The sequence below is a fragment of the Acinetobacter sp. YH12052 genome, from assembly GCF_013419835.1.
GTDB classification, from domain to species: domain Bacteria; phylum Pseudomonadota; class Gammaproteobacteria; order Pseudomonadales; family Moraxellaceae; genus Acinetobacter; species Acinetobacter amyesii.
In genome coordinates this window covers 1-57,671 of sequence record NZ_VOZI01000002.1, presented here as the reverse complement: position 1 = coordinate 57,671, position 57,671 = coordinate 1, and the positions used below count along the sequence as shown (strand labels likewise).

52 protein-coding genes, 1 other RNA gene and 3 pseudogenes are annotated in these 57,671 nt (G+C 39.7%); 28 read left to right on the top strand and 28 right to left on the bottom strand.

Going from position 1 to position 57,671, the window contains the following annotated elements; translation table 11 throughout:
- Positions 1 to 39: 39 nt before the first annotated feature.
- Positions 40 to 1,281: an acyl-CoA dehydrogenase family protein gene (locus tag FTU06_RS01550; RefSeq protein WP_180007790.1), complete on the bottom strand. Its 1,242-nt coding sequence runs from the start codon at positions 1,279 to 1,281 to the stop codon at positions 40 to 42.
- Between the two features lie 93 nt (positions 1,282 to 1,374).
- Here FTU06_RS01550 and FTU06_RS01545 point away from each other — a divergent pair, with 93 nt between their 5' ends.
- The 5 genes from FTU06_RS01545 (at position 1,375) to FTU06_RS01525 (ending at position 5,799) form a co-directional block, all read left to right on the top strand.
- Entirely contained in the window at positions 1,375 to 2,292 is a 918-nt protein-coding gene (locus FTU06_RS01545; RefSeq protein WP_180007789.1) for a LysR family transcriptional regulator, read from the top strand.
- Positions 2,293 to 2,508: 216 nt separating this feature from the next.
- The gene (locus FTU06_RS01540; RefSeq protein ID WP_078190973.1) at positions 2,509 to 3,063 is read left to right on the top strand and encodes a thermonuclease family protein; all 555 of its coding nucleotides are present in this window, start codon (positions 2,509 to 2,511) and stop codon (positions 3,061 to 3,063) included.
- 139 nt (positions 3,064 to 3,202) lie between these two features.
- Positions 3,203 to 3,979 (top strand): DUF805 domain-containing protein, encoded by a 777-nt coding sequence (locus tag FTU06_RS01535; protein WP_180144481.1) that lies wholly within the window; start codon positions 3,203 to 3,205, stop codon positions 3,977 to 3,979.
- 190 nt (positions 3,980 to 4,169) lie between these two features.
- The gene (locus tag FTU06_RS01530) at positions 4,170 to 4,616 is read left to right on the top strand and encodes a MarR family winged helix-turn-helix transcriptional regulator (RefSeq protein ID WP_180088405.1); all 447 of its coding nucleotides are present in this window, start codon (positions 4,170 to 4,172) and stop codon (positions 4,614 to 4,616) included.
- Positions 4,600 to 5,799, top strand: coding sequence for an MFS transporter (locus tag FTU06_RS01525; protein ID WP_373684679.1), 1,200 nt, complete (start codon positions 4,600 to 4,602; stop codon positions 5,797 to 5,799). The genes FTU06_RS01530 and FTU06_RS01525 overlap by 17 nt, the downstream gene beginning before the upstream one ends.
- A gap of 7 nt (positions 5,800 to 5,806) precedes the next feature.
- Here FTU06_RS01525 and FTU06_RS01520 read toward each other — a convergent pair whose 3' ends face one another.
- Positions 5,807 to 6,793 carry a GlxA family transcriptional regulator gene (locus tag FTU06_RS01520; protein WP_180088409.1) on the bottom strand — a complete coding sequence of 329 codons (987 nt, stop codon included), beginning with the start codon at positions 6,791 to 6,793 and terminating at the stop codon, positions 5,807 to 5,809.
- 122 nt (positions 6,794 to 6,915) lie between these two features.
- Here FTU06_RS01520 and FTU06_RS01515 point away from each other — a divergent pair, with 122 nt between their 5' ends.
- Positions 6,916 to 8,703: an acyl-CoA dehydrogenase gene (locus FTU06_RS01515; protein ID WP_180114004.1), complete on the top strand. Its 1,788-nt coding sequence runs from the start codon at positions 6,916 to 6,918 to the stop codon at positions 8,701 to 8,703.
- Between the two features lie 156 nt (positions 8,704 to 8,859).
- Here the strand turns inward: FTU06_RS01515 and FTU06_RS01510 are convergent.
- From FTU06_RS01510 to FTU06_RS01485, 6 genes and pseudogenes are all read right to left on the bottom strand, one after another.
- A pseudogene (locus FTU06_RS01510) lies at positions 8,860 to 9,294 on the bottom strand (nitroreductase family protein); the annotation flags it as partial.
- Between the two features lie 42 nt (positions 9,295 to 9,336).
- Positions 9,337 to 11,175: an ATP-binding protein gene (locus FTU06_RS01505; protein ID WP_306670129.1), complete on the bottom strand. Its 1,839-nt coding sequence runs from the start codon at positions 11,173 to 11,175 to the stop codon at positions 9,337 to 9,339.
- 53 nt (positions 11,176 to 11,228) lie between these two features.
- Positions 11,229 to 11,912: a response regulator transcription factor gene (locus tag FTU06_RS01500; RefSeq protein WP_078188703.1), complete on the bottom strand. Its 684-nt coding sequence runs from the start codon at positions 11,910 to 11,912 to the stop codon at positions 11,229 to 11,231.
- A gap of 227 nt (positions 11,913 to 12,139) precedes the next feature.
- Positions 12,140 to 12,919, bottom strand: a complete 780-nt coding sequence (locus tag FTU06_RS01495; protein ID WP_180073893.1) for a glutathione S-transferase N-terminal domain-containing protein — start codon at positions 12,917 to 12,919, stop codon at positions 12,140 to 12,142.
- Positions 12,920 to 13,062: 143 nt separating this feature from the next.
- Complete coding sequence (gene rraA / locus FTU06_RS01490) at positions 13,063 to 13,575, bottom strand: ribonuclease E activity regulator RraA (protein ID WP_180059082.1); 513 nt, start codon at positions 13,573 to 13,575, stop codon at positions 13,063 to 13,065.
- 10 nt (positions 13,576 to 13,585) lie between these two features.
- Positions 13,586 to 14,251, bottom strand: a complete 666-nt coding sequence (locus FTU06_RS01485) for an NAD(P)H-binding protein (RefSeq protein WP_168377555.1) — start codon at positions 14,249 to 14,251, stop codon at positions 13,586 to 13,588.
- A gap of 215 nt (positions 14,252 to 14,466) precedes the next feature.
- Here FTU06_RS01485 and rpsT point away from each other — a divergent pair, with 215 nt between their 5' ends.
- Positions 14,467 to 14,733, top strand: a complete 267-nt coding sequence (gene rpsT, locus FTU06_RS01480; RefSeq protein WP_078188707.1) for a 30S ribosomal protein S20 — start codon at positions 14,467 to 14,469, stop codon at positions 14,731 to 14,733.
- A gap of 104 nt (positions 14,734 to 14,837) precedes the next feature.
- On the opposite strand, the gene FTU06_RS01475 is transcribed toward rpsT, so the two are convergent.
- Entirely contained in the window at positions 14,838 to 17,432 is a 2,595-nt protein-coding gene (locus tag FTU06_RS01475; RefSeq protein WP_180144475.1) for a M66 family metalloprotease, read from the bottom strand.
- A gap of 444 nt (positions 17,433 to 17,876) precedes the next feature.
- Here FTU06_RS01475 and FTU06_RS01470 point away from each other — a divergent pair, with 444 nt between their 5' ends.
- The gene (locus tag FTU06_RS01470) at positions 17,877 to 18,320 is read left to right on the top strand and encodes a hypothetical protein (protein ID WP_078189203.1); all 444 of its coding nucleotides are present in this window, start codon (positions 17,877 to 17,879) and stop codon (positions 18,318 to 18,320) included.
- A gap of 88 nt (positions 18,321 to 18,408) precedes the next feature.
- Here FTU06_RS01470 and FTU06_RS01465 read toward each other — a convergent pair whose 3' ends face one another.
- Both FTU06_RS01465 and FTU06_RS01460 read right to left on the bottom strand, forming a co-directional pair.
- Positions 18,409 to 19,152 carry a histidine phosphatase family protein gene (locus tag FTU06_RS01465; protein WP_180088419.1) on the bottom strand — a complete coding sequence of 248 codons (744 nt, stop codon included), beginning with the start codon at positions 19,150 to 19,152 and terminating at the stop codon, positions 18,409 to 18,411.
- Between the two features lie 69 nt (positions 19,153 to 19,221).
- Positions 19,222 to 20,073, bottom strand: a complete 852-nt coding sequence (locus tag FTU06_RS01460) for a 3'(2'),5'-bisphosphate nucleotidase CysQ (protein ID WP_180059080.1) — start codon at positions 20,071 to 20,073, stop codon at positions 19,222 to 19,224.
- 13 nt (positions 20,074 to 20,086) lie between these two features.
- Here FTU06_RS01460 and FTU06_RS01455 point away from each other — a divergent pair, with 13 nt between their 5' ends.
- From FTU06_RS01455 to FTU06_RS01440, 4 genes are all read left to right on the top strand, one after another.
- A complete protein-coding gene (locus FTU06_RS01455) occupies positions 20,087 to 20,788 on the top strand; it encodes an HAD-IA family hydrolase (protein WP_180048914.1) in 702 nt (233 codons plus the stop codon).
- Positions 20,781 to 21,221, top strand: a complete 441-nt coding sequence (locus tag FTU06_RS01450) for an RNA-binding S4 domain-containing protein (protein WP_180007773.1) — start codon at positions 20,781 to 20,783, stop codon at positions 21,219 to 21,221. The genes FTU06_RS01455 and FTU06_RS01450 overlap by 8 nt, the downstream gene beginning before the upstream one ends.
- Before the next feature lie 146 nt (positions 21,222 to 21,367).
- A complete protein-coding gene (gene recA / locus FTU06_RS01445) occupies positions 21,368 to 22,411 on the top strand; it encodes a recombinase RecA (protein ID WP_078193524.1) in 1,044 nt (347 codons plus the stop codon).
- An 80-nt stretch (positions 22,412 to 22,491) separates the two neighbouring features.
- The gene (locus FTU06_RS01440; protein WP_168377605.1) at positions 22,492 to 23,136 is read left to right on the top strand and encodes a regulatory protein RecX; all 645 of its coding nucleotides are present in this window, start codon (positions 22,492 to 22,494) and stop codon (positions 23,134 to 23,136) included.
- A 104-nt stretch (positions 23,137 to 23,240) separates the two neighbouring features.
- On the opposite strand, the gene ffs is transcribed toward FTU06_RS01440, so the two are convergent.
- Positions 23,241 to 23,337: signal recognition particle sRNA small type (gene ffs, locus FTU06_RS01435), an RNA gene on the bottom strand.
- A gap of 291 nt (positions 23,338 to 23,628) precedes the next feature.
- On the opposite strand from ffs, the pseudogene FTU06_RS01430 reads away from it, so the two are divergent.
- Positions 23,629 to 24,490 (top strand): annotated as a pseudogene (locus FTU06_RS01430) (YbgF trimerization domain-containing protein).
- A 59-nt stretch (positions 24,491 to 24,549) separates the two neighbouring features.
- Here FTU06_RS01430 and lpxA read toward each other — a convergent pair.
- The 12 genes from lpxA to rimO all read right to left on the bottom strand — a co-directional run bounded on the left by lpxA (position 24,550) and on the right by rimO (position 36,863).
- Positions 24,550 to 25,338: an acyl-ACP--UDP-N-acetylglucosamine O-acyltransferase gene (gene lpxA, locus FTU06_RS01425; RefSeq protein ID WP_168377606.1), complete on the bottom strand. Its 789-nt coding sequence runs from the start codon at positions 25,336 to 25,338 to the stop codon at positions 24,550 to 24,552.
- The gene (gene fabZ, locus FTU06_RS01420) at positions 25,335 to 25,820 is read right to left on the bottom strand and encodes a 3-hydroxyacyl-ACP dehydratase FabZ (protein ID WP_171263789.1); all 486 of its coding nucleotides are present in this window, start codon (positions 25,818 to 25,820) and stop codon (positions 25,335 to 25,337) included. Before fabZ ends, lpxA begins: the two co-directional genes overlap by 4 nt.
- Before the next feature lie 5 nt (positions 25,821 to 25,825).
- Positions 25,826 to 26,896, bottom strand: coding sequence for a UDP-3-O-(3-hydroxymyristoyl)glucosamine N-acyltransferase (gene lpxD / locus FTU06_RS01415; protein WP_180144472.1), 1,071 nt, complete (start codon positions 26,894 to 26,896; stop codon positions 25,826 to 25,828).
- 3 nt (positions 26,897 to 26,899) lie between these two features.
- Positions 26,900 to 27,400, bottom strand: a complete 501-nt coding sequence (locus tag FTU06_RS01410) for an OmpH family outer membrane protein (RefSeq protein WP_180054434.1) — start codon at positions 27,398 to 27,400, stop codon at positions 26,900 to 26,902.
- A gap of 41 nt (positions 27,401 to 27,441) precedes the next feature.
- A complete protein-coding gene (gene bamA / locus FTU06_RS01405) occupies positions 27,442 to 29,883 on the bottom strand; it encodes an outer membrane protein assembly factor BamA (RefSeq protein ID WP_373684682.1) in 2,442 nt (813 codons plus the stop codon).
- A gap of 85 nt (positions 29,884 to 29,968) precedes the next feature.
- Positions 29,969 to 31,324: an RIP metalloprotease RseP gene (rseP, locus tag FTU06_RS01400; protein WP_180144467.1), complete on the bottom strand. Its 1,356-nt coding sequence runs from the start codon at positions 31,322 to 31,324 to the stop codon at positions 29,969 to 29,971.
- A gap of 3 nt (positions 31,325 to 31,327) precedes the next feature.
- Complete coding sequence (gene ispC, locus FTU06_RS01395) at positions 31,328 to 32,524, bottom strand: 1-deoxy-D-xylulose-5-phosphate reductoisomerase (RefSeq protein WP_180027017.1); 1,197 nt, start codon at positions 32,522 to 32,524, stop codon at positions 31,328 to 31,330.
- Positions 32,525 to 33,349 (bottom strand): CDP-archaeol synthase, encoded by an 825-nt coding sequence (locus FTU06_RS01390; protein ID WP_078193533.1) that lies wholly within the window; start codon positions 33,347 to 33,349, stop codon positions 32,525 to 32,527.
- Entirely contained in the window at positions 33,350 to 34,105 is a 756-nt protein-coding gene (uppS, locus tag FTU06_RS01385) for a polyprenyl diphosphate synthase (RefSeq protein WP_180088440.1), read from the bottom strand.
- A 6-nt stretch (positions 34,106 to 34,111) separates the two neighbouring features.
- Positions 34,112 to 34,666 (bottom strand): ribosome recycling factor, encoded by a 555-nt coding sequence (frr, locus tag FTU06_RS01380; protein WP_078188724.1) that lies wholly within the window; start codon positions 34,664 to 34,666, stop codon positions 34,112 to 34,114.
- Positions 34,667 to 34,745: 79 nt separating this feature from the next.
- Positions 34,746 to 35,474 carry a UMP kinase gene (gene pyrH, locus FTU06_RS01375; RefSeq protein ID WP_078193535.1) on the bottom strand — a complete coding sequence of 243 codons (729 nt, stop codon included), beginning with the start codon at positions 35,472 to 35,474 and terminating at the stop codon, positions 34,746 to 34,748.
- A 45-nt stretch (positions 35,475 to 35,519) separates the two neighbouring features.
- Positions 35,520 to 36,863: a 30S ribosomal protein S12 methylthiotransferase RimO gene (gene rimO, locus FTU06_RS01370; RefSeq protein WP_180088442.1), complete on the bottom strand. Its 1,344-nt coding sequence runs from the start codon at positions 36,861 to 36,863 to the stop codon at positions 35,520 to 35,522.
- A gap of 352 nt (positions 36,864 to 37,215) precedes the next feature.
- Here rimO and glnL point away from each other — a divergent pair, with 352 nt between their 5' ends.
- Positions 37,216 to 38,322 carry a nitrogen regulation protein NR(II) gene (gene glnL, locus FTU06_RS01365; protein ID WP_180144464.1) on the top strand — a complete coding sequence of 369 codons (1,107 nt, stop codon included), beginning with the start codon at positions 37,216 to 37,218 and terminating at the stop codon, positions 38,320 to 38,322.
- Positions 38,312 to 39,787 carry a nitrogen regulation protein NR(I) gene (gene glnG / locus FTU06_RS01360; protein WP_168377613.1) on the top strand — a complete coding sequence of 492 codons (1,476 nt, stop codon included), beginning with the start codon at positions 38,312 to 38,314 and terminating at the stop codon, positions 39,785 to 39,787. The genes glnL and glnG overlap by 11 nt, the downstream gene beginning before the upstream one ends.
- A 70-nt stretch (positions 39,788 to 39,857) precedes the next feature.
- Here the strand turns inward: glnG and FTU06_RS01355 are convergent, their stop codons facing one another.
- The 3 genes from FTU06_RS01355 to mnmG all read right to left on the bottom strand — a co-directional run bounded on the left by FTU06_RS01355 (position 39,858) and on the right by mnmG (position 43,728).
- Complete coding sequence (locus FTU06_RS01355) at positions 39,858 to 40,184, bottom strand: hypothetical protein (protein ID WP_078193710.1); 327 nt, start codon at positions 40,182 to 40,184, stop codon at positions 39,858 to 39,860.
- A gap of 114 nt (positions 40,185 to 40,298) precedes the next feature.
- Positions 40,299 to 41,504, bottom strand: a complete 1,206-nt coding sequence (gene mhpT / locus FTU06_RS01350; protein ID WP_180144461.1) for a 3-(3-hydroxy-phenyl)propionate transporter MhpT — start codon at positions 41,502 to 41,504, stop codon at positions 40,299 to 40,301.
- A gap of 343 nt (positions 41,505 to 41,847) precedes the next feature.
- On the bottom strand, positions 41,848 to 43,728 hold the full coding sequence (mnmG, locus tag FTU06_RS01345) for a tRNA uridine-5-carboxymethylaminomethyl(34) synthesis enzyme MnmG (RefSeq protein ID WP_180003879.1): 1,881 nt from the start codon (positions 43,726 to 43,728) through the stop codon (positions 41,848 to 41,850).
- 253 nt (positions 43,729 to 43,981) lie between these two features.
- Here mnmG and FTU06_RS01340 point away from each other — a divergent pair, with 253 nt between their 5' ends.
- The 10 genes and pseudogenes from FTU06_RS01340 to FTU06_RS01295 all read left to right on the top strand — a co-directional run bounded on the left by FTU06_RS01340 (position 43,982) and on the right by FTU06_RS01295 (position 53,497).
- Positions 43,982 to 44,332, top strand: a complete 351-nt coding sequence (locus FTU06_RS01340; RefSeq protein WP_078188731.1) for a hypothetical protein — start codon at positions 43,982 to 43,984, stop codon at positions 44,330 to 44,332.
- A 147-nt stretch (positions 44,333 to 44,479) separates the two neighbouring features.
- Positions 44,480 to 45,358, top strand: coding sequence for a bile acid:sodium symporter family protein (locus FTU06_RS01335; RefSeq protein WP_078188732.1), 879 nt, complete (start codon positions 44,480 to 44,482; stop codon positions 45,356 to 45,358).
- Between the two features lie 75 nt (positions 45,359 to 45,433).
- A complete protein-coding gene (locus FTU06_RS01330) occupies positions 45,434 to 46,321 on the top strand; it encodes a bile acid:sodium symporter family protein (RefSeq protein WP_180084298.1) in 888 nt (295 codons plus the stop codon).
- A gap of 126 nt (positions 46,322 to 46,447) precedes the next feature.
- The gene (prmA, locus tag FTU06_RS01325; RefSeq protein WP_180063568.1) at positions 46,448 to 47,350 is read left to right on the top strand and encodes a 50S ribosomal protein L11 methyltransferase; all 903 of its coding nucleotides are present in this window, start codon (positions 46,448 to 46,450) and stop codon (positions 47,348 to 47,350) included.
- Between the two features lie 18 nt (positions 47,351 to 47,368).
- Complete coding sequence (locus FTU06_RS01320) at positions 47,369 to 48,253, top strand: DUF3426 domain-containing protein (RefSeq protein WP_180054446.1); 885 nt, start codon at positions 47,369 to 47,371, stop codon at positions 48,251 to 48,253.
- 392 nt (positions 48,254 to 48,645) lie between these two features.
- Positions 48,646 to 48,915, top strand: coding sequence for a DNA-binding transcriptional regulator Fis (gene fis / locus FTU06_RS01315; protein ID WP_001086304.1), 270 nt, complete (start codon positions 48,646 to 48,648; stop codon positions 48,913 to 48,915).
- A 95-nt stretch (positions 48,916 to 49,010) separates the two neighbouring features.
- Positions 49,011 to 50,585, top strand: coding sequence for a bifunctional phosphoribosylaminoimidazolecarboxamide formyltransferase/IMP cyclohydrolase (purH, locus tag FTU06_RS01310; protein WP_180007761.1), 1,575 nt, complete (start codon positions 49,011 to 49,013; stop codon positions 50,583 to 50,585).
- 132 nt (positions 50,586 to 50,717) lie between these two features.
- Complete coding sequence (purD, locus tag FTU06_RS01305; protein ID WP_078193712.1) at positions 50,718 to 52,001, top strand: phosphoribosylamine--glycine ligase; 1,284 nt, start codon at positions 50,718 to 50,720, stop codon at positions 51,999 to 52,001.
- 86 nt (positions 52,002 to 52,087) lie between these two features.
- Positions 52,088 to 52,927, top strand: coding sequence for a TIGR02391 family protein (locus FTU06_RS01300; RefSeq protein WP_180007760.1), 840 nt, complete (start codon positions 52,088 to 52,090; stop codon positions 52,925 to 52,927).
- Positions 52,928 to 52,939: 12 nt separating this feature from the next.
- Positions 52,940 to 53,497: pseudogene (locus FTU06_RS01295) on the top strand (GNAT family N-acetyltransferase).
- Positions 53,498 to 53,744: 247 nt separating this feature from the next.
- On the opposite strand, the gene FTU06_RS01290 reads toward FTU06_RS01295, so the two are convergent.
- Positions 53,745 to 54,068: a pyrimidine/purine nucleoside phosphorylase gene (locus FTU06_RS01290; protein ID WP_180007759.1), complete on the bottom strand. Its 324-nt coding sequence runs from the start codon at positions 54,066 to 54,068 to the stop codon at positions 53,745 to 53,747.
- A gap of 647 nt (positions 54,069 to 54,715) precedes the next feature.
- On the opposite strand from FTU06_RS01290, the gene FTU06_RS01285 reads away from it, so the two are divergent.
- The 3 genes from FTU06_RS01285 (at position 54,716) to FTU06_RS01275 (ending at position 57,381) form a co-directional block, all read left to right on the top strand.
- Positions 54,716 to 55,588 (top strand): MetQ/NlpA family ABC transporter substrate-binding protein, encoded by an 873-nt coding sequence (locus FTU06_RS01285; protein ID WP_180007758.1) that lies wholly within the window; start codon positions 54,716 to 54,718, stop codon positions 55,586 to 55,588.
- 75 nt (positions 55,589 to 55,663) lie between these two features.
- The gene (locus FTU06_RS01280) at positions 55,664 to 56,689 is read left to right on the top strand and encodes a methionine ABC transporter ATP-binding protein (RefSeq protein WP_078188741.1); all 1,026 of its coding nucleotides are present in this window, start codon (positions 55,664 to 55,666) and stop codon (positions 56,687 to 56,689) included.
- Positions 56,686 to 57,381 (top strand): methionine ABC transporter permease, encoded by a 696-nt coding sequence (locus FTU06_RS01275; protein ID WP_078188742.1) that lies wholly within the window; start codon positions 56,686 to 56,688, stop codon positions 57,379 to 57,381. The genes FTU06_RS01280 and FTU06_RS01275 overlap by 4 nt, the downstream gene beginning before the upstream one ends.
- Positions 57,382 to 57,671 lie beyond the last annotated feature (290 nt).

Sequence of the window (57,671 nt, the reverse complement as noted above, 5' to 3'; positions counted from 1 at the left end):
ACTCGGGGTTGCCATGCCAAATATGTGACTACAACTTGTTTATTTTTTACGACGGCTGCTATAACCGCGCTTCGCCAATTCTAATTTTGCAATCATGCCTTTATGCACTTCATCAGGGCCATCAGCTAGACGCAGTGAACGTGCTTGCGCAAAGAAACCTGTGAGCGGTGTATCTCTAGAAACCCCAGCACCGCCGTGGATTTGAATCGCCATATCGACAACTTTTTCTAAGACACTTGGCGCAACCACTTTAATTGCCGAAATCTCGGTTAATGCAGCCATATTCCCTAGAGTATCCATTTTATATGCTGCATATAGGGTCAGTAAACGTGCTTGATCGATCGCAACACGTGCTTCTGCTACGCGTTCTAAATTGCCACCGAGTTTTAAAATTTCTTTACCAAACGCAGTTCGGCTCATACCGCGGTCAATCATCAGTTCTAGTGATTTCTCAGCAGCACCAATACAACGCATACAGTGATGAATACGGCCTGGGCCTAAACGACCTTGTGCAATTTCAAAACCTTGACCTGCTCCGCCAATGAAATTTGCAACAGGAACACGAACATTTGTGAAGCTAATTTCACCATGTCCATGTGGTGCATCGTAGTCACCAAATACTGGAAGCATACGTTCGATTTTTACACCCGCCGTATCGACAGGAACTAAAACCATTGAATGCTGATGGTGACGGTCTTTGCTTTCATCAGGTGTATGCGCCATAAAGATAATGATTTTGGCATTTGGATCACCTAAACCTGAAGACCACCATTTACGGCCATTCAACACAATTTCGTCGCCTTCAACGACAGCCGTAGCTTCCATATTGGTGGCATCACTTGAAGCAACTGCAGGTTCCGTCATACAAAACACCGAACGGATTTTTCCGTCTAGTAATGGTGTTAACCACTGCTGCTTTTGTTGTTCCGTGCCATAGCGCCAAATCACTTCCATATTGCCGCTGTCAGGTGCATTGCAATTGAATACCGTAGGTGCAAGTAAGCTACGGCCTGAAAGTTCTGCGATGTGTGCATATTCTTGTACAGATAAGCCTTGCCCAAGTTCAGGACAAGGTAAAAACATATTCCATAAGCCCTCAGCTTTGGCTTTATCCTTTAAAACCTCTAACTGTGCCGGCCATTGCCATTTGGTCCAATCACCACCTTGGTTCAACTCATGAACTTCTGCCCAAAACTCAGTTTCTACAGGCTCAATTTCATCTTTAATAAATTTTTTTGTTCTTTCAATATAATCTTGTGCACGTGCTGAAAGTTCAAACATGACAACATCCTTTAAATATTATGTTCTTTACGCTTTACAACACCATAACCTGAAATCTAATATGAACAAAATGATTTAATTCAATAGATGAACATGAATAGTATTCATAAAAATACCGTCATCGATATGGGTGTGTTTCACCGTATGGATATCAATTTATATCCACTGTATATCGCAATTTATGAACAAAAAAGCATTTCAAAAGCTGCGCAAATTTTGTGTATCACTCAGTCTGCAGCGAGTCATGCACTTCAACGTTTAAGACAACATTTACAAGATGACTTATTTGTACGTGCTGGGGCAAAAATGCTCCCGACTCCATTTGCTGAACAGATTTATCCCGTAATTAAAAATGCGCTTATTGCGATTCAAAGTATTTCTATCCAAAAACAACAATTTACTCCTTCAATGGTACAGAGCTTAAAAATTGCGGTACATGATGAAATTGAACCGATTATTTTTCCCAAGTTAGTTGAACACTTTCAACAGCAACAGTTTCAAATCCAATTTTCCAGTATTAAATTAGACCGCAAAACCATTGTGGCTGACCTTGCTGCACAGCAAATTGATTTTGCGATTGACCTAGAGCAAAACTTTGGTGAAAAGATTAATTTTCAAACCTTGGTTGAAGACCAATTCGTGGTTTGTAGTCAACATCCTAAGATGGATGAGTCTATTTATCTTTCTGCACCACACATTGGGGTTTCTTCACGACGTGCAGGTGTATTAGTTGAAGATATTTATTTAAATCGTAAAAAACACTCTAGAGAGATTTTTTTACGCTGTCAGCATTACTCTACAGCGTTACAAATTTTGGCACAGCAACCTAAGGCAATATTGACGATTCCACAAAATATTTTGACGCACTTACAGGTTGCTCCCGAACTGAATATTTTTGATGTACCTGTAGACTTGCCGAAAATTAAATTAGGGATGTATTGGCATAATGATTTGGAATTAAATTCACGGCATGTTTTTTTGCGAAGCGAAATTTCTAAAATATTTGCTTAGGCTATTTTTAATGGGACACCACTTTACTTAGGCTATTTGCATGTATTTAGATAGAGTTTTGCGTGATGAAACTTGCTGTATATTTATAGATCAAATGCTGATTATTTAAGGTATTTTTAACTGACCGTCGGTTTATTCGACAGCCATATATCATGAGTTCTTATAAAATCTAAACTCCTGTTTTTATGCGATATGACCTCGTTCATATCATTGTGTATGCTTTCAAATCTCTCCGCGAATTGGCTCATGGCTTTAGGTGCAGTACTGTGCCTGATCACAGTCTATGTTCTTTATAAAGTCACCATTTTCTTAAAGGATTTTTTCCAACCTTTTAAGAAAGGAAAATCTTACCTCTGTCGTGTATCCGATATTAGTGATGGCGATACCCTCACCTGCTATCGGATGAATCTGAGACGTTCTAAAACCAAACTTCGCTTTGCTTATGTGGATGCGCCAGAATCGACACAAGCCTACGGTAAAGAGTCAGCCCGCCTGATCAAATCCATGGTTTACAAGAAATTTGTCCGTGTAAAAATCACTGATGTAGACCGTTATGGCCGCTGCGTTGGGGTCATTTATCGCTATCGTAAATGCATGAATGAAGAGATGGTAAAACGTGGGGCTGCATGGGTGTACGAAGAATACATCCGTGACCAAAAGCATTTGAACTATATGATGAATTTACAAAGCAAAGCACGTAAACAAAAGAAAGGTTTGTGGAAAGCCAGTCGTCCAATGCGCCCTAAAGAGTATCGTAAATTACATAAATAACAGACCACAGTGCAGCATGGCTAAGGAATATTTGATGACTTAGCCATGTCTAATATTTGACCTTTTTTTACTTCGCTATACAATAATGCTGCCCTTTTGGGCATAGAAAATAAATTAGATAATTAAAATTGGAATAATAATGACTGAACTTACTTCAAGCGAATTGAATCCGTTTCAACAAGATCAAAATATTCAGCCTCAAATTCAAAAAGCCGATCATCCCCTGTCTCCTGAAGGACGTTTTGGCCGCCTGTCTTATTTAGCGTGGTTATTTATCATTAGTATGATTTATACCTGCCTATTAGGCATCAGCGTCGCGCTGGGACTTTTTGCATTTTTCAATTCAGCAGAACGTAGTATTGAAGCACTTTTTAATTCATTCTTAGGACTCAGTGCGATCGCTCTGATTGTCGTTTCCATCGTTGCAATGTTTGTCGCAATGATCTGCATTACGATTCGTCGTTTACATGATCTAAATAAAAGTGGTTGGCTCTGTTTAATTTTTCTCATCCCACTCGTCGGTACCATCTTTAGCATTTATGTGATGGCTGCAAAAGGCACCGAAGGTGAAAATAAATTTGGTATTAAGCGTCCAACGGAACAAACAGAGAAAGTTATTGGGTCATTGTATCTAATCCTGATGATTGTTTATTTATTGGTCATGATCCCATTGATGTTCAATATGCAAAGTATGATGAGCAATTTAGAACAAGCGCAATTACAAGAACAAGCAATGATGTCTGAAGGTGAACCTGAAGAATTAACAGATGAACAACTTGCGGCTTATTTAGAGCAAGCTGAATCAGAAGGTGAAGAACTTGCTTATGCAGATGGTGAAAGTGTAGAAATTTCAGAAAATGCAGACAGTTCAGCGGAAGATGCTGCAATTGCAGCTGCAGAAGCTTCTGTAGAATAAACACGTATTGTTTAAGGTATCAATTCAATGATATACATTGAACGATAAGCTTTAAATGAAATGCTATGCAAGAAAACCTGTGTGCGCACAGGTTTTTTTATACCTGTTTTTTATGCTTTGAGTTGTTCACTTGAATTCAAAATAAATTAGGCGTACAGTTGCGATAATTTAGTTACCCTAGTTAACTATCATGAATACCTCATTAGGTTTCCGCTCTTCACTTCTGCGCTGTGCGCGTCTCATAAGTGATGAAATCAACACGATTTTATTGCCCTATCAATTGAACTATTCGCTTTGGCAAGTCATGTTTGTCATCCGTGAAAAAACCGCTTGTACATCTATTGAAATGGCTGAATATTTAAACGTATCCAAGCCATCCATCACTAAGCGTGTCAAAATTCTTGCGCAGATGGATATTTTGAGTCATGTACAAACTAACGATAAACGTCAAAAGAAAATGATGCTCAGCGAGACTGGACGTGAGTTATTTCAGCAATGTGCAAAAGACATAGATGCCTTTGAGCAGCGCCTGATCGCGCCATTAGCAAGCCAAGATATCCAACACTCCATTCAAATTTTACACCGTGTCATGCAAGAACTTGAACAAAACACTGTAGGTGATGATCATGCAAGATAACGCACCACTTTGGACTCGAAATTTTATTTTAGTCAGCGCCATTAACTTCCAATTGGTTTTAACCTTTTATCTCTTGGTTGTGGTGATCGTGGGCTATGCGGTGGCTGAATTGGGTGCGACTACAGCCCAAGCAGGTTTAGTTTCAGGCTTGTTCATTGTCGGCACATTGGTCGGGCGTTTATTGGTAGGCAATTTCCTAGAACGCTTTGGACGTAAAACGACACTGATCGTTGGTTTAATTGGCTTTTTAATTTTTTCTGGTTTTTACTTCATTCAGTCTGGCGTCGGCATGTTGCTCTTCATACGCTTTATGCATGGCTTTATGATGGGTATTGCATCAACAGTGCTGGGTACCTTAATTGCCCAAATCTTACCAGCGACACGTCGCGGTGAAGGCATTGGCTACTACAGCATGAGTAGTACTTTAGGTACAGCTATTGGGCCATTTCTTGCCATTTGGATGATGTTACACATTGGTTATCACGCGATTTTTATCGTTTCTACGATTATCGCATTGAGCTGCCTATTGGTTGCCTTGCTGATTCAAGTGCCCGATTTACCCAAAATCAATAAACCCCTCGATACTGTTGAAGCTGTCAAAAAACCGAGTTGGATTGCTCAATTTGTAGAACCTAAAGCATTACCGATATCATTCATCATGCTTTTCGCTTCAATCTGCTACTCAGGTGTTTTATCTTTCATTAACTTCTATGCCAAAGAAATCAATTTGGTTGAAACAGCCTCGTTTTTCTTTTTGATGTATGCCATTGCGATTTTAATTTCTCGCCCATTTACTGGCCCTTTGATGGATCGTAAAGGTGAAAATATTGTGATCTACCCTGCTTTTGTGATTATGGGCGTAGCATTGGTACTGCTCAGCATCACTCAGAGTTCATGGATGCTTTTACTTTGTGCCGGCTTACTTGGACTCGGTTATGGCAATATTCAGTCGGTCTGCCAAACAGTTGCCGTGAAAAGTGCACCGCTTGAACGTATGGGCTTTGCCACTTCGACTTTCTTTATCTTTTTGGATGCAGGCTTAGGCTTTGGACCATACTTTATCGGTAAATTGCTCGACCATATTGGTTACTCACAATTGTATTTGTATAGCGCATTTGCTGCCTTTGCATGTATGGGTGCCTACTACATTTTACATGGTCGTTATACCGTTCGAACCGCTTAAACTATAACTAAACATCAAATCGTCGGCTGAAACGTCGACGATATTCTAAGGGGCTCAGCCCCGTTTTTTTTTGAAATAACCGTCGAAATGAGCTTGGGTCACTATAGCCAACATCTCGTATAATCAGATCTAAAGCATGTCCCGTTTCTTCTAAACGCTTTCGTGCAGCTTCAATCCGTATCGATTGTAAGTATTGATTCGGTGGAATATCCAAAGCCGCTTTAAAATGTCGAATCAATGTCCTCGTTGTCACATTAAACTGCGCTGCAAGTTCATCTAAGACAATATTTTCATGATAATGCTGTTCTAACCAATCTTGAACTTTTTGCACCAAACCATCCTGATGCGGTTTAGATATTTTCAATAATGAATAGGACAACTGACTATCACGACGATAATCCAATACAAATGATTTTGCCGTATGGATTGCCGTTTCAAAACCATAAAAACGTTCTATTAGGTGTAGTCCCAAATCAAACCATGCTAAGCCGCCGCCTGCACAATAGATATTTTGATCATGGCTAATCAGCTGATCTGCATTCAGTTTCACCAAAGGATAGCGTTCACGAAACATTTGCTGAAAGCCCCAATGCGTCGTTGCCTGCTTACCATCTAAAAGCCCTGCTTCTGCCAGAAAAAAATTACCCGTACAATTTCCTGCGATCAGTCCGCTCTGCAATTGCCGAGTTTTTAATAACTCGATTAGTGCTGAATTTTGCGCTAAAACATCTAAAATCGCCGCGCCTATCGTTGGAACAATAATGATATCTGCATCTGTTATTTCAGAAAATGCTAAATCTGCATAAAGCTTGATGCCATTGATACATTGCACAGCTTGACCATGTTGTGAGGCAATTTTGACCTGAAATAGCCGCTGCACATTTTGTTTTTGGATCCGGTTCCAACTGACCCCCGCCATTGCAAATAAATCAATGACCCCAGTAATCGCGGAAGCTAAAGCGCCATCAAATGCTAAAATTATGATTTTCTTCATTTAAAGTTCAAATTATCAAAATGTCATTTTTGACTTATTAAGTGTCATTATTGACAATTCTATATCTAAAAATCAACTGCTAGGCTTAAGCCATAAAATTCGACCCGATTAGAGATTGATCAATGGCGCAGTTAATCAATGACAAAGATTTAAATTTTTTGCTATTTGACGTGTTTAAAGCGCAAGACTTAACGCATTACCCACGTTTTGCTGAGCATGATGCTGAAACCTTCAAAAGCATCCTAGAAACTGCACAAGGTATTGCTCAAGACTTTTTTGCACCCCATAACGCAACAGCCGATCAAAATGAACCAACCTTTGATGGTCAACAGGTTAATACCATTGCTGAAGTCAAAACGGCATGGAAGCAATTTGCAGATGCCGGCTTGCTTTGTGCGCAGCATGATTATGATGCAGGCGGTATGCAACTTCCGACTTTGATCAACATGGCTGCAAATGCTTATTTCATGTCAGCAAATCCTTCATCAGTGGCTTATTCATTTTTAACCGCTGCGGCTGCAAATGTAATTCAAGCTTTCGGTACGACTGAACAAAAAGATAGGTTTGTACCGCATATGTTCAGTGGTCGCTTTGCTGGAACGATGGCCATGACTGAACCTGATGTGGGTTCATCTTTGGGTGATTTGACCACAAAAGCCATACCACAAGCCGATGGTACTTACCTTATCAAAGGCCAAAAGATGTTTATTTCAGGGGGTGACCAAGACATCACTGAAAATATCGTGCATTTGGTCCTTGCTCGCATCCAAGATGCACCTCAGGGCGTGAAAGGTATATCGCTGTTTATTGTTCCGAAGTTTAAAACCCTAAGCGATGGTTCACTTGCAGATGCCAATGACGTACAACTGGCTGGCTTATTGCATAAAATGGGCTACCGAGGTACAACATCGACAGTACTGAGCTTTGGTGAAAAAGATCAATGTACTGGCTATCTGATTGGTGAAGCAGGTGCTGGTCTTAAATATATGTTTAAGATGATGAATGAAGCACGAGTCGGTGTCGGCTTAGGTGCAGCCATGATTGGATACCGTGGCTATTTAGAGTCACTCGAATATGCCAAAAACCGTCCACAAGGTCGCTTAGTATCAGATAAAAATCCTACCTCAAAACCTGTCAATATTATTCAACATACAGATGTTAAACGGATGCTTTTGGCACAAAAATCCTATGTGGAAGGCGCACTCGCATTATGCCTATTTGCTGCACGATTAATTGATGAACATCAAGCCGCTAACAATGAAGACAGCGCGTTGTTATTAGATTTGATTATCCCTGTCGTCAAATCATTCCCTTCCGCCTATGGACCAAAAGCCAATGATTTAGCCATCCAAGTTTTAGGTGGTGCGGGCTATACCCGTGAGTATCCGCTTGAACAATACTATCGCGACAACCGCTTAAATCCGATCCATGAAGGCACATTTGGCATTCAGTCTTTGGATTTGTTGGGTCGTAAGCTTTGGCAGCACAACAGTAAAGGTTTGATGCTGTTATTACAACGTATGCAAAATACAATTGATCAAGCTCAACATCCAAAAACTCAGGCGCTTGCAGCAATTTTTTCAGCGCATTTAAACACGGTGAAGAAAACCACACAAAGTTTGGGACAAGTCCTCGCCCAAGGTCGTGTCGATCAGGCACTGGGTAATTCTGCCTTGTATCTAGACATGATGGGCAAAGTCATCATTTCATGGCTATGGCTTGAAATGGCTAATCAAGCTCTTGTGAAATTTGAACATTCAGATTTAGCTGAAGATCAACAATTCTTAGCCGGTAAATTACAAGCCGCGCAATATTTTATCCGCTGGGAATTACCTGAAATAGAGCACCAAGCCAAGTTATTGCTAGAACTTGATGATACTTGCCTCAACATGCAAGAAAGTTGGTTCTAGCCACCCGTTTAGCTCAGTCCTCAATGGGCTAATCTGGACAAGGTTTTCACGGATGAAAATCTTGTCCAACCCTATCTATTTCAATAAAAACTGCTATAAAAATAGGAACTTATTTTTCGTTCCTTTTTTATCAAAATTGAGTGCTATACGCTGCAATTATTGGAAGATTTTAAAACGAGCTGCATCATCCATATAGCCTTTTTCTTTCGCTTCACCTTCCACTGAACCAAAAACCAATTGAGCACGAAGTTTCCAATGCGCAGGAATGTCCCATTCAGCATGTACTTGTTCATCCACAATTGGGTTGTAATGCTGTAGTGATGCGCCTAAACCTTCGGTGTGTAACGCAGTCCAAGTCGCAAATTGGGCAATGGCAGTTGAATGTTCTGCCCAAATTGGAAAGTTTTCTGCATAAGAAGGAAACTGTGCTTGTAGAGCACTGACCACATCTAAATCTTCAAAGAACAGAACCGTACCCAATCCTGCTGCAAAACTTGCCATTTTACCCGTCGTCTTCGCAGCACTTTCTTCATCTTTTGCATAAGATTTTAATTTGTCAGCGACTAAGCCCCCAAATTTTTCGCTTTCACCAGTAGAGTCTGTTGATATTTAATTATGCTCATTTAGAGATATTTATGCAGCTGATTTTAAATTAATTTCTGTATGAATAATCGTGCAGCCTTGCTGAGAATGAATTTTGAAATTTCCGCCTATCCGTTCTACACGCATTTTCATACTTCGCATCCCAATACTCATGCCATGATTTGAAACACTCTCAACATCGAAACCGACACCATCATCTTCAATGGTTAATAGCAATGCGCCATTTTCGAACTGTGACAGCGTGACATTGACATGATTTGCTTGGCTATGTTTCACAATATTGGTCAGGCTTTCTTCAATCACTCGTATTAAAGTCAGACACTGAATTGCCGTTGGTTTGATCGCCCACTGCGAAGGAATACACCATTTGGCATTCATTTCCACTTCATCCATCAACTGACTAAAGCGATGTCGAACAGGTGCGATCCAGAGCAAAGGTGAATTTGGCACTTTACTGTCTAAAGATGATCCACTATCAATAATTTGCCTTAAATCATCGCGCAATAATTTCAACATCGACAAGAACTGTCTATTTGGAATATTACTTTCACACTGATCAACCAAGATCATCGAGCGCACAATGGATGCGCCCAGACCGTCATGTAGATCATGTGATAATTTAATTCGTTCTTGTAGGCGTACATTACTCAGTTCAAGCTGATGTTTATCGTTTAGGCTACTGCATAATTCATCACTGACTTTCTGAACTTCAAATGCCAAATCATCATTATATTTTTCAATCTTCTGTATATTTCGATTAAGTCTCGCCCCCAAGATCACCACTATAAATAAGGTGATAATCGGTGAAGTAAAGGGTGATAAAGGTGTAAAATTTTCTTTTGGAAAGAGCACCAAGACTGTGATATCACCTATGACTATCACAATTATCGCAGTCAAACAGATTGCTAATAAAATATAGTCTCTTCTTCGTTCTTTGAAACTAATTTTACACAGATAGAGGTAAGTGATAAAAAAGAATGCACAATACAAAAAGAAAATAAGGCTCGAAATATCTGCATTTTGTTCGAATGGCCAAATACATACCACACCAATCAGTGCAGCAGTCAACATTGTAAATGACAGTTCTATTCGTGGAAACTTACGCCCAAGAAAGCGTAAGATATAAATGCTAAAGCACTGAAAGTACAGCATTACAAATATCAGATTAGCTTTGGCAGAAAAAATCGAATCTGGGTATGGAAAGGTTTCAGTAGTCAGAGCATTACTGAGAAATAAAATCCACAACACTGTTGAAAGCGCAAACCAGCCAAAACTGGTATCACGAGGACGCATCAACCAAATAATAAAGCAAATTAGACCCAAGACCCCAGAAAGAAAAATATTTAACTGTAATATGGTTCGACGTGTAAACGTTGTTTTTTCGGCTTGCTCTACCGTTGCCATGACATTGTTAAATATTACTGGACCCAAGCCAGCATTTAAACTCGAGTAACCATACACATAGATCAAAGTTTCATTATGATCATGTTTGATTCCACTTATCGGTAAAATCCAATAGCGTGCAACATTCCAACTTTTAGAAATCGGTTCTTGAAGATTTTTATTGGTCCACAGCAAGTCGCCATTCAGAAAGACTGAACCCGTATTAATGATATAATCAATATATAGTACGATGGGTTCTGCCAAACGGGCATTATTTTTACAGTACCAAGACCAGTCTAGTTTATACCAAGCACCACCTTGATAACCTTCCCAGTCTTTATCTTCTTTCCAACGGTCAGGTAATTGCGTGGTTTTCCATCCCGTTCTGGGTAATTCTTGATTGGATGGTGTCTTCACCCGTGAAATGCTATTCACAGTTACATTACATTGATCATTTACAGGGAAAACTTGCTCTGCATGACTCAAGCTCCCCCATACTAAACAGAGGATAAATAAGAAAAAATATCCTCCTTTACGCATTATAGAATACCCATAGATCTTGCTGTACTCACGGCTTTGGTTCGTTTCGTTACGGCTAATTTGCGATAAATATGTTTAATATGGCTTTCTACCGTATAGCGAGAAACAAAAAGCTGTTCAGCAATTTCACGGTTACTCAAACCTTGAGCAACCAAACATAAAATTTCTTTTTCACGACTGGTCAAGAGGTTCAGGTCTGCTTCATCGGCGACTGTTTGTTCTGGACTTGGCGCTTCGGCTTCGGATATTTGTTTAAGGATTTCTCGTGCAATAAATGGGTCAATCGGCGCCCCACCACGTAAAATACTCCGAATAGATAAAAGTACTTCAGCATCATCACGTTCTTTTAATACATAGCCCGTTGCACCTGCTTTAATTGCGGCAAATAAGCTTTCTTGTGTACTCCATGCAGAGACAACCAAGATCATGGTATTACTTTCGAGGGAACGTATTTTTTCAATAATTTCGATACCACTACCATCAGGCAAACCTAAGTCAACTAAGGCTAAGGATATCGGTTGGGTCTCTACGGCTTGAATAGATTCTTTAACATTTTTGGTGAAGATAAGCTCTTCACGCTTATAACCCAGCTCTGTCAAAATTTGACGTAAACGTAATTGAATAATTTCCTCATCTTCAACGACGAGCACCGGTACGGGTAGTATGACTTCTTGTGGTGACATGATTTTACTTCCCCCGAAAAAATGAAATGTCTTTTACATTAATGAGTTTAATCCTTTTAGGATATCCCTATAATTAAGTAAATTTCTTATTTTTTAACAATTTATTCTAATTCAATTGATGCAGCTATGATGCATTTTTCTTCTAATTTTAAATCCATTTAACATTACAATATGTGTATAGCCATCAGTCTGACTATACACTGCACTTAGCTTAAACTTGAGTGAGATTAGCTCAAATATTGCTTCTTCAGATATTTTACAATTTTTTCAGATTCAAAAAGTTCTACACCAGTATTAGGATCTTTCAAATATGGCACTTGTATATTGTTCCCCATGATTTTTAACACTTGTTCACGCTTGCCACCTTTCAGGGGTACATATTTACCAGGTCTTAAGCGCATTACCGCTAATCCCTGATCTTGCCAACGTTCCTTAGCCACATTATGAAAGATATATGCCAATTCCATTTCAGACAATGCGCTACGTACGATACGTGTATATGGACTCGCTTCAAAACCCCATAGTTCTAAGAGTTGAGTTGGTGCATCACGATGAATGACTTTACGCTGCACCCACACGCCTTGAGCCCCATTAATTAAGGTTCCAACATAGGCAACATACGGAATTTTAGGATAACTGGCATATTTCTTAGGCGTTTGGCCAGTTTTACCATAATGTTTAAATAGATGATGAATAATTTGCTGAGATTCGTACAAACGATCCCCTGTATTGTCATCCACCAAGAAAGGAAATTGTTGTTTTCCACCTAATTTCTGCACGTCTAAACGGTATTTTTTAGCCCCTTTGGGACATGGGTAGACCTCATAATCCAAATTGAGTGTGGTTAGTACTTCTCGTACACGACGACAATACGGAGAACCTTCAAATTCGTAAAGTTTAAGGGCTTTTTCAGGTTGTTTCGGATAAGGCGTCCCATTTGTACCACGTCCGCCCTCTGCTACGCCTGAGAGCAACGCTTGCGCCACTTTTAATTGATGCAACAACATACACTTCTTCCTTTCTTCTTTTATTTCGTATTTTTATACAACAGCCGAGAGTCCTCAGCTGATGTTTGTATTTACTTTTTCACATTTATATCGTCGTGAGCAAGAATCACGCTTTCATTTCACGACTAAAAATTCAAACACGCTTATAAAGCAACCAATTGCTCTTTTGAAACAACAATGCCGTTATTGTCAGCATAAATAAAATCACCAGACTGAATGTTTACACCACCAAAACTTAATGGAATATCTGTTTCACCCACGCCTTTGCGGTTACTTTTTTGTGGAATCGCAGCCAAAGCATGCACACCTAAATCAAGTTCGGCAATCGCATCAACATCACGCACACAGCCGTAAATAATGACGCCATTCCAATGATTGTTAACTGCAGATTCAGCAATCATATCACCCATCAAGGCACAGCGCATCGACGCACCACCATCCACAACCAATACTTTACCCGTACCATCGGTTGCCAATAATTCTTTAACACGAGAGTTATCTTCAAAACATTTGACCGTCATCACCTGACCGCCAAAACTTTTTCGTGCACCATAACTTTGAAAGAATTTACCATCCAACGACGGGATCACCACTTGTAATTCTTTATCTGGATGATCATCAAGTAAATCACAGGTGACGAATGGAACTGTAGACACGGTATTTCCCTCATTTAATTGTTAGTATGCGTAAATTATCATAAATCTCGAACTTTTCAGTCTGAGTTTGTGCTGCATCGACCATAGTATGAGCCACTTGCTGTGCTGTCACTGGCTTAAATTTGAAACGGTCTGGTACAAAATGCGAAAAGCGCATATAAAGTTTCTGTGTCGCATCTTCTAAACGCCGAGATTCATGACGCTCGCCAAGTAACAGCGAAGGCTTTAATATCGAAAGTTGATTTAACTTTAAGGTTTTTAAATAATATTCCAATTCCCCTTTGACTCGATTATAAAAAAATGCGGAATTGGCGTCAGCGCCCATAGCACTAACTATGATCAAATGGGTTTCTGTATATTCTAATAATTCAGCGAAATGTGCATTGATGCTAAAATCGATATGATAAAAATGATCTTTAGACCCTGCTTTTTTAATGGTCGAGCCTAAACAACTAAAGGCATGACTATAATCTCTCACATCATCCTGAGTCAGAGAAAGAAAGTCACTGATCACCATTTGTTGAACTTTTGCCAGTCCATTCAGTTCATGGTCACGCTGACGTACCACAGCCGTAATATTCTTACATCTTGCATTTTGACTGAGCTGACGAACCAATTCCCGCCCGACCAATCCTGTTGCTCCGATGACAATCGCATTCTCTATACTTTTAGTCATTTTTCATACAATCTCAATTACTTTAGACTAATCTAACGTTTTCTTTAAAATTTTTCTGCATCTAAAATGTTGTCAAAGCATGTCAAGACTTGACTTAAGCGCTTAGTTTAATCACAATATGGCACTTGTTTACGGGCTGGTGATAGTTCTTCTGATGTTGGTTTTCAGATGTAATTTCAGCCCGCCCAGACCAATCTATTTCAAGGAGTGCACGAGTGGCAAACTCTGCTCAAGCAAAAAAACGTGCTCGTCAAAACGTTAAAGCACGTCAACACAACGCAAGCTTACGTTCTATGGTTCGTACTTATCTTAAACGCACAGTAGCTGCTATTGCTGCTGGTGATTACGCTGTCGCTACAGAAGCTTACAAAAAAGCTGTTCCTGTAATTGACCGTATGGCTGATAAAGGCATCATCCATAAAAACAAAGCTGCTCGTCATAAGAGCCGTTTAAATGCACAAGTTAAAGCTTTAGCTAACTAATTTGTTGCGATGAAAAAAGCCCTTCTTAGGGCTTTTTTTGTGCCTAAAGATTTTTAAAAGCAAAAAATAAGGTCCTTATTGGACCTTATTTTTCTATCTACAGATTATTTATTAATCAGCTTCATATTCGTCGCTGATAAATATGTCCATAATAAGTTTTGGCTTGCTGTCAAATTTGTCCAACGTTGATTGCCACCATTGGTACAACTATATCGAATTAAATCCGCACGGTTATTCTGCAAACGTCCCGTATTTAAATCCATACATTGACCACTTTGACGAATCGTTGTAGTCGCAGGGTCCATGGTCCAAATTTGGTTGGTTTGGTTTAACACGCAACGTTCTAGCGTCACTTTAGCTGAACCACCGTTGCCTGTAATACATTGATCTGGATTTGACTTACTGTGTATACGACCAATGGCATCATATACCCACTGTTCAGTATCATCCGCAGTACATCCGCTTGGACCACTGATGTACAAATTTAATGCTCCATCAGTTAAGGTTTCAGATTTCAAACAGTTGTTACCATTTTTGATCAATGTCATCTGCTCGAACATACCTTCTTGAGTGACTGAAAGCTTTTTCATAAATGCTTCGAGTGCGCTTTGCGCCTCAGGTACTTGATTGGTTAGGTCTTGTGCATACACATTCATCCAACGATTTAGTCGGTATGCGGTGTTTTGTTGCGACTCATAACGGGTTAATTGCTGACGCGCCACACTATTCATCAATGACTTGTCATTTTTATATGACTCATACAGCATTTTTTCAGTTGGATTAAGAGCAACAACAGCATTTGCAGCTTGCGCTTCCAAAGCACTTTCTAATTGAGGAAGCTCGATAGCACGCAAAGCACTATAACCATGCTGACGTCCAATTTTGACGGCCGGCTTGATCGCTGTGCTGTAAACTGGAATTTCAATATTTGCTAATAATTTGGCTTCTTCACCTGCTTTTTTACAATATAAATTGACCTTCTGTGGTTGATCTGCCAAAGCTAAATTGACATGCAGTTTATTGGCATTACTACCTAGTCGTACAGGTGCTAAAGCAATATTGTTGACTTTATTCGTGTATTGCACATTCAACCAACATGCCGCTTGATCCAAAGCGGTATTGGCAGCATTTAAGTCATACACATTACCCCAGTTTGAACGTGCCGCAGGATACAACAAACCAACTTGATTGACCGGATCATAGCCCCCTAAAATGGTAATGACAGGCTGACCAAATACTCGTGGTCGTGGATAATTTTGATCTGCGTTATACCAAACCGGAGCCGTAGAATTTGGCATCTTCGGTTGAGCGACTTCCATTTCACGAGTGGTTTTATTCCACTTTTTGTAGCCGGTAGGTGATGTTTCATCCCAGACATAACGGTCAAAGTGCGGTTGAATTTTCAGGAATGTACTGTAGCCCGTGTAATGCGTATATCGTGATACATTACTATCGGTATATCCGCCAGACATGGCATCTTTACCGTATGGGAACATATTTTTAAAATTAGGGATCCCATTGCTACCATCCCACTTCCATGTCGCCGTCCACGATAAATTACCGCGCATCATATGACGGTTAGCAATATAACCCCATCCACTATCCGCATGGTGTGCAGCCCAAAATAGGTTGTCACCCACCTGACCAGGGTAATGCCCTAAACCATAGTGATGGCCAATTTCATGGCTAAATTCATTCCCTACAGAATCATAAAGTGTCAGCATACCATTACCACCACTCAGGCCATGGGTATGCACACCATTGGCATAGTTCCCCTTCGTATGATGGACAACTACTGTTTGGGTTAATTGTGGCTGGCTTTGATTGGCCATAGATGCACTGGTAATACCCCAGTTGGCAAGGTTTATACCAACACTAAACGTTGATTTACCAACATCCTCACGCATGTCTCCTGCATAAACACCACCATCTCCGGCACTTTTACTGTCATAAATAACACCTGAGGAAACCATTGCACGTGTTAACTGCATATCATCATATTGTGCAACCGTCATTTCTGCTGCAGGAATGGTTTGGAAATAATCTGTACCTGCTTTTTCAGGCTCAAGCAGCATATAGTGACCGGTAGAATTTGGTTTATCTGCCAACATACCAACACGGATATTATTTAAAACCAATTCACCTGGTGCAGCAAAATCGATTTTATCCTCAGCCAATTCACCGCTGACTTTATTTGCGTCGATAAATTTTAATCTTAGACCAGGTTTAACTTCATCCCAATTGAGTTTCGTAGTCCACGCACGTTTACTGTACCAAACATCTGGACGACCTCTTTGCCCACTCTGGTCTGAAATAGGCATGTGCGTTGGATCATCCAATGTCGCGGTACGAACTAAACGATTGTTTTGATAGATTTCTACTTTGAGTTGCTTGATGTTTTGCATATCAAGTGTTGGCGTCACGATAAGCAGCGCTTCTTTTTCACTGGTTAACCGTGGCATTTTCTTGGCTTCGTTTGCATTCGGATCGACAACATGACTTTGACCAAATTGAACTTGAGCTGAAAAGCTGCCGACTAAATCATTTCGTATTTCACGAACAGCATCATTGGCATCGTAGTCATAAAAACCAATGCTTGTTTCATCGACTATATCTTGGGTCGGTTCTGGATAACTGGCAGTTGATGCAGAGCTACTTGAACTATCATCACCACCTCCGCCACCACAAGCAACTAACATTAATGACACAATACAAATTGATAACTTGTTATATGAAAAACCTATCACACTTTTCACTACTATTCCCCAATTAGCCACAAAAAAATCCAATTAAGAGACTTACATAAAATATATAAATCAATAAGTTAAAACAAAGTTAATGCTATTTTCTTTTTATTAATCATTCAATTGTCAAGTTTTGTCACTTATTAACAATTCAAATTAAATCTAAATATTTTGTATTGGCAGAATCACGATTGGTGTGACAGGTACTTCACTTTTCAACTAAAATTAAGATGTAGGCCTTTAAATACAATCGTATATTCCCGACAAAAATTGTCAGGATATTTTTAGAAACTTTGTAAATAAAAATTTTTAGAAATGGTTTAATCCCATATATTTTTTATGGTATTTTAATTTTCATCCTAGGCAGCCATTGCTGTACAAATGAAAAGAGGGATGAAAATGTCGATTAACCAATTTTTGCCATCATTAGAAAAATTTGCAGAAGCAGAACATCAATATATTGAATATTTTACATCGAAAGGTGAAAAAGACATTTTAGGTAAAGTCATTTCAAATATGAAATCAACCGCAGAGATTCAAGCCTCTCAAGGCGTGGACTCATGGTTAGCATATGGCGTGTATTTACCTGCTGTAGAACGCATCTTTGCGCTGCATCAAGGGGAAACAGAAGCTGAATTTTTTGAACGCACACAATATCCAGTTGAACTCGTGCAAGCGTATAGTATTAAAGATCATGACATTGCGACATTGATTGCTGCAGACAAATACAGTCGAATCCACCAACAACATCTACCTGTCAATACTAGTCGCTGGCCTTATAGTGACGACGGTTCAAGTATTGATTTAAATCAGTATCCCGCACGAATTAAAGCCAATATTTAATCTTTTATTTAATGAAATATTGAAGCAGATAAAAAAGGCATCCCGTACATGGATGCCTTTTTTAAATATTTTGTATGCGCAAAAATACTTAAAGTTGCTGTTCAGCCTGCTGAAATTCACGAATATTTAATTCATGTAGTTCACCACGCCAAATCCATTTCAGTTTAGATTCAAGGAATACATCTCCTTCAAACCAAACAAATAGTCCTTCCATCATTTTCGGCCAGTCTTCGCGTGTCACGATATTTTTACCTGAAATAATGGCAAGAATTGCAGCCAAAATCGTGTCATGACTCACCGCTAGACTCAGCCCATAATCATTGGTTGGATGAGTGTTGTAAATCAACTCCAATACATCTACTACCCCATGAATGGGTTGTTTCATACCCGGCAAAGCATTATTCACAAAACTATTGATAAAGCCTAAAGCACCTTGCTTTTGAAAGTATGGTCCTGCTTTTTTTATATCGAGCACAAAACTTCCCGGCTCGACCAATAATCCTTGTTCAATGATCTCGATATGGTGGGTATTCGGTTCAATCGTGACGTTATCTGCACCTTGAATCATCAATGCCGCCGTATCCACACAGCGCTGAATTGGACTCGAAATACAGTGCTGAATAACACGATCGGTATTTTCAACCAAATAGCTGCCCCACGCTTCGGCTAAATCACGTCCTTGATGGGTCAGTTGCAAGTCATAACCGGCCAAGCCTTGTCCTTGTACAACTTCACGAATGGAATGACGTGTAAACAATGTTACAGGCGTCTTTTCATCCGGCAATAAGTCTATTGCTTTCAGCATACTAGGAGGGAGCAAATCTAGGGCCATAATTGACAGTTCTTAAATGCAGGAGATTTAACGGAGTGTGCTGACACTATAGCATGAACCCGATTTAGCTCAAGTTTTGTCAGGCATGTTTGCCAAAGCATTTAAGGCCAATTCTTTCATTTCGGCATTTTTAAATGCAATAAATCCACCATTTAATAAAGTCGTGCGTTGGTTATATAGAAATGCGCGACCTTTAAAATCAACCAAACCACCACCAATACGCTCGATTAAACATTGTCCAGCGCTGGTATCCCATTCACAAGTCGGATGAAAACGCGGATAAATATCCACTCGATCTTCTAACATCATACAAAACTTATATGCACTACCAGCATGGTAGGCCTGAAAAGGAGTGAGTTTTTCTAAAGCGTCTAGATAGTCCGTATAAATCGGCTTATTTTTGGCACTTTGACTCAAGCCAACGTGTACGACACTCTCTGCAGAGGTTTGAACATATTCATACCATGCAGTGGACTGGCTATCATATTTCAGCGGCAGTCCCGCAAAGGGGCAAATATATACGCTATATTCCCCCGGGATCGCCAATATGGCAAAAGTGGTATTGGCCCCATCTACCAAACTCAGATTAATGGTAAATTCAGGTCTTTTATGTAAAAACTCTTTGGTACCATCCAAGGGATCAAGCAGCCAAAATTTTTGCCATTGCATACGCTCAGACTTATCACCTTCTTCTGACAATACAGGCAAGTTAGAAACTTTGGATAATGCTTGGGTAATATAGCTATTTGCACGATAGTCCGCCTGCGTTACCGGTGAATCATCACTTTTACGTTCCACATCAAAATTCGCTCCTGAGCAATAACGCTGATATTCTTCTCGCAAAATTTCGCAAGCTTGTGTCACAATGGGAACCAACTGCAAAATCAGTGGGTCTTGCGGTGCTGTTGTTGTTTTAAACATAGAATACCTTTATATGCCAAATTACTCAGAAAAGCCGACGATCATTTTCGATATGGACGGTACTTTACTCGATCTTGCTTATGATGATTTCATTTGGAATGAGCTGCTGCCAATTCGTTATGCTGAACAGCATCAATGCTCACTCGAACAAAGCAAGCAAACGCTATTTAGTTTTTATCAACAGCATAATCATACCCTAAAATGGTACTCATCTCGCTTTTGGACGTCACAAGTTGGCGTTGATGTTTTGGCAATGCAAATAGAACAAAAAGCCAAAGTGGCTAAACGCGAAGGCTGCATTAAGCTGCTTACCTATCTAAAAGAAAATGGCTATCCTATTTGGCTTGCGACCAATGCCGACTTTGCAGGCTTACAATTCAAACTCGAAGAAACCGGTCTTCGTGATTATTTTGATGTTATCGTCAGTTCAGAAACTCTCGGTCATGCCAAAGAGTTTATTGAGTTTTGGCAAATATTAGCAAGCAAACACCCCTTCGATGCAAAAAACTGTTACTTCATTGATGACACAGAAAAAGTGCTCAATGGTGCAAAACTTTTTGGGATTGAACAGCTCTATTCGATTCAGCAACCTTCATCTGCCAAAGCGCCTCGCGAGACTTGCAATTACCCAATGCTGTCCGCATTAACAGATTTAATCCCTATTTTAGAAGCTCAAACGACTGAGCAAGCCGAGGAACAGAAAAAATATGCGTAAATCAAATCTATCCGAAGATGCGGTTGGTATGCGTATAGACAAATGGTTGTGGGCTGCACGTTTTTTTAAAACACGCTCTATTGCCAAAAATGCTATTGAAGGCGGTAAAGTTCATCATAATGGCGAACGCGTTAAAGTCTCTCGTGAAGTTCGTGTAGGCATGGAATTAACCATTGCACAAGGCCTTGAGAAAAAAACCGTGGTGGTGAAAGCACTGTCGGATGTTCGTGGGCCTGCCCCAACCGCTCAGCTGCTTTATGATGAAACTGAGGTCAGTATTGCAAAACGGGAATTGCTCGCATCACAAAGAAAGTTGCATAATCTAGCTCGGCCAGATCATCGACCAAGTAAAAAAGATCGTCGAGATATTGGTAAATTTAAAAGAGAAAATGATCAACAGTTTGACCAGCAATGGTCTTATAATGATGATTAAGTTAAAAGCGTCACAACATGTCGCACCTGTTGTGATTTTCATAGAACAAAAGGATGATTTCTGTCACTATACCCTCGTGGAACAGATTTAAACTGAATACATCCACTTGAGTATATTGTTTCGTGACATCGTATTGAGGTTGTAAGATGGATGATAATAAAAGCAAGGCGTTAAATGCGGCCTTAAGCCAAATTGAAAAGCAGTTTGGTAAAAACACCGTTATGCGTCTTGGTGATAACACCGTACAGGCAGTTGAAGCTGTCTCTACAGGTTCTTTAACATTAGATATCGCACTAGGTATTGGTGGTTTGCCTAAAGGTCGTATCGTAGAAATCTACGGTCCTGAATCTTCTGGTAAAACGACTATGACATTACAAGCTATTGCACAATGTCAGAAAGCTGGCGGTACTTGTGCATTCATCGATGCTGAACATGCATTAGACCCTCAATACGCACGTAAACTTGGCGTAGATATTGATAACTTACTTGTTTCACAGCCAGACAATGGTGAACAAGCACTTGAAATTGCAGACATGCTGGTACGTTCAGGCGCCATTGACCTGATCGTAGTCGACTCCGTAGCTGCACTTACCCCACGTGCCGAAATTGAAGGCGAAATGGGTGACTCACACATGGGCTTACAAGCTCGTCTGATGAGCCAAGCACTGCGTAAAATTACTGGTAATGCAAAACGTTCTAACTGTATGGTGATCTTCATTAACCAAATCCGTATGAAGATTGGTGTAATGTTTGGTAGCCCAGAAACCACAACTGGTGGTAATGCACTTAAATTCTATGCGTCTGTACGTTTAGATATCCGCCGTATTGGTCAAGTGAAAGAAGGCGACGAAATCATTGGTTCAGAAACCAAAGTGAAAGTTGTGAAAAACAAAATGGCTCCTCCATTCCGTGAAGCAATTTTCCAAATTCTTTATGGTAAAGGCGTGAACCATTTAGGTGAGCTTGTTGACCTCGCAGTACAACAAGAAATTGTTCAAAAAGCAGGTGCTTGGTATTCATACCAAGGTGACAAGATTGGGCAAGGTAAAAACAATACCATTCGCCACTTAGAAGAACACCCTGAACTTGTGCAAACCATTGAAAAACTGATTCGTGAACAACTTCTGACTACAGGTACAGCACCTGTAGAAGACAAAGATGAAGAAGAACCAGACTTTTTAGATGCTTAATCACAGCATGTTTTAAAAGCAGACGAAACGCCCTACGGGGCGTTTTGTTTTGCATTCAAAATTTGTATTAAAATGACCCCATGACTAAAGACCATTTTCCACTCTTGCTTGATTATGAAGCACTGAAACAACAGTTTGCAGAAGCTGAAGAAACTACCTGCGTAAATCATGCTGCACAAACTGACATTCCGCATGACAATGCTTCGGTGATCGATCACACTGCATTGCATTTTGATGCCAATGGTAAAGATGTTCATACTGAAAAAAAACCAGGATTGCGCGGCTCTCGTTTACGCTCCTACGCCTTTGCAGTACTCACACGTAAAGAATACTCAAAAGCGGATTTAATCGAGAAATTAGCACTGTATGCGGATAGTCGCGAAGAAGTCATACACTTGGTGGAAGAACTCGCACGTGAGAACTATCAAAGCGATCAGCGTGTAGCAGAAATGCTGTTGTCGAGTCAAAAACGTAAAGGTAAAGGTCCCAACCGTATAAAACTCGCGTTAAAAAATAAAAAAGTAGACAGTGAATTAATTCAGGATGAATTAAAAGAAACAGATTGGGTCGCTGAAGCCTACCAGCTCAAGATCAAAAAATTTGGCAAAGCTGTTGAACGTGATCCAAAACAAAAAGCCAAACAAATACGTTTTTTACAATATCGAGGCTTTGATCTCGATACGATTTTTAAAGTGATTTCACGTAAAGAATTTGATGACGAATAACAAAGATATAGATCTAAATGAAGAATTAATAAAACTAAAATAAATAAGAATCTAGGATTGAAAAAATGAGATGAAGTTTAATTTATTATTAAAACTGGTGGCAACCCTACCAGCAAGACTTCGGCACATCATATTTCTACTACCGTTGCTACCTTCCGGTCCTGGCGGGGTTTGTAGAGTACAATTGCGAAGTAACCGGCAGGGCTACCATTGCAAGAACAGAGTATAGAGATTTTTAATAAACATGCAAGACTAAAACCAAGAATTCCTGAGTAGAAAACACTGTTTGATTATTTATAAATCAATATGATGGTCGATGATGTAGAAAACGTGAAACTTCATCACTGTATTTTTACTTTAATACACAACAAGATTGTAAAAGCTTATTGCAATTCAGAACTTTGGCGTTTTTAATGTGCTTATCGTTTTATCTAAAGCAGTCTGTAATAAAACTATTCAATACGGACATGCTTGCAACTACATGGAATTTTTATGATGTTTAAACAGCATGTATTGTGTGCCCTTACATTGACTTGCTCAGGTACGCTATTTGCCAATATTCCAATTGAATCTCGCGGTTTGAGTGGCGCAGATAATGGCACTGTGTATACAGCAAATAATACAGCCATTCAAACAGGTGCTGGCTCTACCCCTACGCCAACCAATTTGAATTGGCAGCTCATGCAGAAGAACCAACAGCTCGAAAATGAATTGCGTAGCTTACGCGGTAAAATGGAAGAGCAAGACAATATTATCGAACAATTAAAAAGTGAACTTACAAACCGCTATGCAGATTTAGATCAACGTTTAGAGCTACTCCAACAAAAAGTAGATCCGAGTGAAGACACAGAGGCTGCGGAGGATAACCAACAAGGTACTGCACCCAGTAGCAGCTAATATAGCCCCTACACCAGCTAAACAACCTACGACCCAAGCAACATTAAGCTCATCTGCAAAACAACCTGTAAATACAGGCGGTGACTCACTTGAGCTCGAGAAAGCAGCTTATACCGTTGCTTTAGATGCATACAAACAAGGTGGTGCGAAAAAAGCCATCGCACCGATGAAAAATTTTATTAAAAATAATCCTAACAGTGTTTATATTAGCAATGCATATTTTTGGCTAGCTGAATTCAACCTTGCTGTTGAACCGACTAACTACGCAGAAGCGAAAAAGAACTATGGTATTGTAGTAGATCAATACCCTGAGTCGACTCGTGCACCTAGAGCGTTATATCAACTGTATAGCATTGCAAAAGACGTAGATCGAAACAGCAGTTTAGCAACGCAGCTCAAAACCAAGCTTACCCAAAAGTATCCAAAATCTGAAGAAGCAGGCTTTGTTAAAAAATAGGACTTTTTTTAACGCAAAAAAAAGACACCTTATAAGGTGTCTTTTTTTATTCGCAGCATTTAGCGTACGATACCGCGCTTAGACTGCTCAAGTGAGTCGATCAACAATTGCGCTTCTGCCACTTCAGGCAAAATTTCAGTACGAATACGTTCAATCGCTTCATTCGTCGTTAATCCATCTTTATAGATCAATTTAAAGGATTCACGTAAACCTTGAATCACATTTTTAGACCAACCTTTACGACGCATTCCTTCAATGTTCATGGCAAAAGCATGGGCTGGATTACCAGATACCATGACATAAGCAGGTACATCTTTCAAAATAAGAGATGCACCACCAATCATACTGTAAGAATCGATTTTACAGAATTGATGAATACCAGAGTTACCACCTACGATGACATAATCACCAATGTGGACATGACCTGCAACGCCGACGTTATTAGCAAAGATATTATGATCACCTACCACACAGTCATGTGCAATATGTGTATTCACCATCAATAAATTATGACTACCAACTTTAGTTAGACCCTGATCTTGAACAGTACCACGGTGTAAACTACAGTGTTCACGAATCGAGTTATGATCCCCGATTTCTAACCAAGTTTCTTCACCAGCATATTTCAAGTCTTGGCAGACTTCACCAACACTGGCAAATTGAAAAATTTCGTTATGTTGACCAATACGGGTATAACCACCCACCACAACATGTGAATGCAGTTTAGTACCCGCTCCAATTGTGACTTGAGGACCAATAATACAATATGGTCCAATTTGCACATCCGGAGCAATTACTGCTGATGAGTCAATAATGGCGGTAGGATGAATTAATTCGTTATTGCTCATGCTGTCTCTGTTTTCTGATGCGAAACCATAATTTCCGCGGTTGCTGCGACTACGCCATCTACAGTGGCAACACAATTATATTTGTAAATGCCACGCTTTTGCATCACTAATTCTGATTTTAATACAAGTTGATCGCCTGCAACGACTTGTTTTTTAAATCGGACCTTTTCTGCACCAGCAAATAAGAACAACGAACCAGCTGAAGGTTTCTCATTATTCATAATGAAACCTAAGATACCCGATACTTGCGCCAATGCCTCAACAATCAGCACGCCCGGCATAATTGGGTATTCAGGGAAATGGCCTTGTAAAAATTCTTCGTTAATCGTTACATTTTTATAGCCTACAATCCCGTTGTCAGTCACTTCAACAACACGATCAACCAATAAAAACGGATAACGATGTGGCAAATATTCACGAATGGTCTGAATAGTCATTGGTAATTCAGGTTTTGTGAAAGCTGGGGTATTCGACTCTGTCATCATAATTATTTACGCAATTTAAATGTTGATTCAAGGGACTCAATTTGAGACTGCATATGATCAAGTCGTTTGACCAATTGGGTCAATGGCACATCTGCTAATTGTTTAAAGCGGATTGCTGCCTTTTTCCAAGAACCACTTTCAAGCATTGGCGTACCTGAAGAATAACTTCCAGCAACGGAAATACTTTTTGTGACCATTGACATACCGGTAATTGTCACATTATCTGCAATATTAATGTGACCTACGATACCAACAGCCCCTGCTAGCACACAATTTTTGCCAATAGTTGTACTACCAGCAATGCCACATTTCGCAGCCATTGCTGTATTTGCACCAACTTTGACGTTATGCGCGATTTGCACAAGGTTATCAATAATGACACCATCTTCCAAAATTGTGTCATCTAAAGCACCACGGTCGATACTACAATTTGAACCAATACGCACATCATTCCCGATACGTACAGAACCTAATTGAGCAATACGATGCCATTTCCCTTGATAAGGTGCAAAACCAAATCCTTCACCACCGACCACCGTATTTGCATGGATACGTACACGATCACCTAACTTGGCTTCACCAGTAATCGTCACATGCGAATCGATAAAACAATCTTTACCAATTTCAACACCATGATCAATCTTCACTTGTGATTCAATGCGCGTTCCTTCACCCACCACACTATTCGCACCAATCACCACATAATGCCCAATATAAGCAGTATCAGAAATGATTGCGGAAGGATGAATTTGGGCAGTACTTTCAATTCCTGTTTCTACAGATTTCTTTTCAAAAACATGCGTTAGAATAGCGAAAGCCAGATACGGATTGGGTACAACAATGAAGTTTTGCTGTGAAGAGATTTGTGACTGCATGTCTGCAGTCACAATCAGCGCACCAGCCTTAGACTGTTGAGCTTCATTCAGATATTTATCTGCGTTTAAAAATGCAAGCTGATGTGGTTGAGCACTCTCCAAACTTGCCATTCCGCTGAATTGCAAGTCTAGCTGACCAATACATTGACCTTGAACAAGTTGAGCAAGCTTTTCTAAACTGAATTTTTGAGAATTCATTGATTATTTAATTGCATTAACCTTTTGAATCATTTTATCAGTTAAATCAAACTTAGGGTCATACGCAAGTGCTGAATTTTTATTCAAAACAACATCTAACTTATTTTCTGTGCGCAATTGTTCTGCAACTTGCTTGATTCGAGTATCCATCGTGCGATTTAAGGACTGAATATTCCCTTGAACCGAAGCTTGAACTTTTTGCTGTAAATCAGTCAGCTCTTTAAGTTTAGCTTGATACTGTTGACCCATTTGCTGCTTTTGCGCAGCAGTCAACTTATCACCACCTTGCTGAGCTTTTTGTTGCATTGCTTCCAGCTCTTTTGCTAGTGATTCAATTTTAGTGGTTTGTGGTTTCAATTGCTGTTGAATTTGAGCATTTTGTTGTTTTAGATAAGTGCTTTGATCCACCACCTTTTCTAAATCAACCACACCGTAACCTGCTGCATGTACCACAGCAGAACATGACATACCCAATACCGCCAAACCAGCAAATAATTTATTCATCTTATTAACCTGTAATTTTGTTATTCCCAGAAGGGTCGTACTTAGAAGGTACGACCAATCTCGAATTGAATTTCTTTTGTTTCATCGCCAACTTTGTCATTCAGTGGGAATGCATAACTCAGTGAAATTGGACCAATCATCGTGATCCAAGTAAAGCCAGCACCAACGCTATAACGCATATTATTCATATCAAAGCCGTAGTTATCTTTACAGTATTGACGGTCTTCACTAGATTTAGGAACGTCACATTGGGTATCAAATACTTGTGCGCCTTCAGCAAATAATACTGGACGAACTTGACGCGCCCAATCGCCTTTAAATGGCACAGGTAAAGCTAATTCAGTACCAAATTGAATTAAAGCATTACCACCGACTTCTTCTGGGTCATAATCTTTTTCACCACGAGCATCATAATAGACACCGTCATATTTTGGACCTAAGGTGCTGTTGTCATAACCACGTACCGAACCAAAACCACCTGCATAGAAGTTTTTATAGAACGGTAAATCATTACCATAACCCAACTTACCATAGCCACGGAGCACAAAGTCTTTACCTAGTGGGAAATAAGCTTGTGCATCGTAAGTGACTTTTTGATACTCAACATCACTACCTGGTAAAGCAATTTCAGTATTTACGCGATGCGACATACCTGATGTTGGGAATACAGGACGGTTAAGCGTGTTATACGACCAACCTAGGTTTAAGTTATAGGTTAAAAACTTTCCTTCAAACGCACTTTCGTAATCATTATTAACTATGTTCGCTTCAGGACATGTCCATTCAAGATTGCTAGGATCAGGATTTACAATTGAACATGTATTAAATGAATTAGAATCAATGGTTTTACCACCATTTGCCTTCAAATAATCACGCACATATGTAGATACATACTCACCTGTTGTTACCTTGGTTTGATCTACATTTAAACCCATACTGATACTTTGGTTTTCATCGATCGGATAGCCAAAGTTAATACCACCACCAAAACTGTCAGTGACGTAGTTGTTAACGTTATAATCGTCATCTAACTTGGTTTTACGGTAATACATGTTATAACCACGGCGTACACCATCAATAGTGAAGTACGGGTCAGTTACACTGAGGTTATAGTAATCTTGAGTCTCTGAACGAGACAAATCGATAGAAACTGCATTCCCTGTACCCAAGAAGTTGGTTTGACTCAAACCTGCTTGGAAAGTCACACCGCCACTTTGTGAGAAACCAACAGCTAAAGTACTTGTACCCGAATGCTGTTCTTCAACATTTACGTTTAAATCAATTTGATCTGGCGTGCCCGGAATACGTGCAGGCTTAACATCAACGGTTTTAAAGAAACCCGTACGCTCTAAACGTACTTTAGACAAATCAATTTTTTCGTTACTTGCTAATGCACCTTCCATTTGACGCATTTCACGACGAAGAACTTCATCAGCTGTTTTCGAGTTACCTGTGAAATTAATACGGCGAACTGTGACTTGCTGCCCCGGATTCACATAGTAATTTAAATCAACCAATTTGGTGTCTTTATTGATTTCAGGAACAATGTTCACTTCTGCAAAGTAGTAACCTGCGTTACCGTATTTACGAAGTAAAAGCTGTTTCACACCATTCACTTTTTCTTGTGAATATAAATCGCCATCTTTATAAAGTTTTAAAGCGTTTAAATCAGTTTGCGTATAAAGCGTATCACCTAAGAAATGGGTTTCACCAAACTTAAATTGTTCACCTTCATCCACCGAAACTTCGATAAAGACATGTTTTTTATCTTCACTCAAATTCAGACTTGAGTTGGTAATGTTAAAGTTGATGTAACCTTTGTTGAGATACATCGCACGTAAAGCTTCTAAACTCGCAGCCATCTTTTCACGTGCGTAGCGGTCATTACGAGAAATGATCGAGTTCCAACCACTTTCTTTTAATGCAAAAATTTGTTTAATTTCGCTTTCTTTAAAGACCGTATTACCAATGATATTGATATCAAATACTTTGGCAGATTGACCTTCTTCAAACTCGATTAAGACATTGACACGGTTATTCGGTTGAGCGGTTGTAATAACTTTGACATCAGCATCATAGCGACCTTGCTGCATGTACTGTTGTTCTAATTCAGTTTCAACCGTTTGCAAAGATGATTTCTTTAAAACCTCACCTTCGGACAGACCCATTTTCTTTAAGCCTTCTTCCAAGGCTTCTTTAGGAATAAGTTTATTGCCTTTTAGCTCAACTTTAGAAATAACTGGGCGTTCAACCACTGTATATACAAGGGTATTACCGACTTGTGAAGACTTCACATCATCAAACAAACCCGACGCAAACATGCTACGAATTGAGTTTGAAATGATTTGATCATTGACACGATCACCAGCGGAGAATGGGATCATTCCGGCTACATTGTCAGGAGTTAAACGCACTAAGCCATCAACACGAATATCTTGTACTACAAAATCATCTGCTGCATATACTTGTTGTGCTACGGCCATAGCACTAACCAGTGCCAATGGCATAAATAAATGTTTGTGCTGCATGCCAGTCTTTTCCGCTGTTAATTTATTTCGTATAACGTTCTTATAAACGCATAATGTCATTGAATAGAGCCAGTAGCATCATGCTACCCAGCAATACCATACCAATTTTTAATCCAACCAATTGTATTTGTTCAGAAACAGGTTTACCACGAATTAATTCAATAAAATAGTAAATTAAATGACCGCCATCGAGCATAGGAATCGGTAGTAAATTTAAAATACCCAAACTTACACTCATCAGTGCCATAAATGAAATGAAGGTTTGCCACCCCATCTCAGCACTTTGTCCAGCCACTTTCGCAATAGTAATCGGACCAGATAAATTATCTAAACCAACCAAACCACGCACCATTTTTACAATAGAATTCAGGATCATACTAGATATCTGACCTGTTTTTTCTACCGCTTTGCCCATCGCCTCTACAGGCGTGTATTGAATGGTTTGTTTGTATTCGGCTGGAATATTGACTTTACCCGGATCACTTTGTACACCTAAAAGCCCTGTGACTTTACCCATTTGGTCACGCTTACCTTGCGGCATCACGCTTAAATGCACAATTTTATTTTGTCGTAAAACATCAATTTTAAGTAACTTTTCTGGAGAAGCTTGTACAACTTGTACAACATCAAACCAGTCTTTCATTTTTACGCCATCGATCGAAACAATTCGATCACCCACCTGCATCCCTTGGCGAATCGCTGCGCCATCTTCACTGAGTTTTGAAACTACTGCAGGAATTTCAGGATGATACGGTGTAAAACCTAGAACATCGAGTGGTGACTGAGTTTGATCACGTAAGAAACTTTGAATCGGTAAACTGAAGTTTTGAATTTGCCCTGCTCGTTCAGCTTGAATTTGAATATTGCCAGTTTCACCTACACGATCAACCAAGGCATAATTCAAGCGCTCCCAAGTGGATACTTGAGTGCCATCTACGGCAGTAATTTTATCACCAGACTGCATTTGCGCAGCTGCTGCAGGCGTATTCGGTAAAATTTTACCTACGCGCGTATTCAGCTGTTCCTGTGCAGGTAAAAATAAAATCCAAAACAACACCACAGCAAAAGCCAAGTTGATGAGTGGCCCTGCAGCAACAATTGCAATACGTTTCCAAGGGTGTTGTCTGTTAAATGCTTTCGGTAAGTCTTCTGCTGCGACATCACCTTCACGTTCATCCAACATTTTGACATAACCACCCAGTGGCAATGCAGACAGTTGATATTGAATACCTGATTTCTTCGACGTCCACTTGAGCAGTGTTGGGCCAAAACCAATCGAATACACCAAAACCTTTACGCCCAGTTTACGTGCAACAAAATAATGCCCAAATTCATGAATCGCTATTAGCGGTCCAAGTAGCAATATTGCTGCAATAATCATAAACAAGGCATTCATGTCTTAACTTCCTGAATTCAATACTGCTTTTTCAGCAACCATACGTGCCGATTTATCTGCATGCAAAATAACATCAATATTATTTGCAGCTGAGTTTTCAACTTGCCCCAACACATGTTCCACAATTTGAGGGATTTGAGTAAAGCCAATTTTCTCATGCAAAAATGCTGCCACGGCGATTTCATTGGCTGCATTTAAAATCGTAGGAGCTAAGCCTCCAGCCTTCATGGCTTGACGTGCTAATTTTAGCGCTGGGAATCGCTGTATATCAGGCTGTTCAAAATTTAACTGAGAATGAATAAATAAATCTAATGGAGGCACATGTGTTTGAATACGCTTCGGCCATGCTAATGCATGAGCAATAGGCGTACACATATCAGGATTACCCATTTGCGCCAAAGTCGAACCATCTACATATTGAACCATTGAATGAATGATACTCTGTGGATGGACAACAACTGTTACAAATTGTTCTTCAACTGCAAAAAGATGACAGGCTTCGATCAATTCCAAGCCTTTATTCATCAGCGTTGCAGAATCAACAGAAATTTTTTGCCCCATCGACCAGTTTGGATGCTTACAGGCTTGAGCAGGCGTTACACTTTGTAATTGTTCTAAACTATGATGTAAAAATGGACCACCAGATGCGGTGAGTAAAATCTGTTTGACACCCAATTTTGGCTGACCATGACGCTCACCTTGTAGATAAGTTTCAGGCAAGCACTGGAAGATTGCATTATGTTCAGAATCGACCGGCAGTAACAAAGCATTATTTTCACGTGCGGTCTGAATCATGATGTCACCCGACATCACCAGCGCTTCTTTATTTGCAAGTAAGACACGTTTACCCGCTTTCGCAGCAGCCAATGTCGGTAGCAACCCTGCTGCACCCACAATAGCGGCCATGACCACATTAACTTGTGGATGTTCTGCTACTGCGATTAATCCGGCTTCATCATGCAAGATTTCAATATCAGTTAATTTTTCAGCTACGAGTAATTGGCGCAGTTCATCCACTTTATTGAATGGAACAACTGCGATTTTCGGTCGATATTGTTTGCATATTTCGACAAGTTCTACAATTCGGCTATGTGCAGTGACTGCAAAAACTGAATACTCTTCGGGGTGCTGTTGCAGAATCTTTAAAGTACTTTGACCAATGGATCCTGTTACACCCAATATACAAACAGATTGTGACATCTATAAATCTACGCCAATTAATTTTAAAACATACATACCTGCTGCAAAGATAGGTGCTGCAGCAAGCAACGAGTCGATACGGTCCAGCACACCACCATGTCCGGGAAGAATACGACCAGAATCTTTGATCCCTGCACGACGCTTGATCATCGATTCAAATAAATCACCAAGTACTGAACTAAATACTGTTATTACTGAAAGTATTAAAAATAAAATATGTTCAGCGATGCTTAAATCAAGATAAATAATTTCAACAACAATAACAATTAGCATTGCAGTGAATAGACCGCCATATAAACCTTCGATCGATTTATTTGGGCTCACATCTGGTGCAAGTTTTTTCTTACCAAATTTACGTCCCACGAAGTATGCACCACTGTCTGCACCCCATACCAACAGGAACAGATACATGAGCCACCACGGTGAGTTCATCCACACAGAAAAAATAGCAGTTACCGCAGCAGGAACTAAGACTAAACCAATACCACTCAGACTCGGGTTATACCAGTTATCGTAATCAGGATAAGACTTCACCCAATAGACACTTAAGATCCAAGTAAAGATCGAAGCCGCCCAAAGCAGTAATGCAACATCTGTAAAATGCAATGCTAGTGCTGAAAGAATAGCAGTGACTAGACCATAGCCCCAAGCGAAAGGTTTAATCACATTTTGTGTATTCCGCGGCATGAGTTTGAACCACTCATAACCCGCGACAGCTGATGCAATAATCATCAGCACAAGCATTGGGTATTTAGACTCGGTTGCAAACATGCAACTCAGTACAACTGAAACCAGTACCAATGCGGTTATTATCCGCTCTAACATTTATTTATTCTCAAACTGCTCTTGTTGAATCTGCTCTGAGGTCTTACCAAAACGACGTTCACGACCACCAAATACTGCTAGTGCGTCGTCAAATTCTTCAATGGTAAATTCAGGCCATAATGTCTGGCTAAAATAAAGTTCTGCATACGCAGCTTGCCAAAGCAAGAAGTTCGAGAGACGGAAATCACCACCTGTACGAATTAACAAATCTACCGGAGGTAGATCACTTAAACTGACATATTGACCAAAGACTTCAGCATCCACTGCTTCAAGATCTATTTTGTTAGTTAAAACATCTGCTGCGATTTTTTTTGCAGCCTGTGTCATATCCCACATACCACCGTAACTAATTGCAATAGTTAAAGTCATGCTGTCGAAATTAGCAGTCCTTTGTTCTGCTTGCAACATTAAGTCACGTAAGTTAGGAGATAAACGAGAACGATCACCAATAAAACGTAGGGAAATGTTAAATTTTTCCATGCGTGGCAACTGTTCATGAATGGTTTCTTCAAGAAGAGCCATCAACAAATCAACCTCAAACTGAGGACGATTCCAATTTTCACTCGAAAAAGCAAAAACGGTCAGTGCTTGGATATTTCTTTTACGACAATGTTCAACGATGGGATCTAGGATGTCCTTTCCAGAACGATGCCCTTCACCTTTTTGCATTTGATTCTTTTTGGCAAAACGATTGTTGCCATCCATAATGATGGCAACATGTTTTGGAAGACGGGAAGTTTCTTCAGATGAGGTCATTAAAACTTAGACCTTCATCAATTCAGCTTCTTTTGCAGCCAGACGTTTTTCAACTTCAGCAACGAATTTGTCTGTGATTTTTTGAATGTCATCACCCGCACGACGCTCATCATCTTCAGAAATTTCTTTTTCTTTCAACAATGCTTTGATATCACCTAAAACATCACGACGGATGTTACGGATCGCAACTTTTGCATTTTCAGCTTCGTTACGTGCAACTTTCTGCATGTCTTTACGTGTTTCTTCTGTTAATGCAGCCATAGGAACACGGATGGCATCAGCAGTAATCGGGTTTAAGCCCAAGTCAGATTCACGGATTGCTTTATCAATTGCGGCAACCATTGAACGTTCAAAAGGCTGAACAAGTAAAGTACGAGAGTCTTCTACACCCACGTTCGCAACTTGGTTTAATGGCACATCAGAGCCATAGTAAGGAACCATAACACCATTTAAAATTGATGGGTGCGCGCGGCCTGTACGAACTTTGGCAAAACCATGCTCTAGAGAATCTAGAGATTTGTTCATACGGTCTTCTGCGTCTTTTTTAAGATCGTTAATCATGTGATCTTCCTTACTTAATTCGAAAAGATGTAAATTCTAAAATAGCTTGTAGTATAAAGAGCTTTAGGGCCCACGTACATTAGTTCGTAACGTGAGTACCCTCTTTTTCACCCATTACCACTGAAAGTAATGAACCTGATTTGTTCATATCAAATACTTGAAGTGGAACGTTGTGGTCACGGCACAAGCAAATCGCTGTTAAATCCATCACACCCAGTTTTTCATCTAAAACTTGGTCAAATGTTAATGCATCGTATTTCACTGCATCTTCATATTTGCTTGGATCTTTGTTGTATACGCCATCAACCTTAGTCGCTTTAAGGATAAGATTGGCTTCAATCTCAATACCGCGTAAGCATGCTGCTGTATCTGTCGTAAAGAATGGGTTACCCGTACCTGCAACAAATACACAAACTTCGCCACGAGTTAAATGACGAATTGCATCACGGCTAGAGTATGATTCAACTACTGCACCAATGGGTAAAGCTGACATTAGACGAGTTTTGATATTACGACGTACCAAAGCATCACGAAGTGCCAAACCGTTCATTACAGTGGCCAACATACCCATTTGATCACCTGTTACACGGCCAACCAAACCATCTTTTTGTAATTGGCTACCACGGTAAAGGTTACCACCGCCGACAACGATACCCACTTGAACACCTAAACCAACAAGGTGCGCAATTGCGAGTGACATTTGATCGAGCACTTGTGCATCGATACCCATCTCTTTATTGCCCGCTAAAGCTTCACCTGAAAGCTTAAGCAGGATGCGACCAAAACGTGGTTTTTTAGAATCAAGCATCATCAACTCCGAATTATTTAATTTCAATTATTTTTAATGAATCGTTTAAGCAGACTTAACCGAGATCAGTTTTGCAAATAAGTCATATTCATCTGCATCTGTAATTTCTACTTCAAGTAAATCACCTGCTTTAATCACTGACTTATCGATATCCTCAACAAAAACATTACCATCAATTTCAGGTGCATCTGCATAAGAACGCGCAACAGCAACTGGGAACTCTTCTTCAAGATCATCCACAAGTACTGTCATTTTCTGACCAATACGGCTTTGCAATTTTGCAGCAGAGATTTCTTGCTGAACTTGCATGAAACGCTCATAACGCTCTTGCTTGATTTCTTCAGGCACATGATCTGGCAAATCATTTGCAGTCGCGCCTTCAACTGGTGAGTAAGTAAAACAACCCACACGATCAAGCTGCGCTTCTTTTAACCAATCAAGCAACATTTGGAAGTCTTCTTCAGTTTCACCCGGGAAGCCCACAACAAATGTAGAACGAATCACAAGATCAGGACATTTCTCACGCCAAACTTTTAAACGCTCCAGTGTATTTTCACTGTGCGCAGGGCGTTTCATGAGTTTTAAAATCTTAGGACTTGCATGTTGGAATGGAATATCCAAATACGGCAGGATTTTGCCTTGTGCCATTAAGTCAATCACAGCATCCACATGTGGATATGGATATATATAGTGTAGACGCACCCAGATACCCAATTGACCCAATGCTTCACACATGTCATAGAATTTAGTTTTAACGGGCTGACCGTTCCAGAAGTCCAATTTGTATTTGGTGTCTACGCCATAAGCCGATGTATCTTGAGAAATCACAAGGACTTCTTTTACACCTGCTTTTTTCAGTGCTTGAGCTTCAGTCAATACTGAACCAACTGGACGAGAAACCAAATCACCACGCATGCTTGGGATGATGCAGAATGTGCAACGGTGGTTACAACCTTCTGAAATCTTCAAATAAGCATAATGTTTTGGTGTTAATCGAATACCTTGTTCAGGTACTAGATCAATAAACGGATTGTGTTTTGGTGGCTCAGGCACGTATTCGTGCACAGCTTCCATCACTTCTTGATATGCCGCAGCACCTGTCACTTTTAAGACATTTGGGTGCATTTGGCGAATTTTATCTTCGTCTTTACCTAAACAACCAGTCACAATTACGCGACCGTTTGAACTCATCGCTTCGCCAATGGCATCTAGCGACTCTTGTACTGCAGATTCAATAAAACCACAGGTATTTACAACTACTAAATCTGCACCATCATAATCTGATGCTACATCATAACCTTCAGTCTTTAACTGAGTTAAAATTCGTTCGGAATCTACCAATGCCTTAGGACAACCTAAAGAAACAAAACCGACTTTGGGGGATTTCATGAATCTGCGCTCCACTATAATCCGCGTATTGTATGTCTTTTCAAAACATAAAAACAGGTGAAAAGGCCACTCTTTATATCACGCACCAAAATAATGCTATAAATTCATCCATATAATTTAATTTGCACCATTTTAATGCATTTTAGATTTACAGCCTGTTTTTAATCGGCTATACACTTTATTTAAAGTCTTAAATAAGCGCATTTATTCAAATAAGCATCAAAACTTAGCGTATTTCTCAAATAGTTGGCTTATATCTTGCATAACTTGCATCAATTCGAACCTTATTAGATTGAACGATTTGCTTTATGAAGATGCCATTGCGCCATTTTAAGACAGGAACCTCTCGCTAATGGATCAGACTATGACGATTGATTACCGGCTTTTAGTGGATAATTTAACCACTGCCATTTTATTGGTCGATAGCAACCTGAATATTTTTTATTTAAATTCATCTTGTGAAGCGCTTTTTGACATCAGCTTACTTCGTGCATCAGGTCAGCCTGTATTAAATTTACTCCATATGCCCGATGATGAATTCAATACGCATGATGCATTAATGAATACATTAACTTCTGGTCAGCACTATACTCGCCGAGAAGCAACGATTAATGTCAACTTTAAAGACATTCATGTTGATTACACCGTGTCACAGCTCAACTCTGGTAAACCCTACCACCCGTTGCTATTGATTGAGCTGAATCAAATCGACCGGATGTTGAAAATCTCTAAAGAAGAAAACCTGATTCAACAGCATCAAGTCGCACGACAACTGATTCGTGGTGTTGCCCATGAAATTAAAAATCCTCTCGGTGGTATCCGTGGGGCGACACAACTTTTAGCGCGTAGCTTAAATGATCCGAAGTACAGCGAATTCACCGACATTATTATCAGTGAGGTGGATCGATTACGAAATCTAGCTGACACCATGCTTGGCTCTAGACAATTGCCAAGTTACGAGCCAGTCAATGTGCATGAACCACTTGAACGTGTCCGTGCACTGATCGTCAACCAAACCAAAAAGAAAATTAGAATCACCCGTGATTACGACCTTTCTTTACCTGATGTATTGGCAGATCGTGATCAATTGATTCAGGTCATGCTGAATATCAGTGTCAATGCTGTTCAGGCGATGACTGAAAATAAAGAGTTCTTTGTTGAGCATCAACCAGAACTCACCTTGCGCACACGTATTCAACGGCTAGTCACCATCAACGGTGTATTAAAACGTTCTGCGGTACGCATTGACATCGAGGACAATGGACCGGGTGTCCCACAAGAAATATTAGAATCCGTATTTTACCCATTAGTGACAGGACGAGCGAAAGGCACAGGGCTCGGCCTAAGCATTGCACAAAATATTATGCATCAACATAACGGAATGATTGAATGCCAATCAGTTCCTGGAAAAACAGTATTTAGCCTATATTTACCTTGGGAGTCAGATCATGTCGCGTAATAAGATTTGGGTCATCGATGATGATCGCGCCATGCGTTGGGTGCTGGAAAAAACATTCAAAGAAGAAGGTTTTGATGTTACCAGTTTTGAAGAAGCACAATCCGCTTTAGATCAGTTAAGTGTCGATGCGCCAGATGTTATTTTGACAGACATCCGTATGCCGGGTATTGATGGACTGACCTTTTTAGGTAAAGTCAAAGGCAACTACCCTGACTTACCTGTAATTATCATGACCGCTCATTCAGATTTAGAATCTGCTGTGTCGAGCTATCAAACAGGTGCTTTTGAATATCTACCAAAACCTTTTGATATTGATGAAGCTTTAGCACTTGTAAACCGTGCAATTTTGCATATTGCCAAATTACAACAACAAGAATCTGCAAAAACCGTTCAACCGATTCAATCTACAGAGATTATTGGTGAATCACCTGCTATGCAGGAAGTCTTCCGTGCCATTGGTCGTCTTTCTCAATCACACATTACTGTATTAATTAATGGTGAATCAGGCACGGGTAAAGAATTGGTTGCGCATGCGTTGCACAAACACTCACCACGTGGCAACAAACCTTTTATTGCGCTCAATATGGCAGCAATTCCAAAAGATTTGATCGAAACTGAATTATTTGGCCATGAAAAAGGCGCGTTCACAGGTGCCAACACACAGCGCCAAGGTCGTTTCGAACAAGCTAATGGCGGGACTCTTTTCCTTGATGAAATTGGCGACATGCCATTTGAAACTCAAACACGTTTACTGCGTGTTTTAGCGGATGGCGAATTCTACCGCGTTGGTGGTCACATCCCAGTCAAGGTGGATGTCCGTATCGTTGCGGCAACACACCAAGACTTAGAAAAGTTAGTACATGAAGGTCGCTTCCGTGAAGACTTGTACCACCGTCTAAACGTCATTCGTATTCATATTCCAAAACTTGCACATCGTAGTGAAGATATTCCGATGCTTGCACAGCACTTCCTAGCAAGTGCAGGTAAAGAACTTGGGGTAAGTCCGAAGATTCTTCGTCCTGAAACGCAAGAATACATGCAAAAACTGCCATGGCAAGGTAATGTGCGTCAGCTTGAAAATACCTGTCGTTGGTTAACGGTTATGATCACAGGCCGTGAAGTTTATCCAGAAGATTTACCGTCTGAATTAAAACAGATTCCAATTCAAGGCACAGATGGTAACCCTGCTGCTCAAGGGATTGATCGCATCGGTGTGCATCATTGGGATGAGCTACTTGGTCAATGGGCCGTACAAAAACTTAAAAATGGTGAGATGAAAATTCTCGACATTGCCACACCAATGTTTGAACGCACCCTCATCAATGCTGCACTACAGCAAACACGTGGGCGTAAGCGCCATGCAGCAGAACTTTTAGGTTGGGGTCGTAATACCTTAACCCGTAAACTTAAAGAACTCGGTATGGACAGTGCCGAAGATGATGTCGAAGAAGAATTAGAAAGTTAATTTTCTGATTTTCATTAAAAAAGCCAGTCACTTAACTGGCTTTTTTATTTTGAGATTTTTTAGCAATATTTTATGCCGTAAAGCCGACATAACGTGAATAACCTTCCACCCCTAAATCAGACTTATATATCAGAAACTCAGGGAAACTTGAGGCGGTAATTTCAGTAAACATATGATATTGATCATCATTGGCATGCAAGTCATCGACTGTATGCTGCATAGTTTGCTCAAATTCATCGGTAATAAACTCAAAACCAATATCCATTGCAATAAACAGCACATGCTCACATGGCTGTACATACTGCTCTTCTGACCAATCAATCACTTGCTGCTGACAATGTGGACACTGAATGTTATCTGAAGGAGAAATATCAAGTTCGATCAATTGATAAGACATAGAAGTAAATTTATTCATGAATATTAGATTTATTCTAACAAAACTTAGTTTCAGCTAAAGATATTTATTCAATAAAAAAGGAGCCGTAGCTCCTTTAAATATGACTGATTTCGATTATTTCTTGAGGGATGATTTATAGGCAGATAATGCAGCCACCGCGATAGCCGACAAAGCAATACCCGGCGCACTTGCAATTAAAATACCTGTCGTTCCTAGACCTAGCGCCAAAATCTTGCCTGTAAGTAATGGACCTGTCATTGCACCCAAACGTCCCCATGAAATTGCACTTCCCACACCTGTCACTTTCCCAGCTGGTGTATAGAAAATTGGAGAGATCCCATACAAAATCGATTGACCACCTGTAGAGAAAATTCCGCCCATGATGCCTGCAGCAATGAGTACAGGAATGGAATTTGTTGTAAACAGCACAAACAATGCCACAAACAAACCTGAATAGATAATCACTGCCATTTGCCATAATTTTAGGCGATCCAGCAAGTAGCCTAAACCCAGCGTACCAATCACTGCGCCCACTTGGAACATCAACATGATCATAAAAGCTTGTTGCTTTTCCAACCCTTGTTCCATAAGCAAGTTAGGCAACCAACTGATCAGAATATAGTTCACCATTAAGGTAAAGAAGAAACTCAGCCAGAGCGGCAATGTATACTTATAACGCTGTTCAGCAAAAAGGATTTGCCCCATCGGTGGAACCGTTTCCTTGGTTTCTGCCTGAACTTTTTCTGTACGCTTATCTTTTAAGATAATCGCCATGAATGGAATCAAGATTAAAGGCGTTAAACCACCAATTAAAAATAGTGTATGCCATGAGATATCTTTAAAGACAATACCCAAGCCAGCAACAAAGATTGCACCTACGGGTAAGCCACAGTACATCAAACTATTTAAGCGCCCACGGTTAGCATCCGTCGCTTCATCACCCACCACCGAGATCATCGTTGGCATCGCAGCACCCAAACCTAAACCTGTAAAGAATCGTGCGATATATAAAATTTCAATGCTTGGTACAACTGCCGTGATAGACATAAATACACCGAAGATAAAAATCGACAACATCAGGACTTTCTTCTGCCCCAAATAGTCAGCGACACGCCCCCCAAAGAACGCGCCAAATAACATACCAAACACACCTAAGCTAAACACATAGCCCATTTGCACTTGATCTAAGGAAAATGTCGCTGCGATTCCTTTTGCTGCGATACCGGGCGCTTGCAGGTCAAAACCTTCAAAAAATGCTACCCAGAAACACAAAAATACCGTTAGAAATTTTTGCATTTTTCCCGATTGTTGATTTGCCATAATCGAACTCCATTCATGTAGCGTAAACCCACTTGTACGCCATGCCCTGAAGTTTCGGCTTTATTGGGTAGAATAAATACCACTACAAAGGTCGGAATTCACACGACCAAAAGCCCACCATTAAAACCTAAAACTTTGTATATCAATATTTTTTAGATCTTATTTTTTGTATTTATAATTAATTATCAATCACTTAGGTTTATGAAAGGTTTTAATAATCAAACCATAGCTAAAACTAATGATGATCAAAATATTCATTTAATCCGATCAAATAGCAACAGCCAATAATTTATTGGCAATAAAAAACCCGCTCAGTTGCGGGTTTTTTATTTAACTCAAAATCTTATGCAGATTTTTTCGCTTGGTTATTCTTACGAATCGTAATCATCACCAATTGAACAGCCGCAGGTGTTACACCTGGAATACGACTTGCTTGTGCCAATGTTTCAGGCAATACATTTTTCAGCTTCATGGTGATTTCACGTGAAAGACCAGAAACGACATCATAATCAAAATCAGCAGGAATACGTGTATCTTCCAAACGCTTCATTTGCGCAACGTCTTCTTGCTGACGGTTAATATAACCCGCATATTTCACTGCAATTTCAATTTGCTCACCCACAAATGCTGAAACTTCTGAACCCGTCAATTCAGCAATTTGCGCAAAGTTGATATTTGGACGTTTTAACAAATCAATTGCATTGGTTTCTTTAGACAGGTCATCACCAGTCATTTCAACGAATTTTTTGCCTAGTGGATTGTTTGGCGCTGCCCAAAGGTGTTGTAAACGACCTTTTTCAGTTTCAACAGCTTCCATTTTTTGGCAGAACGAATCCCAACGCGCATCATCTACCAGACCCATTTCACGGCCAATTGCTGTTAAACGCTGATCCGCATTGTCTTCACGCAACATCAAACGGTATTCCGCACGCGAAGTGAACATACGGTACGGTTCTTTAGTACCCAAAGTAATCAAGTCATCAACCAATACACCCATGTACGCTTCATCACGTTTTGGTGTCCATTGCTCTTGATCCCATGCACGACGTGCTGCGTTTAAGCCTGCAAGCAAACCTTGCGCACCCGCTTCTTCATAACCTGTTGTACCATTAATTTGACCTGCAAAATACAGATTATTAATCGATTTGGTTTCTAAAGAGAATTTCAATGATTGTGGGTTGAAATAGTCGTACTCAATCGCATAACCTGGACGCAAAATGTGCGCATTTTCCATACCACGAATCGAGCGAACCAATTCAAACTGAACATCGAATGGTAAAGAAGTTGAAATACCGTTTGGATAAAGCTCATGTGTGTCCAAACCTTCAGGTTCCAAGAACACTTGATGCGAATCTTTATCGGCAAATTTATGAATCTTATCTTCGATTGATGGGCAGTAACGTGGACCTACACCTTCAATCACACCGGTATACATTGGTGAACGGTCTAAGCCGCCACGAATGATATCGTGAGTTTTCTCGTTGGTATGTGTGATATAGCAATTGATTTGCTCAGGATGCATCGACGCATCACCCATGAATGACATAGTCGGAGATGGGAAATCACCCGGCTGTGGCGTCATTACAGAGAAATCAACTGATCGCGCATCGATACGTGGCGGTGTACCTGTTTTTAAACGACCTACAGGTAAGTTCAATTCACGAAGGCGCGCAGCCAATGAAATTGAAGGAGGATCGCCCGCACGACCGCCTGAAGCATTATTTAGACCTACGTGGATCACACCACCCAAAAATGTACCTGTAGTCAATACAACAGTTTTCGCATCAAAGCGAATACCCATTTGGGTGACTACACCTTTAACGGTATCGCCTTCAACAATAAGGTCATCAGCTGCTTGTTGGAAAATATCCAAGTTAGCTTGATTTTCGAGGGTTTCACGAATCGCAGCTTTATAACGAATACGGTCAGCCTGTGCGCGAGTCGCACGAACAGCCGCACCTTTACGTGAGTTTAAAATACGGAATTGAATACCACCTTTGTCGGCAGCCAATGCCATAGCACCGCCAAGCGCATCAATTTCACGTACTAAATGTGATTTACCAATACCACCAATGGCTGGGTTACAGCTCATCTGCCCTAAAGTCTCAATATTATGAGTTAAGAGTAAAGTCTGTCGACCCATACGTGCCGCAGCAAGAGCTGCCTCAGTACCCGCGTGACCGCCGCCGATAACAATGACATCGTAAACTTTAGGATAATGCATAGTGGTAAAGGAGATTAAAAAAGGATGACGGAAGATTATAGCAAAAATTCACCGATAAGTTGACTGATTAACTCGATTTTATTGTTATTGACTACTGCTTTATGCCTATATATTTCTTTATGAACATACATACTTTGCATATTCCACATAAAAATATACATTTCTCAAGCAAATGTTACTCGAAGATTGTTGTTTTATTCTGATGATTTTTTATTCTGTTATAGATCCCATGAGAATCATAAGGACTATAAGCATGAATAAGAATATTTTGCTATCCACGGTTTTATGCGGTTTATGTTTATCACCACTTGCTGCCTCAGCCAATGATAAAGTTGAGAAAGTGTATGATGCACAGCGATATCAACAAGTCTGTAAAGGTAAAAGCCAAGGCGCTCAAGTATCATTTGCCTATCGCGGTATTATCTGGAATGGTACCTGCGAACCACAATTTTTTAGCTCTTCCAAAAATGCAAATCTGCATGGCGAAGAAGCAGAATTATTAAGCACATGTAGTGCAGATGCAAAAGCCACTACTGCAACGATTAATGGACAAGAAATTAAAGGAAAATGTGCTTTAGGGTTCACTCCTCCTCGTCCTAAATAAACAGTTGTCGATAAAAATATCGACCAATTAACAGATCAAAAATAAAGCGGGTAAAACATCAGTTTTTACTCGCTTTTATTTATTGCTTATTTATTAAACTGAGATAAACTCAAAAATACTATAAGGATAAAAATATCAGGAAATTCCATGGATTCGGGATTATTTGCTTTTTTTCTACCCATTGCTTTAGCCATTATGATGATGGGTTTGGGGCTTGAACTTTCAGTCAAAGACTTTTTACGCGTTGGACGCTATCCAAAAGTTATTTTCATCGCTTTATTTACTCAGCTTATTCTACTGACCAGTATTGCTTTTTTCCTTTGTAAGTTACTTGAGTTACCCCCTTTGCTCGCGGTCGGGCTCATGTTGCTTGCGGCTTCACCCGGCGGCCCCACTGCTAACCTTTTTAGCTACCTATATAAAGGTGACGTTGCATTAAACATTAGCTTAACAGCCATCAACTCAGTTGTTTCGTGCTTTACACTGCCTTTTATCGTCAACCTATCCATTTTGCATTTTGTTGGTGAAAGCACTAGCATTGGTATGCCTATCGACAAGATCACCCATGTATTTCTGATTATTTTGATACCGGTATGTTTCGGTATGTTTATTCGCAACTCCTTTCCGACCATTGCGTATCACATCAACAAACCGATGCGAATGTTGTCTATTTTCTTATTAATTCTTATCTTTACACTCGCAGTTTTGCGTGAACAATCCAACATCATTACGTATTTTGCCAGCGTCGGCATTGCGACCTGTTTACTCTGTTTCAGTGGCTTATTTTTGGGTTACTTAATTCCATTCCTCGCAGGTGTACCGGAAAAGCAGGCACGTGCGTGTACCTTTGAGATCGGCATTCATAACACCAGTATCGCGTTAACTATCGCACTGAGTGTGCTTGAAAACACCACAGTGGCGATACCTGCCGGTGTTTATTCTATTTTTATGTATTTATTGGCGACCTTATTTGGTTTTATTTTGACACGCCGTGGCAGCCACCTGATTCAACAAGTGAAAACATAAACTATTTTTTCTAACGCAATCACCATAAGGACTTTGGTGAAAAACCATTAAATATGCTCAAGGAGAATAAATACGATGGATTCTGGAATTATTACGGTTCTTTTGCCATTAGCACTGGCCTTTATTATGATCGGGCTTGGGCTAGAACTTACCCCCAAAGATTTCGCACGTGTCACCAAACATCCTAAAGCCGTGTTAATCGCTTTATTCTGCCAACTCGTGTTACTTGTCGGCGTTGCCTTTTTATTATGTAAACTGCTGGCCTTGCCACCACTCCTTGCAGTCGGCTTGATGCTACTCGCAGCCTCACCCGGTGGTAGTACAGCTAACTTATTTAGTTATTTATTTAAAGGTGATTTGGCATTAAATATTACCCTGACTGCCATCAACTCTGTCATTGCGGCATTAACCCTTCCATTGATCGTGAATTTTTCGATCATGCACTTCATGCAAGAAGGGCAACAAATCAGTCTGCAGTTTGGAAAAATCCTCCAAGTTTTCGGCATCATTATCATCCCTGTCGGTATAGGCATGCTGCTTCGTCACTATGCACCTAAACTGACTGAGAAACTGCATAAACCACTCCGTATCTTTGCTGTGGTCTTTCTCATCTTAATTATTATCGGTGCTATTTACTCTGAACGACAAAATATTGCGGCTTATCTAACTCAAGTTGGCTTAGCAACGGTTCTATTCTGCATCTTCAGCTTATGTATCGGTTATTTTGTTCCAAGACTGTTCGGTATCAATAGTGCTCAGGCACGTGCATGTGCATTTGAAATCGGGATTCATAACAGCACGTTGGCCATGACCATTGCCTTAACAGTGATGGCCAGCTCTGCAGTTGCAATGCCTGCGGCAGTATATTCAATCTTTATGTACATCTTTGCCGCTGTATTTGGCTTCCTAATTACACGTTTTGCACCAATCTCGACAACGACAACCGAAACAATTAAAAGTTAAGGCACTGAAAAGTTAAAAGGATGCCACGTGCATCCTTTTATTTTTTGTCAATTTTGATAATCGCTAGCTGCAAGTTGCCGAGTTCCGTTACAATAGCTTTTTATAAAACTCATTTAGGTTATGTCCGTGAAGTGGTTACAAATTCATATTACTGTTGAAAAAGCTCAAGTTGATTACACTGAAACGCTGCTCAGTTCTTTAGGTGCAGTCAGTGTCACGCTAGATGATGCAGAAAATCAGGATTTACTTGAACCACTTCCAGGTGAAACACCACTTTGGAATAAAGTGATCGTAACTGGTATATATGCACAAGAAGATGATGAAGAAATTGATGTTGCAGCATTAGAAACATTTATTAAAGCTCAACTTCCTGATGCGCCAATGCGTAGCGAATTCATTGAAGACCAAGAATGGGAACGCACATGGATGGATGCTTACGAGCCTATCCAAATTGGTGAAAAATACTGGATCGTACCAGAATGGATGGAAGCGCCAGAAGCAGACGCCGTAAACATCAAACTAGACCCAGGTCTGGCATTTGGTACTGGCAACCATGCATCAACATTCTTATGCCTACAATGGTTAGGTAAAGTTGATCTAAAGGATAAAATCGTAATCGACTACGGTTGTGGTTCTGGTATTTTAGGTGTTGCCGCTTTACTTTTGGGTGCAAAAAAAGTTTATGCCACTGATATTGACCCACAAGCCGTTTTAGCAACACAACAAAATGCCGAATTGAATGGTGTGCTCAAAAATTTGTATGTTGGCCTACCTGAAGAGTTCAACCAAGAGCTTGCTGGACAAAAAGCCGATGTGTTTGTTGCCAATATTCTTGCAGGCCCTCTAATGGCTTTGGCTGCAGAATTCTCAACTTTAATTAAATCTGAGGGAGAGTTCGCACTTGCAGGTGTAATTGAAGAGCAAGTTTCTGATGTTTCTAGTGTTTATTCTGAATTTTTTGATATATTAGACGTAGAAAAACGTGACGAAACATGGTGCCGAATTTCGGGTAAACGCCAACAGTATTAAAATTTAAAATGTGTACTTATGAGCGACAAATTAACTAACTGCCCAACTTGTTTTACAACATATAAAGTAACTGTTCCGCAGCTTACTGTCGCTCAGGGCATGGTTTGTTGCCCAAAGTGCTCTACATCTTTTAATGCACTGTCTCATTTGGTGGTAGATAAAGCGTTGTCTTTTTCTACCCCTGAGCAAGAAAATGCACCGCAAAAAAACTCCAATACTATTATTAATGTCAGCGAATTTAATAATACGCTTACACCAGTGACTGTTGAAGAAACACCAACCCACCATTTATTAAAACTATTTGATCAAAAAGTCGAAAACTCTAATATCGATCTAAAAACTTATTTAAATAACTTAAATTATTTCAGCACCGAACCAATCGGCAACCTGCCTGCTGTAAATTGGGCAGAACAGGCTGAAAAAGATAAAAAACGTACACCACTGAATTATTTTATGTGGTTCTGTATTAATGCTTTCTTATTTGGTGCACTTATATTCCAGTTTTTCTGGTTCAATCCACAATATTTAAAAAACAGCCCAGTAATGGGTGCTGCATTTACTGCGGTCTGTGATGTATTCAATTGTTCACGTCTAGAGGAACATTACAGTTTAATTAGTACCAAAAAAGTCAAAATTCGTAGCATTGGAAATAATGAAACACGTTTTACTGGTGAAATGATCAATTTTCATGACCGTAGCCTTGCCTTACCCAATATGAAAATTTCACTAAAAGAAAATGGTGCTGAAATAGCAAACTATACGCTTTTACCTGAAGAGTATTTGGACAAAAGTCTGCATGGCATCCAACGGATCCCAAAAAGTAGTCCTTTTAAATTCCAATTTAGCCTACCAATTGCACGCAAAAGCTTCGATAATTATTCAATTGAGTTGATTCGCCCCTAATATTGGAAAAAACTATTAAAAAAGTAAAAAAAACATAAAAAAAATGCAGTTTTCTTGCTCACTTTTTCCTAGACAATGGTATGATACGCGCCACGAAAGCTTTGTGCTGCAAACTCCTCGCTAATTTTTCACAACAAATACAATCCCAACCGTGCGCTTTAATATTTATTGCGTATTGAGTAGATTTTTTGTTTGTTTTTTAGGCTGTAACAATTATTAATCTATTGTTACGCTTATTTTTCGAACAATTTTGCGAGTTGTGTCAAGCTACAAGTAATGTACAAGTTTTAGAACTCCGCATTAGGAACTAAAACGGAGTTCATTCAAGTTTATAGACCACTTTTAACAAATCACTTTACCCAAGTGATATTTGATTTTTCGGATTAATTCGCATGAATAGCAAATCTCCTATTTTTACTGCACAATCTGATGTCGCTCTTCGTATTCACGTAGATCGCGCAGTTCGCCATTACTTTGCACAATTGCAAGGCGAGCAACCATCTCAGGTATACGATATGGTGCTGGCGGAAATGGAGAAGCCTCTTCTATCTGTAGTTCTTGAATATACACGTGGTAATCAAACCCGCGCTGCTGAGATTCTCGGCTTAAACCGTGGTACTTTACGTAAAAAGTTGAAAGCTCACGGTTTAATGAGTGAATAAATGATAAAATGCTTGCGGCTTCCGCAGGCATTTTTTTTAACCTGCATTTTGCTAATTTTGTTTTAATCTGTTCCTTGAAAACTGTGACGAAGATCATGACTATTAAACGCGCTTTAATCTCTGTGTCTGACAAGACTGGAATTGTTGAATTTGCACAAGAACTTGCTGCTCTAGGGGTAGAAATTTTATCTACTGGCGGAACATACAAATTGTTGAAAGACAATAATGTTGCCGTAGTTGAAGTTTCAGAGCACACAGGTTTCCCAGAGATGATGGACGGCCGTGTAAAAACGCTACATCCGAAAATTCATGGTGGTATCTTAGCTCGTCGCGGTCTAGACGAAGCTGTGATGGCTGAACACAACATCGATGCAATCGATTTAGTTGTTGTTAACCTTTATCCGTTTGCTGCAACTGTTGCAAAACCGAACTGCTCACTTGCTGATGCGATTGAAAATATCGACATCGGTGGTCCGACTATGGTTCGTGCTGCTGCGAAAAACCATGCATCTGTAGGTATCGTAGTAAATGCATCTGACTATGCAACTGTTGTTGAAGAGTTAAAAGCTGAAGGCGCATTATCACATGCAACTCGTTTTGACCTTGCGGTTAAAGCATTTGAACATACTGCACAGTATGACGGCATGATTGCATCTTACTTAGGCGCTCGCGTAGGTAAGGAAGAAGGTCAAGCAGATAAATTTGCGCGTACTTTCAATACTCAATTGAACAAAGTTCAAGACTTACGTTACGGTGAAAACCCGCATCAATCTGCTGCTTTCTATGTAGAAGACACAGCAACTGAAGCATCTGTTTCTACTGCGAAACAACTTCAAGGTAAAGAATTATCTTATAACAACATCGCAGACACTGACGCAGCACTTGAATGTGTAAAATCATTTGCTAAGCCTGCATGTGTCATCGTAAAACACGCAAACCCATGTGGCGTAGCAGTATCTTTAGACGGCATCCAAGCGGCTTATGACCTTGCTTATGCAACTGACCCTGAATCTGCATTCGGCGGCATCATTGCATTTAACCGCGAATTAGATGTTGCAACTGCGCAAGCCATTGTTGACCGTCAATTTGTTGAAGTGATCATTGCTCCAAGCGTTGCTGAAGGCGTGCTTGAAGTGACTGGCGCGAAGAAAAACGTACGTGTACTGGTATGCGGCGAGCTTCCTGCAATTACTGAACGTAAAGCTCAGTTAGATTACAAACGTGTGAATGGCGGTTTGTTGGTTCAAGACCAAGACTTAGGCATGATCACGAAAGATGACCTTAAAGTTGTGACTAAACGTGCGCCAACTGAAGCAGAAATTGATGACTTGATCTTTGCTTGGAAAGTTGCGAAATACGTTAAGTCTAACGCTATTGTTTATGCAAAAGGTCGTCAAACCATTGGTGTTGGCGCAGGTCAAATGAGCCGCGTTAACTCTGCTCGTATTGCTGCAATTAAAGCTGAACATGCTGGTTTAGTGGTTGAAGGTGCGGTAATGGCATCTGACGCATTCTTCCCATTCCGTGATGGCATTGATAACGCTGCAAAAGCGGGCATCAAATGCATTATCCAACCGGGTGGTTCTATGCGTGATGACGAAACGATTGCTGCAGCTGATGAAGCTGGTATTGCAATGGTCTTCACTGGCATGCGTCATTTCCGTCACTAAGTTGGCAACTTGATCATGACAATTAAGCACAGTCTTTTGCTTAATACACTAGATTTCTAATCTTGCATAAAGTCCTCTCCTGCTTTCAGGTTGAGGACTTTATGTCATTTTCGATTCATGGAGTATGAACCGATGAATATTTTAGTTTTGGGTAATGGCGGTCGTGAACATGCATTGGCATGGAAAATCGCACAAGATGACAAAGTTGCAAAAGTATTTGTAGCACCGGGCAATGCGGGTTCTGCAACTGAAAATAAATGCGAAAATGTTGCCTTAAATATTTTAGACAACGCTGCGATTATCGACTTTGCTAAAAACAATGCGGTGGATTTAATCGTGGTTGGCCCTGAAGCACCGCTTGTAAATGGTGTTGTGGATGCTTGCCGTGAAGCGGGTGTAAAAATTTGGGGCCCAACTCAATTTGCTGCACAGCTTGAAGGCTCTAAAGCATTTGCGAAGCACTTCTTAAAACGCCATAACATCCCAACTGCTTTCTATGATGTATTTACAGAAGTAGATGCAGCAAAAGCATTTGTTGAAAAAAATGGTGCACCAATCGTAATCAAGGCAGATGGTCTTGCTGCGGGTAAAGGCGTAATTGTTGCCATGACCAATCAAGAAGCATTTGATGCGATTGATGACATGCTTGCAGGCAACAAATTTGGCGATGCTGGCTCACGCGTTGTCATCGAAGAGTTCTTGGCAGGTGAAGAAGCATCTTTCATTTGCATGATTGATGGCGACAACATTTTGCCAATGGCAACGTCTCAAGATCACAAACGTATCTTTGAAGGTGACCAAGGTCCAAACACTGGCGGTATGGGTGCTTACTCTCCTGCGCCTGTTGTGACTGCTGACGTATTTGAAAAAACCATGAATGAAGTGATGCGTCCTACCGTTGAAGGTATGAAAAAAGACGGTCATGTTTATACAGGTTTCTTATACGCAGGCTTAATGATTGATGAACAAGGTCAACCAAAAGTGATCGAGTTCAACTGTCGTTTTGGCGACCCTGAAACTCAACCAATTATGATGCGTTTAAAATCATCTTTAGTTGATTTGGTTGAAGCTGGTATCGCTGGTAACTTACCTGCGGAAGCTGAATGGGATGAGCGTAAGACTGTAGGTATCGTACTTGCATCTAAAGGCTACCCAGAAACTTCTAGCAATGGTGATGTGATTTCTGGTTTAGACACAGAAATGGCTGATGCAAAAGTATTCCATGCAGGTACAAAAGCGCTTGAGAATGGTGACATTGTGACTGCTGGTGGTCGTGTACTTTGTGTGACTGCTCTAGGCAACACGATTGGTGAAGCACAAGCCAAAGCGCTTGAACTATGCGAAAAAGTGACTTTTGATGGTGTTCAATACCGTAAAGATATTGGTTACCGCGCAATTGCGCGTGAAAATGCTTAATCTTAATTTAAATTAAATAAACAACCCGCCGAGTGCGGGTTTTTTTTGATATATTCAATTAAATATCAAACAAATACTTTATTAAAATGATCTTTAATTTATTTAATCGACCATCTGAAGAAATACAATATTTAGGGACACCTTATACTCAAGATTGTTTAGACGCTATTGGTGTCATTCTCCAAACTCAAACATATATTGAAAAAGCATTACTTTTATCTTGCAATCAAATACATGCATATTTAATCAAATCTAATAGAAATACTTACATTATCAGATCAGGCTTTAGTTCAGGCTATTCTGGTGAAGGACCTAAAGGATTAGCATCATCACTGCAACTTCTTTTAAAGCACAATATAGAAGTTGAAGAAATTAATATTTCTGAAAAATTAATGAAGAAAGTAAATCATAGTTCATTATCAGATGCAGATCTTGAAACAATGTTCACAGCTAGAGTTGTAAGGCCAATTAACATATACGAATACATCTATGCAATTTATAAAACTACGGAATACCAAATCAATAATGACCGTTTCTATCCAACAGAATTACCTTTCCACTTGGTTGATTCTCGAATTTTCGATCTTGCTCTTAAATTTAATGATGATCCCAATTACTCAATCTTAACGGCATATACAAGATTAGAAGATATTGTCAAAGATAAAATTAATGATCATAGTCTGTTTTCTAACAGTCTTTTAAAAACCGCATTCATTTCAGATAAACAACGCAAATCAATTTATTCATGGGATACAAACAATGAAAAGGTTTCAAATGCCCTAGGTTGTCTATTTACCAATATATTTACTGCTTATAGAAATGAACGTGCACATAGTGAAGTTGATAAGCCTTATTCACAACAAATACGTGAATTTTTATTGATTAATGAACTATATTTATTAGAAAGCAAAGCAATTAAAAGATAAAGATGAATTAGCATGAATCAGTTTATCGCAACGCCTCGCCTCATCCTCCGCCAATAGAAAGACTCCGACACTGCCCCATTTATCCAAATGTGTGCAGATGACGACGTCATGCGTTATTTTCTAAAAAAACTCGATGCTTCAGAAGCCACCACATTTATGCAGCGCCTACGCGATGCAATAGAAACACGTGGTTGGGGTTTATATGCCGTTGAGTTGAAAGCCACAGGCGAATTTATTGGTTTTATCGGCTTACACGTACACCCACCTGAGTTTGAAATAGTCGATGCACCTGAAATCGGCTGGCGACTACTACCGCAATATTGGCATCAAGGTTATGCCACCGATGGAGCAAAAGCTGTACTCAAACATGCTTTTAGAAACTTAAGACTAGATAAAGTTATTTCCTTCACTGCAAGTTTGAACACACCATCAGAACGTGTGATGCAACGCATTGGTATACAAAAAATCCGTGAATTTAATCATCCACGTGTAGCTGCGGATCACCCATTAAACCGTCATGTACTCTATGAAATACAGCGTAGTGACTATTTACACATTCCATTTTGCTAATTGAATATTTATTCACAGCAAAACCAAAGCACATTAACTCTGCCAAACAGTGGTTATAGATGATGTTAAAAAGCTTAATTTTAGTCACCGCAGGATTTCGTATAAGACAGCAAAATCATTCATGTAATCATATAAAAAACCCCGCTAAGTGCGGGGTTTAAACTCTAAACATAACAATTGCTATGACTTAGAAATAAAAAATCATAAGTTGGAAAGCTGAAGCAACTGCAAACCTGTCTAAGCATGCTTAATCAAAATGGCATACATAATCAACGACATCAGTACATTGCACTTTAAAAATAGAATCTTGTGGAACAATAAAGCTTTCGCCAGACGTATATTGAACAAACTCGCCCTGCTCCCCAATTTGCACGACACACTGCCCAGATGTGATTTCAACACGCTCTTTCACATGTGCCTCAAACGTCATGGGTTGGTTTGATGGCAAAAATACACCGATGGTTTTTTGACTACCATCTTCCATTTTTAAAACATGGCTCACCGATCTACCGCCATCATAATGAACCGTAGGCTTTTTTACAACTGAGACGAAATCAAACTGATTTGACATAGCGTGCCTCACATAGTAATTTATTATGATCAATTATTAAGCAGTTTATATTAAACAATGTAGCGGATTCAATATTCCTCAGATTTAGATCTAAGATTTTGAAAAACCATGAATCAGAGTTGAACTTCAAATATATCAATAAAGATTTCAATGCAGATTAGATTGAAGCTCTCCGTTATTTTCACATATGAATGTTACAAATTTTGTGAATGACAGGACTTATTTCATATTTTCAGCAATACATTTTAAAATTTGTTATATAGACCTAAACATATACAAATGACGTACTTAAATAGTTTAATTATAAATAATATATTGTTTTTACTTATTAAATTATTTAATTAAACATATTCCATTTACATTTTTGCTGCTAAGCATAACTTTTTAAATCACTATATTGAATAATAAAAAATTGATATGATGCCTAGCGAAATATAGAGATTTACTTTATTAAATCTTTTGTTTACAGCAGCTTGCAATGGCTATCTTTTCCCATTTGGAAATAGACTCAGATCTAATTGTATAAGTCTGTGTAGCATTTTAAATTATTAAGCATCTATCAGCCTGTCTGATAAAAGACTTAAGTAAATCTCTCCATAATATGATTTGTGAATTTATTAATTTTATAAATTTACTCGGGTGAATATATGAAAAAGCTCCTAGGATTAGTTCTCGGTTTATCTGTTGGCCTTTCAGGCTGTGGTAAACAAGAAGCTCCTGCAACTGACGCCGCACAACAAAAAGACACTGCAGAAGTGCAAACCGTTACCATGGCTTCGACTGGTTCAGATGCTGATATTTGGCGCTATATTGCTACGCTTCCTGAAACTAAAGAAGCTGGCATTAAACTTGAAGTGAAAAACTTTACTGACTATGTGTCTATGAACACTGCTGTAGCGAACAAAGAAATTGATGTTAATGCATTCCAGTCATATGCCTATATGGTTGCGTTTAACGACAACAATAAAGATAAAATTGCACCGCTTTCGACAACTTATTTAGAACCAATGGGTATCTATTCAAGCAAAGTTAAAAAACTTGAAGAGTTTAAAACAGGTGCAACCATTGCGATTCCAAATGATGGCGCAAACGAATCACGTGCATTGTTACTACTTCAATCTGCTGGCTTAATCAAACTTAAAGCTGATTTTGACGATGTAAAAGGTACACCTGCTGACGTCACTGAAAATGCGAAGAAAATCGTAATCAAGCCAATCCAAATGGCGACTGCGGTTCGTGTTAAAGACGAAGTTGATGCGATTGTTTTGGGTAATACCCTTGCAATGGAAGGTGGTTTAAACGTACTGAAAGATGCGGTTTACTATGAGCCAATCGATCAAAGTACAAAAATGAACGTGAATATTCTTGCTGTTGCTGCTGACCGTCAAAATGACCCAGTTCTACAAAAAGTGGGCGCGCTTTACCACACTCCAGCAGTTAAAGCTTACATCGATGAACATTTTGGTGGTACTAAAATTGATGTAAACAAACCAACTAGCTACCTCACTGAAGCAAAATAGTAATATAATTTCTTCAAATAAACAGGCAAAGTTTACTTTGCCTGTTTTTTCATTTTTGAACCCTTTTTTGACGCTATGATCCAATTTAAAAATATCTCCAAGCATTTTGAGCTAAAAGGCCAAACCGTTACAGCACTGGATCAGATTAATCTGGACATTCCAGATGGCTGTATTTTCGGTTTAATTGGCTACAGTGGTGCAGGCAAAAGTACCTTAATCCGTTTAATTAATTTGCTAGAACGTCCGAGTGAAGGGCAAATTATTATTCATGATAAAGACTTTACTGCTTTAAATTCGGCAGAGCTGCGTCAAGAAAGAACCAATATTGGCATGATCTTCCAGCACTTCAATTTACTGCAAACCAAAACTGTTGCAGAAAATATTGAAATGCCGCTTAAACTTTTAGGTGTAGCTAAAGCTGAACGCCAAAAACGTTTAGAAGAGTTGCTCGAATTTATTGACTTAAAACATAAGAAAAATGCTTATCCAGATGAGCTCTCTGGTGGTCAAAAACAACGTGTCGGGATTGCCCGTGCGCTAGCCAATCATCCTAAAATTTTACTGTGTGATGAAGCAACTTCTGCTCTCGATCCGCAAACCACCAAATCGGTATTGGCGTTATTAAAGAAAATCAATCAAGAACAAGGCATTACTATTGTCATGGTCACTCATGAAATGGATGTGATTGAATCCGTTTGTGATTATGTTGCGGTAATGGAACAAGGTAAAGTCATTGAACATGGCTCAACCTTAGAGATTTTTAGTCAACCAAAACACAATACAACCAAAAACTTTATTCAAACTGTATTGCAGCAACAGCTTCCTGTTAATATTTTAAATAATCTAGAAAATCAAAACCATAACAGTATTTATTGTTTAAAATTTCTGGGCAGTTCGGCACAGGAAACCGTCATTCAAGCGGTAATTAAACAGTTTGATATTAGCCTGAATATTTTGTTTGCCAATATGACTGAAATTAATGGTGCGGTGATTGGACAAATGTTCGTTCAGCTATTAGGTGATGCAGCATTGATTCAACAAGCGGTGGCGTTCTTAGAACAACATGGCGTTGAAGTCACTCAAGCAGGAGTTCAGCAATGAGAGATTTAATTGTTCAATGGCTGACTCAAATTACAGCACCCTTTTGGAAAAGTTCTTTGTCTATGGATCAGTTCGTCACTGCCCTACAAGAAACTTTTCACATGGTGTTCTTTGCCATGCTCTTCGGCTGTATATGGGGTTTTATCCAGGCTGTGATTTTATATGTCTCACGTCCACAAGGCATTTTGCCTAACCGTGTCATCTACCATGGTTTGAACCCGATTGTGAATGCGCTGCGTTCATTGCCATTTATTATCCTCCTGATTGCGGTCATCCCTTTGACCAAAGTCATTGTGGGTACTTCAATTGGTACTTGGGCTGCAATTGTTCCTCTCACAATCTATGTTGGTCCTTACATTGGTCGTCTGATTGAAACTTCGTTGCTTGAAGTGAATGACGGCATCATTGAGTCTGCTCAAGCGATGGGTGCATCTCCGCTGCAAATCATTACTAAATTCGTCCTACCAGAGTCTCGTAGCTCTTTAATTTTAAACTTAACGACTGCAACCATTAGCTTAATTGGTGCAACAGCCATGGCGGGTGCAGTAGGTGCAGGCGGTATCGGTGATCTTGCCATTTCTTATGGTTATCAACGTTTTGATAGTAGCGTGGTCATCATGACCGTCATTGTATTGTTGATTTTGGTACAAATTGTTCAAAGTCTGGGGGACTGGTTATCGAAACTGCGCTAAGCCTGCATAATTCATATATTTAAGCTCTCCTCGGAGGGCTTTTTAGTTTCTTAGATTCTAAAATTTAGTTTTTAATGCCGCAATTAAACCAAAATTTTTTTTAGTTTTAAATTATTTTGACGGCAAATTAGCAACACCATAAAATTTAAAATATAACCTTCAATAGATCTCTTTCATAAATCAAAAAACGATCTTCTTTTTGGTTAATATTTGCACTCCGGATTTCTTAGCATTCGTGCATAATCTGCGGATGAAATACATCGATTCAAACAAGCTTTCTGATCCTCAGT

Coding starts and splice junctions, on each gene's coding strand:
- FTU06_RS01550 (WP_180007790.1), bottom strand. CDS start 1,281: ATGTTTGAACTTTCAGCACGTGCACAAGATTATATTGAAAGAACAAAA.
- FTU06_RS01545 (WP_180007789.1), top strand. CDS start 1,375: ATGAATAGTATTCATAAAAATACCGTCATCGATATGGGTGTGTTTCAC.
- FTU06_RS01540 (WP_078190973.1), top strand. CDS start 2,509: ATGCTTTCAAATCTCTCCGCGAATTGGCTCATGGCTTTAGGTGCAGTA.
- FTU06_RS01535 (WP_180144481.1), top strand. CDS start 3,203: ATGACTGAACTTACTTCAAGCGAATTGAATCCGTTTCAACAAGATCAA.
- FTU06_RS01530 (WP_180088405.1), top strand. CDS start 4,170: ATGAATACCTCATTAGGTTTCCGCTCTTCACTTCTGCGCTGTGCGCGT.
- FTU06_RS01525 (WP_373684679.1), top strand. CDS start 4,600: ATGATCATGCAAGATAACGCACCACTTTGGACTCGAAATTTTATTTTA.
- FTU06_RS01520 (WP_180088409.1), bottom strand. CDS start 6,793: ATGAAGAAAATCATAATTTTAGCATTTGATGGCGCTTTAGCTTCCGCG.
- FTU06_RS01515 (WP_180114004.1), top strand. CDS start 6,916: ATGGCGCAGTTAATCAATGACAAAGATTTAAATTTTTTGCTATTTGAC.
- FTU06_RS01500 (WP_078188703.1), bottom strand. CDS start 11,912: ATGTCACCACAAGAAGTCATACTACCCGTACCGGTGCTCGTCGTTGAA.
- FTU06_RS01495 (WP_180073893.1), bottom strand. CDS start 12,919: ATGTTGTTGCATCAATTAAAAGTGGCGCAAGCGTTGCTCTCAGGCGTA.
- FTU06_RS01485 (WP_168377555.1), bottom strand. CDS start 14,251: ATGACTAAAAGTATAGAGAATGCGATTGTCATCGGAGCAACAGGATTG.
- FTU06_RS01475 (WP_180144475.1), bottom strand. CDS start 17,432: ATGTTAGTTGCTTGTGGTGGCGGAGGTGGTGATGATAGTTCAAGTAGC.
- FTU06_RS01470 (WP_078189203.1), top strand. CDS start 17,877: ATGTCGATTAACCAATTTTTGCCATCATTAGAAAAATTTGCAGAAGCA.
- FTU06_RS01465 (WP_180088419.1), bottom strand. CDS start 19,152: ATGGCCCTAGATTTGCTCCCTCCTAGTATGCTGAAAGCAATAGACTTA.
- FTU06_RS01460 (WP_180059080.1), bottom strand. CDS start 20,073: ATGTTTAAAACAACAACAGCACCGCAAGACCCACTGATTTTGCAGTTG.
- FTU06_RS01455 (WP_180048914.1), top strand. CDS start 20,087: ATGCCAAATTACTCAGAAAAGCCGACGATCATTTTCGATATGGACGGT.
- FTU06_RS01450 (WP_180007773.1), top strand. CDS start 20,781: ATGCGTAAATCAAATCTATCCGAAGATGCGGTTGGTATGCGTATAGAC.
- recA (WP_078193524.1), top strand. CDS start 21,368: ATGGATGATAATAAAAGCAAGGCGTTAAATGCGGCCTTAAGCCAAATT.
- FTU06_RS01440 (WP_168377605.1), top strand. CDS start 22,492: ATGACTAAAGACCATTTTCCACTCTTGCTTGATTATGAAGCACTGAAA.
- lpxA (WP_168377606.1), bottom strand. CDS start 25,338: ATGAGCAATAACGAATTAATTCATCCTACCGCCATTATTGACTCATCA.
- fabZ (WP_171263789.1), bottom strand. CDS start 25,820: ATGACAGAGTCGAATACCCCAGCTTTCACAAAACCTGAATTACCAATG.
- lpxD (WP_180144472.1), bottom strand. CDS start 26,896: ATGAATTCTCAAAAATTCAGTTTAGAAAAGCTTGCTCAACTTGTTCAA.
- FTU06_RS01410 (WP_180054434.1), bottom strand. CDS start 27,400: ATGAATAAATTATTTGCTGGTTTGGCGGTATTGGGTATGTCATGTTCT.
- bamA (WP_373684682.1), bottom strand. CDS start 29,883: ATGGCCGTAGCACAACAAGTATATGCAGCAGATGATTTTGTAGTACAA.
- rseP (WP_180144467.1), bottom strand. CDS start 31,324: ATGAATGCCTTGTTTATGATTATTGCAGCAATATTGCTACTTGGACCG.
- ispC (WP_180027017.1), bottom strand. CDS start 32,524: ATGTCACAATCTGTTTGTATATTGGGTGTAACAGGATCCATTGGTCAA.
- FTU06_RS01390 (WP_078193533.1), bottom strand. CDS start 33,349: ATGTTAGAGCGGATAATAACCGCATTGGTACTGGTTTCAGTTGTACTG.
- uppS (WP_180088440.1), bottom strand. CDS start 34,105: ATGACCTCATCTGAAGAAACTTCCCGTCTTCCAAAACATGTTGCCATC.
- frr (WP_078188724.1), bottom strand. CDS start 34,666: ATGATTAACGATCTTAAAAAAGACGCAGAAGACCGTATGAACAAATCT.
- pyrH (WP_078193535.1), bottom strand. CDS start 35,474: ATGCTTGATTCTAAAAAACCACGTTTTGGTCGCATCCTGCTTAAGCTT.
- rimO (WP_180088442.1), bottom strand. CDS start 36,863: ATGAAATCCCCCAAAGTCGGTTTTGTTTCTTTAGGTTGTCCTAAGGCA.
- glnL (WP_180144464.1), top strand. CDS start 37,216: ATGGATCAGACTATGACGATTGATTACCGGCTTTTAGTGGATAATTTA.
- glnG (WP_168377613.1), top strand. CDS start 38,312: ATGTCGCGTAATAAGATTTGGGTCATCGATGATGATCGCGCCATGCGT.
- FTU06_RS01355 (WP_078193710.1), bottom strand. CDS start 40,184: ATGTCTTATCAATTGATCGAACTTGATATTTCTCCTTCAGATAACATT.
- mhpT (WP_180144461.1), bottom strand. CDS start 41,504: ATGGCAAATCAACAATCGGGAAAAATGCAAAAATTTCTAACGGTATTT.
- mnmG (WP_180003879.1), bottom strand. CDS start 43,728: ATGCATTATCCTAAAGTTTACGATGTCATTGTTATCGGCGGCGGTCAC.
- FTU06_RS01340 (WP_078188731.1), top strand. CDS start 43,982: ATGAATAAGAATATTTTGCTATCCACGGTTTTATGCGGTTTATGTTTA.
- FTU06_RS01335 (WP_078188732.1), top strand. CDS start 44,480: ATGGATTCGGGATTATTTGCTTTTTTTCTACCCATTGCTTTAGCCATT.
- FTU06_RS01330 (WP_180084298.1), top strand. CDS start 45,434: ATGGATTCTGGAATTATTACGGTTCTTTTGCCATTAGCACTGGCCTTT.
- FTU06_RS01320 (WP_180054446.1), top strand. CDS start 47,369: ATGAGCGACAAATTAACTAACTGCCCAACTTGTTTTACAACATATAAA.
- fis (WP_001086304.1), top strand. CDS start 48,646: ATGAATAGCAAATCTCCTATTTTTACTGCACAATCTGATGTCGCTCTT.
- purH (WP_180007761.1), top strand. CDS start 49,011: ATGACTATTAAACGCGCTTTAATCTCTGTGTCTGACAAGACTGGAATT.
- purD (WP_078193712.1), top strand. CDS start 50,718: ATGAATATTTTAGTTTTGGGTAATGGCGGTCGTGAACATGCATTGGCA.
- FTU06_RS01300 (WP_180007760.1), top strand. CDS start 52,088: ATGATCTTTAATTTATTTAATCGACCATCTGAAGAAATACAATATTTA.
- FTU06_RS01290 (WP_180007759.1), bottom strand. CDS start 54,068: ATGTCAAATCAGTTTGATTTCGTCTCAGTTGTAAAAAAGCCTACGGTT.
- FTU06_RS01285 (WP_180007758.1), top strand. CDS start 54,716: ATGAAAAAGCTCCTAGGATTAGTTCTCGGTTTATCTGTTGGCCTTTCA.
- FTU06_RS01280 (WP_078188741.1), top strand. CDS start 55,664: ATGATCCAATTTAAAAATATCTCCAAGCATTTTGAGCTAAAAGGCCAA.
- FTU06_RS01275 (WP_078188742.1), top strand. CDS start 56,686: ATGAGAGATTTAATTGTTCAATGGCTGACTCAAATTACAGCACCCTTT.